Source organism: Legionella saoudiensis (genome assembly GCF_001465875.1).
Lineage (GTDB): Bacteria > Pseudomonadota > Gammaproteobacteria > Legionellales > Legionellaceae > Legionella > Legionella saoudiensis.
On sequence record NZ_LN901324.1, the window covers coordinates 1,499,228 to 1,556,898 of the forward strand.

Sequence of the window (57,671 nt, forward strand, 5' to 3'; positions counted from 1 at the left end):
TACAAATATAGTAAGGAAAAAGGTCACCAGCAAAATAACAATCTCTGCACGTGGGGCATGCTGAATTATTTTAACAAAATGTTTCACCTCACTCATATTCCATGCCACTACGAATAAGACTGCCGCGAGAGCTGTGAGTGGGATGTTCACTGCTAAAGGCGCTAAAAAGAGAATAATTAGCACTAAAGTTAAGGCATGAATGATTCCAGCTAAGGGACTGTTTGCGCCATTACGAATATTTGTTGCCGTACGCGCAATTGCTCCTGTTGCAGCAAAACCACCAAATAAAGGGGCAAAAATATTGGCAATACCCTGCCCGACTAACTCACGATTTGAATTATGTTTGGTTCCTGCCATGCTGTCAGCAACTACAGCCGATAATAATGATTCGATAGCGCCTAACAGTGCAATAGTCAGAGCAGGGCCAATCAATTCAATAATACGATCTACCGTAATTTCGGGAATTTCAAAGCTGGGTAAACCCTGAGGAATCCCACCAAACATCGAACCAATAGTTGCTACTCCTTCAAATTGAAATATGGACTGTAAGCTCGTTACAATTAAAAGAGCGATTAACGGCCCCGGCACCCGTTTTAAACCTGGAATTTTATTGGAGAAAAGAACTAGAGCTAAAGCCAACAGTCCTAGCGCCGCAGTAACAAAATGAAGCTGAGGAAATGAATGCAACAGATGCCATAACTTTTCATGAAAATGCCCGCTTCCGCCGGAAGAAAAACCAAAAAAATAATGCCACTGCCCTACCCAAATCACTACGGCAATCCCTGCAGTAAAGCCAACGATTACCGAATTAGGAATAAACTTAATGACTCCTCCTAAACGCGCCAAACCAAAAAATAGCAAAATGAAGCCAGCCATCAACGTCGAAATTTGTAAGCCAGAAATCCCATATTTTGCAGTAATTCCTGAAAGGACAACAATAAAAGCTCCTGTTGGCCCTGCGATTTGTAAACGGCTGCCGCCCATAACAGAAACAATTAATCCAGCAATAATCGCGGTATATAAGCCTTGTTCTGGTTTTGCGCCCGATGCAATAGCAAAGGCCATAGCTAAAGGCAGAGCAACAACGCCTACAATTAAGCCTGAAATGATATTTTGCAGCCAATATTTCCGGTGAAATAAGCCTTCCTGGTACGATTCGATAAGAGTTCTCATAACAAATAAGATAATTCTAAGTTAATATTGCTGGCATTATACGCATACCAGCAATAAAAATGGCATATTCTTCCCTATAAAAGAGTCTATTTTAATGCCAGCTAAAAAAGAAAATATGCTTTAAGTATATATAAATAATCTTTTTGGATAAGCTTTGAACACAAAAACATTTTCTACAGATAATTTGAGCCTCTAGAATTCACATCTTGCCTCGCATCTAATATCATATGTGCTTTCTTATCAGGGGCAAGCTACTTATGACTCTAACTCCTTTAAACGCCATCTCCCCCATAGACGGGCGCTACCTCAACAAAACCCGGGCTTTGAGTCCTTATTTTAGCGAGTTTGCCTTAATCTATTACCGATTAATGGTTGAAATTCGTTGGTTTGAATCTTTAGCAGCCAATGATGCGATTGCTGAAGTTCCCAAGTTGAATCCAGAAACTAAGGATTACCTCAATCAAATCATTGCGAATTTTGATGAAGCCGAAGCACAAAAAGTCAAAGACTTTGAACGTCAAACAAACCATGATGTGAAAGCTGTTGAGTATTATCTCAAAGAGAAATTCCTGAATAATGAGCATTTGAAAAACGTAACGGCGTTTATTCATTTTGCCAGTACCTCAGAGGACATCAATAATCTGGCTTATGCCTTAATGGTGAAACAAGCGATTGCTCAAGTGATCCAACCTACTCTGGCTGAAATCATGGGAGGGATTACGCTACTGGGTAAACAACATGGCGATATTCCCATGCTGGCAAGAACTCATGGTCAACCCGCTACACCAACAACCATGGGTAAAGAGTTAGTGAATTTTGTCGCACGTCTAAAAAGACCACAGCAACAATTAGCTGAAGTGTTAATTCCTGGTAAATTCAATGGCGCAGTGGGTAACTATAATGCTCATGTTGTTGCCTATCCCGAAGTAGATTGGCGCAAGCATTGCTCTAATTTTGTGACCTCATTAGGCCTGTCGTTCAACGCTTATACAACCCAGATTGAACCTCATGATGGTTTGGCCGAAGTATCACAAATTATGGTACGCATTAATAATATTCTCTTGGATTACACCCAAGACGTGTGGAGTTATATTTCTCTGGGCTACTTTAAACAAAAAACTGTAGCAGAAGAAGTAGGCTCATCAACTATGCCTCACAAAGTAAATCCAATTGACTTTGAAAATGCTGAAGGTAACTTAGGATTGGCAAATGCTTTATTCATGCATTTTGCAAACAAGTTAACCCAATCCCGATTACAACGTGACTTGTCAGACTCGACTGTCCTTCGAAATATTGGCATGGCATTTTCATACAGCTTAATCGCCTATCTTTCTGTTGTGAAAGGCAACGATAAGCTGCAAATTAATAAGCGTGCGTTGCAAGATGATTTAAAAACAAACTGGGAAGTATTGGCCGAAGCCATACAAACCATGATGCGACGTTACAATGTTCCAGATGCCTATGAGCAACTCAAAACATTAACTCGTGGTCAAGGAATCGATGGCGACAGCCTACAGCAATTTATCCAAACCCTATCCATACCTGAGGCGGCTAAAGAGCAACTGGCAAAGCTTACCCCAGAAAATTACATCGGTTTGGCAGCACAACTTGTTAAGGCGTTTTCATGACAGGAACTTTATCGCAACAAGGGCAAACTTTTGAATTCGATGTTCTTGTTATCGGTACAGGATTAGCGGGATTACAATATTGCCTGCAATTAATCAACATGCAACCACGTGTAAAAATTGCGTTGATTAGTAAAGCAGAATCTACTGAATCCAACAGCCGCTATGCTCAGGGAGGAATTGCCGCTGCTTTTTCAGCTGAAGACTCTTTGGAATCGCATATATCAGATACCTTAATTGCTGGCGATGGCTTGTGTTACCCGCCAGCAGTAGAGTTTATTATTCGCCAGGGGCCGGAAACGATTAACCAACTGAATCAGTATTCAGTTCAGTTTAAAAAAGATGCGAATGGTGCGTTTAACCTGGCACAAGAAGGTGGTCATTCACACCGACGTATTTTTAATTGCGGTGATCAAACGGGTTTATCAATCACGCAGACGATGAATCAGCTAGCCCGGCAACATGAGCAAATTCACTTTTTTGAACACCATGTCGCCGTGAACTTAATTACCCACTACCATCCTCATCGTACAGATATTCAAGCTGAGGTACTTGGGGCTTATATTTTAGATTGTAACAATAATCTCATTCATACCTTTTTAGCCAATAGTGTTATATTAGCTACTGGTGGTGCCGGTAAAACCTATCGTTATACGACAAACCCTATGGTAGCGACCGGAGATGGCGTTGCTATGGCATATCGGGCCGGCGCTCGAGTTGGTAACATGGAATTTTATCAATTTCACCCTACTCTTTTACACCACCACTCGCTGAATAATTTTCTAATTTCTGAAGCCGTGCGTGGTGAAGGCGCTCTCCTTAAAAATGCGGAAACCGGTGCGCGCTTTATGCAAGACTATGCACCACAGCAGATGGAGCTGGCAACCCGCGATGTGGTTGCTCGCGCTATTTTTAGTGAGATTGAACGCAGCCAAACCGGTTATGTTTATCTGGATATTACTCATCAGTCCAAAAGTTTCCTAGAAAAACGCTTTCCCCAAATTTATACCACGCTTCTATCTATTGGCATCGATATGAGTCAGGATATGATTCCGGTAGTGCCTGCAGCCCATTACCAATGCGGTGGCGTGCTAACCGACATTGATGGACGTACGGACTTAAAGCGGTTATATGCTATTGGCGAGGTAGCCTTTACGGGGTTACATGGCGCCAATCGTTTGGCAAGCAATTCCTTACTGGAAGCCTTAGTGATGGGTTCCAATGCCGCACGTTGTACTTTGAAAGATATCTCCTCACCTTGGAAGTATACTGCTCATATTCCTAATTGGAGTTCACCAGGTGAGGTTAATACCCGACGCGCAAGCCAAATCAACGCTCAATGGCGTGGCTTACGTGGTGAGATGACCTCCTACGCCGGTATAGTCCGCACCGAAGCCGGCCTGCAAGATCTACTACAATTAATAATGAATCGTAAAAAAGTAGTTGAAGAATATTACTGGAAGCATTGCATTACCCGAGATTTTATTGAGCTAAGAAACATCATTCTCAATGCGGAATTAATTGTACGCGCAGCCTTATCACGCCGAGAGTCACGTGGCGGCCATTACCGAGAAGATTATCCAGATAAAAAAACTCAGGCACAAGAAAGCATTGCTAAAATAGGATTGATGGATATTGCGGAATAAGCTGCTGCTGGAATAGAACATTCGTCATTCTCGCAGCGGGAAACTTCGGCAACCTTAATGGCAGCACACCACCAAAAATAATAGACTTAAGTCGATTAGAGGCAAAATAAGATGTTTAAGAATTCAACTGTTTATACTCCTGAAACCACCCTAATGCGTATCCGCAATGACATGAGTATTTGCCAAAGCGATTACCCTCTAGATTGGTACCAAGAAGAATTTATTCCCTATGCTGAAGAATATCAAGCCCTCCCCGACCGTAAGCTAACTACGGTGTTGGAGTGGATGACTCCTTATATGAAAAAAGCCCAAGACCATTTTGGCGATAAATTATTATTACTTGCGCATTATTATATGGGTGGTGATATTGTCCGCTTAATAGAGCAATTTGGTGGTGTTATCGGTGACTCCTATCAACTCGCTTTAATGGCTGCTGAACGCCCGGAAAAATCAGTGATTATTGAGTCAGCCGTGCATTTCATGGCGGAATCAATCAGTATTCTCGCGAACAGCCACCAACAGGTTTATATTACTAATCCAAAATCCGGCTGCACCATGGAAATGCTTGCTAAAGATTTTATGGTTGAACCGGCATTCCTGGATTTAAATGAGCGCTATGGCGCTGAAAATATTTTGCCTGTTTGTTATATGAATACTTCCGGACGAGTTAAGGCAATGACTGGTGCGCAAGGTGGTGCAGTATGTACCAGTTCCAACGTGAAAAAAATATTCCAATGGGCACAAAAGCAAAATAAGAAAATACTCTTTATTCCAGATCAACACATGGGTGAAAACGTTGCTTATTGGCTTGGCATTAAAAATCTAGCCTATTGGCCTGGCGGAACTGCAGGAGCACAATATTCCCTGGCAGCACAAGACAGCAAAACCTTAAAACAATTTGATGATTCAGAGCTAATTCTATTTGCCAGCCAATGTGCGGTACACACTCACTACCAACCGGAAATGTGTGACTATTGGCACAGTAAATCCTACACGACTATTGTACATCCCGAGTGCCGCAATTCGGTAGTTCGCGTGGCGCAACACTCAGGCTCCACCGCATTTATTTGGGATTACGTAGTGAATGACCGTGCCAATACCAAACGCTATGCTATTGGTACTGAAAACCATATGGTTGAAAACTTAAAACAACATTGCAAAGGCTTAGGAATTGAAGTAGTCAATTTAGCCGAAGCACCCAAAGCGGATGAGGAAAAAGGTATTGGCTGCGGCTGTGCTACTATGTCACGCAACGACCCGCCTCATTTAGTCGCCCTAGTCGATTTATTAAGACAAGGAAAAACCATGTCTTACAATGAAGTAAACGCAGGAGATGTTGTCAATGAGTTCACAGGCACTCGTAACCGTTTGCCCGTAAATGATCAACAGTGGGTTATCGAAAATGCCAAGAAATCATTACAAATGATGATTGATATTACGGAAGATAGAATTTAATTAATATAACCTGGTTGCAAAGCAACCGGGTGCAGCTAGTTTTATTATTCTAATTTCTGCTTTGCCTTCATTATGCCTTGAAATATGGGATCACAAATATAAGCAGGAAATCCTTCCGGAATTAGCTTTGAGACCTCATTAATAACAAAATCTGTCTTTTTCAATATTTCCTCAAGTGTGGTTGGTGTTTCCTGTAGTGGTTCGCACCACTGTTTTTCATGGTATAAGAAAGCCGATTTTTCCTGTGCACCAGCAATAGAAATACGAAAATCTTCCTCTTCACTGCTCATACCCAAGGGATTAATTCGGTAATTACGTAAAATAGAGGCAATTTTTTGTTCTGTAAGGGGTTTAAATTTAATTGCTTTACCATTCCTCAGCCCACTCATTGGTTGCCTTTTCAATGCTTTTAGGCAATATTTTCACTTCCAAATCAAGAGCTGATAATATGCGAAATGCTGTACTTAATTTTACGTTTTCTGGTATGTTTTCAATGGCGGAAATAGTTTTTTGTTTTAATCCTACCAGCTCGCCAATCTCAGCTTGACTTAATTTTAATTTTTTCCGTTGATTTTTTATCAATAAAGATAATTCTGCAGGTGAATGAATAATAGGCATAATGATTCCAGATTAATTTATTACCTTACACGGGATAATATTCAGCATATACCCTAAATGGGATAATTTCAATTTCATACCCTTCAAGGGATAAGATTAAGAATTTTTCAGGCGAAAGCTACTTACAACCAAGATATTAGTAAATTAAATAGGCCAGAGCATATCATAGGGGATCTTATGGAGAAAAGCAGCAACTGCTTGATGTGTCTCAGCCCGCCAACTAACAATGGGCTTAATAATTCCTTTTGCCAGAGCCCCGTTTTGTTGTAAAAAGTGAAACACATCAATAAACGCCAAAGCGGCTTGATCGTTTACCTGCACACTAATTTCCACTAAATTTTTCCCATGCACTTTTAATGCCTCAGCAGCAACGATAGCAAAGGAACTTTTGAAATTAACTTCTTCAATGGATGCCTTAACAGAAAAAGAGCGAACCCACTCCCCTTCCGCGTCCAGCCGCTTAATAAAACGGGTGACTAACTCTTGATATTTCAAACTTGTATGTGCAGGCCCTAAAGTCAATTGCAAGGCACGCAAATTCCTAACTTTGCCCACTTCTAATACATCCATAATTACTTTATTAGTCCATTTAGAACCATGTTCTTTACTATCAAATAACGGGATCATCAAGGAATTATCAGACACAGTAAGCAACTTTTCCTGCAGCAAATACTTAAATTTTTTATCCTTATCCAGTTTTAAAAAATTCTTCAACTCCGCTTCAATTCGATGCTTTTCAATAAGTTGTACGTTATGTTGTTCAGTAATATATTCTTTTTGCAGTTGTTGCACGGCAAGCAAGTGCTGAGGATAATCTAAATAAAGCCCCAAGCCACTGGTTATCACTACCTTATTTGAATAGCCATAAGCAAAATCGGTTTCAGTACAAAAATAAGAATAATCTGGATTAAGCAAATGAGGCAAAGTGCGGTTAAATCCATAACCCCCATCAGCTTCTGCCACAACCGCTAATTGCTGTAAGTTTTCTGGATAAAGTGCTCTTATTTGTTGAAAAATGCTCGGCTCTATTACCTGATCATTAATGGAAACCGAAAAGGCTTTAATGAATAAAGTTTGAAATTGAATATTTTGTGCTAATAGCCATTGATAAGCGCTTGATTCGTGCCCAAGCTGATGCTGCACGTAATAGATTGTTTTAAGCTTCCCATCGCAAAGTCCTGCAATTTTATAGACACCTTCACCTAGATTGGATATTTGCAACAACTCCATGGCGCATAAGGTGCGTAGCCGCGCTAATAACAAGGCACCTATTCTATTTTGAAACCGATCGGAATTAAAAGATATATCGAGTCGATTAAAGGTTTGCAATATATGCGAATAATCATAGCCATATCCCCAAAAACCCATTCCTCGAGACAAATCGGTGATTTTACCTAAGTGCAATAAGTCGGTTAAATTAAGTTCTTCATTTGCCGAAAACAAAGGATATTCGTCAATTAAAACAAACTCATCTACTTTTGGGAAAAGCAATATGGGATGCACTACATCGGAGCCAGAGCAAGGATATAAAAGCGGGCCCTGCGCATCAAGCTCGGCTGCTGTTAAGAGCTGTTCCATCCCTGAATTAGCAAGTTGCTCATCTTTGCCTGCGGTTAACTGATTAACGTATGAAATCAACAACTGCGCTTCATCAGGGTTAGACGGCATAAACGAAACTCCCAAATAACTTTTTAGAACAGTTTATATTGCTCTAAAAAAATTTTAGTTGGGACCATTATATGGCAAATATGGACAAAAATAAATCCAATTGTTTAATTTAATGAATTGCTTTTAATACTCGGCAATAAAAAATTGACATTCATCAATGCCTTGCGTGCAGACATATCCACCCAAAGTTCTAATCCAATTATAATCTACCGGAGCGGGGATCTTGGTAAGAGCCTGCAGCCAAATAGAATAGTCCCCCAAAGAATTCCTATAAGTGCAAACCACACCCTGCCCGTATTGGGCTACTAAAATATTCGCCCGCACAAAACGAGTCCCTTCCTCTCCCTGGGGGGGATGTTGTGAATAAGGATTAACAACCCAGGGAGCTGGCGGCTCTCCCCATTGCAATGAACTTGTTTCCGGATCAGGACATATCATCGCCCAACCAATCGAACTACTTAAGGTAAGTGCCAGTCCAGCAAATAAATATTTGATTTTCATCCCATGCCTTAATTATCTAATATTTTTTAGAATTATATACCAAAACCCATTGTGGGAATCTATTTCTTTGTTATAATGGCCACCACAGTGCCTGGGTGGCGGAATTGGTAGACGCGCCGGATTCAAAATCCGGTGGTGGTGACACCGTGTGGGTTCGAGTCCCACCCTAGGTACCATTAATCTTTGTTTCCTCTTAATTCAATTCGATATTCTTCTTAATTAGCCTGATTCTTAATTTACCAGTCACGTATTTCAATAACACTTATAGCTTCATAGAATAAGCATAGGCTTTGCCATAACAACACACAGAGATTATGCAAAAAAAGAGAGCATACCTAAGTTCTTACAACCTAACTACATTTATCATGTAATTACAGTTGTAAAGAATATAAATATGGCTATCATGATAAAAGATAATAATAACAAAGAGAGAGGGAGTTTCCGGTGAATCATTTATTAAAAGCAATTTTCTTAGCCTGTGGTTTTGTTTATTCCATTAATAGTTTTGCAAATGCCGATGCTGAGCTACCACTCCTTGGGAAGACGATAACTCAGGCGAAGCAGCAAGAGATGTCTCCTAAGCAGGCATTACAACGTTTAAAAGATGGAAATCAACGTTTTTTAAATAAAAAACTCATTGCCAGAGACTATTTAAAACAAGCGTATCAATCTTCTTATGGCCAGTATCCCTTTGCTGTAGTGCTAAATTGCATGGATTCGCGTAGTGTTCCTGAGTTCTTTTTTGATCAGGGTTTGGCTGATTTATTTACCTTACGTGTAGCTGGAAATGTGCTTAATGACGATATCTTAGGAAGTATGGAATTTGCTACCAAAGCAGCTGGTGCACGCTTAATTGTTGTATTGGCTCATACTTCTTGCGGGGCGGTAGCTGGCGCATGTAATGGAGTTAAATTAGGACACTTAACAGATATTTTAGATAAAATACAGCCTGCAGTTCAAATGAGCATGAAAGCCGAAGGAAACAAGAATTGTTCAGATCCTAAATTAGTTGATGCAATTGCAAAAGAAAATGCGTTAAACGTGGTGAAACAAATCCAGGAAAAAAGCCCAATCCTTAAGGCCTTAGTGGAAAGTAACAAAGTAGGTATTGTTGCAGGGATTCATGACATTAAAACAGGACAAGTAACCTTTTTTGAAGAAGGACGCTCTGTTCCTAAATCGTAACTACCATTTGATACCGCGCTTAAAGCGCGCGGTATCAAATGTGAAATAGATTATGCTGTACTTCGTAAGCTTCGATTTTTTGTTTTTTATTAATCAAAAAATGAAACTTTACCTGAAGCAATATCGTATAACCCCCCAATAATTTTTATGGTTTTTTTATCAATTAACTCTCTTAGAATGCTACTTTTCTCTAAGATCATTTTTATGCTGTTATCGACATTGATTCGGGTTACTTCTGTGACGAACTCTGGATTACTTCCATTGCGATTTTCTTTAAATGAAGTCTCTTGCTCAATTGCCGGTGTGATTTTACCCAGGAGTTGTGTTAAATAGCCTAATTGAGCCTCATCACAAGCGCCTTTTATAGCGCCACAATTAGTATGGCCCAGTACAACAATTAATTTAGACCCAGCAATTTTGCAGGCAAACTCCAAACTCCCGATAATATCGTCATTTACAATATTTCCTGCTATCCGAATACTAAAAATATCACCAAGACCTTGGTCAAAGATGAACTCAGCAGGAGTTCTGGAATCAATACAACTTAAAATTGAGGCAAAAGGAAATTGTTCTTTAGCGGTTTCATTCACTTGCTGTAGCAGGTTGCGATTGTATCGCAAATTATGCATAAACCGCTCATTCCCCTTTTTTAGTAAATCAATAGCTTGGTCTGGAGTTATTTTACTCAGATCTTCTTTGCTAATTGTTTTCATAAAAAGACTCCATGTTTATTATTAATTTCAACAACAATACAAGATGCCCATAATAATTGCATGCCTAACAAAAGTCTAATATAAAAACTCAAGAACTCAAGAAGATAAGTAGCTTTATCCCTTCTAGGTTAGCATCTAATAAACTCTGCTTAAATTAGACTTACTATGGTTATGTGATAGTATTTAATTTACGGGCTTTATAATCGAACTGCTCACAATAAAATGGAATTTAGTCTCAAAAGGATTTCAGAGGATGAAAAAAGTTTTTCTTATCGTACTAATGTCATGGTTTATTTTTCCTGTCTGGGCTGCTCCCAATGTGGTTACTTTCGGCGTTTACCCACTTAGTATTTATGATGTTGACCCAGCAAATGGTACCTTCAGTATTAGTTACTATGCCTGGTGGCGAACTACTGATAAAAATTATAATCCGACCAAAAACATTGAAATTGTAAATGCCCGTGATTATACCCATAAATTGGGAGCATCCGGTAAAGTGGGTAATGAGTATTACACTTCTGTGCATTATTACGCCAAAATACATCAGCCTTGGGATAGTAAAAATTTTCCATTTGGGCGCAAGTTTTTGACCGTTAAAATGGAAGATTTTGCCGATGATACAAAGGTTGTTTTTCAACCAGATAATAAAGAATCAAGACTCCATTCAGAATTTACCATGCCTGGCTGGAATATTATTGGTATGAGTTTAGTAAGTTCAGTTATTCATTATGCGACTAATTTCGGTAATGAAGCGGTAGATAGTAGTTCTTATTCCAGACTTAGTTTTATTATTGAAGTAAAGCGCCAAGGTTGGAAACTGTATATAAGCTATTTTATTGGATTTTTTATGGCCGGTATATTAGCGCATTTGCTCTATACAATGAGTTCACTTCCCTTTGCAGCGCGAGCAACTGTTTTTATCGGCTCTGTTGTTGCCTTCATCGGAAATAAATACATTATTGATCCGCGTTTACCGCCCACACCGAGCTACGGTCTTGCCGATGCCATTCAAATGATAACTTTTTTGACCATTATCATTTCTATTTTTGTTTCAATTGGTCTTGAACTTAAGTATCCAGATGAAAAAAAGCGAGCTAAAATTTCCTTAACTATCGGCACCATTAGCTTAATAATTTATGTACTGTACATCATTATTTACACATGGCGGGCTGTTGCCTCCTAATCACAAAACATTTTTACCCAGCAATTTCTATCCTATGACGCTGATAGAAATTGCTCGGCTGCCGCTCTACCCTTATCAAATAAAAAATTTGTAAATGCCAATTCAGAGTTGAATTTAGTTGAGTAATCCAATTCAAGAACCTCATTATCATAAATTGAATGAATACCTAACTCAGCCCACCTTAATGCTTCGCCAGACAAAATCTGCGGTTGCTCTTTTAACATCTGAATAAAATCAAGCTCAGTCGCTAAACGGACACTTAAGGCGATTTCATTAATTCGGCTCATTACATGAGAAGCAATAACCGGTAGCGGTTCACGCTTTTGTGGGTTTATTTGAATTAAAATTACATCCTTTGACCTGCATTCTTGCACCAAAGGTTTTAAACTGGGATTTCCTGTCAATCCACCATCCCAATATGCTTCATCCTCTATTATAGTGGCGGGAAATAAAGTAGGTATGCTGGACGATGCAATTAAAACATCCGCAGTAATTTCCTCATTAGTAAATACTCTTGATTCACCTGAAGCGATGTGAGTGGTAAAAACAAATAGCTTTAATTTGGTTTTGGTAAGACTCTCAAAATCGATGCAATTAATTAATAATTCTTTTAGTGGATACAATAGATTCATATTGAGATAGGGTGAAATAAGACGAGCCATCAGCTCATGGGTTACAAAAGGTATAGAAAATGAAAGACTCCAATGCCCCATTAGCCTATCCAGGGTACCTCTTTGAAAAGGCGTAAATGGTGAAAGAACAGCGAGTTCTTCCCAAAACTTCCTCAGAACTCGTTTAGCCTCTAACTGTCCACCTGAAGCAAAACCACTTACTAATAGAGCTGCATTCAAGGCACCTGCTGAAGCGGCGCTGATACCTTCTATGCTAAAATCGGGCTCATCCAAAAACCTGTCTAAAACGCCCCAAATAAAAGCCCCAAAGATCCCCCCACCCTCAAGAGCCAAACATATATTATTTAAATTAACTTTTGTAGGAGAGTGGTCCATATTCAATAAATCCTTTTAGGTAGATTAAGACAATATTGTCTCCATACGATTGCCAGCTTAGGGTGCATATTAGATTTTACCCCTTCTTTTGCTCTTTTACCTTCCGGACTCGCAGCAAGCTTCATTCGGGTTTGTTTTCAGATCACTAAGGGTTTACCATGGCCCTTGCAAATTAGTTGCCAAAAGAAGACAATATTCGTTCAATAATTTTTCAAAGTGCCAATTATTATGAAAATCACACGCTTTATAAGGCCCTTCATACAAGTAGCCATGTTCACTTTATTGATAGTTAAGGGGGCTATTTCTGGAGATGTACATGTTATTGGCTCAATGAAGCACTCCATACAACCCGCCGTTAATTCTTTTAACCATAAAGGGCTTTCTCACCCTAAAGATATTCAATTACTTAAAGTTGAACTGTCGGATGAGGCTAAAAAATTGCTGGCGCAGCGTGTTAAAGAAATGGCGGCCAACCATTCTTTGACTACAAATCCTTTATTGGATACTGAAACGCCTAAAGCAGTTCAATTGGGTATGAATAATGTGCCAGTACTGGATCAAGGGGTGCATGGAACATGCATCACCTTTGCCATGACAGGGGCTCTTGATGCGGTCATTGGCCGTGGCGATTACATTAGCCAACTTTGTCTTTTGCAATTAGGCAATTACCTAGAACAACATGGGTGGTTTGTATTGAGTGGTTGGGATGGCAATTATCCAATTTCAGTAATAAATCAAATGGAACAATATGGAATCATTAATAAAGACAACCAAACAAAACAAGGCTGTGGCGGTTTAACTGAATACCCCACGTATTCGAGCGAAACGCCCCAATCGTTTATTGATCCCGAGCAATACGCCAACATGAGTGAATTAATCTTCGGGAAAGTAGTGAATTGGTCTAATATCTATTGGAGGCTCAGTTCTACCTGGACTTTAAATGAAGTGAAAGAAGCGCTTCGAGCAGGTGACCGATCGGTTTTTACAATTATGCTACCGCGTCTTGACTTAGGTCTTGTAGGTGCTGTAGGAAATTATAAAACCAACAACGACACCTGGTTACTTACACCCGATATCTCTGGTGGCTTGATGAATATCCAAGCAGCACATGGAATGATTATTACCGGCTATGATGATAATGCGGTTGCAGTGGATAATTATGGTAAAAAACACACTGGATTATTAACATTACGCAACTCCTGGGGAAATAATTATGGGGACAATGGTGAGTTTTATATGTCCTATGATTACTTTAAATTACTGACCTATGATGTAAGACGTTTTTCCCCTAATTAAAATATCCAAGCACTGGTTAGCAGTAAACTAACCAGTGCTTTGTACCTTCCTATCTTTTACTCATTGCCGATTGGCTACCTGCACTTGCTAAACTGTTAATGAATTTAGGATGATATTTGGAATGCAAATCAGCCATGTCCGAATCTTTTAATTCTGTTTTTTTAAATTCTTCATCATACCAACTGCTAACATCCTGTTTCAGTTTATTACTAAATTCTGTTAATAGTTTTTTCTTGTATTCATAAGTGTTATTTTCTGCAGAAAAGAAACGAGGATCTGTAATTGATTTTACAAATACATGCTCAGGAGCATTGGCATGTAATAAATCATTAAGGCCAGAAAAAAAGAGCTTTACGTTTAAATGGGATGGATAAAATAGTTCTCCCACATACTCAGTATAGGTTTTGTTGTATTTTAAGGCCACATTTAATTGGAAAAAGAAGGCCTTAACTGAAGCAATACCTGCCTCATGCGAGCGATGAGCTAAATTTGCTAATCGAGTAAAAATATAATCTTTTGAAGTTTCGTATATACCTAATTGTGTATCTGTAAACATAGTGATCCTTTAATTGATAATATTTATTTTGTGCGGCCTGTATAAAGAGAACCATATAATTCCTCATTAGGAGACTCTTCAACTGCCTTTTGGGCCTGAAGTTCTGATTTCATTTTAACGTCCGTTTTAAAAGTCTCTAGCAACTGAGGATTCACATCTAATGGTCCACCATCTAACTCATCATTCAACATCACATCTTGCTCCAGATGATGTGTACTAGAAATTTCACCTTGCATACGCTGTAAAGCACCCATTTCACATTGCATTTGTGCTGCTTGAATACCTAGGTTAATGCCTTGTATCTGTTGGAAAAATGCAGGAAATTCACGTGCCATAATCTCTTTCGCTTTAGGACTCTCGCAGTTTTTCAATAGTGAGGCTAAGACTTGAGGCATCATATTAATGCCCAGGGCTGCGTCCCCAGCATCTTTAGGTGAGATACCCCCATTGGTTAATCGCTTTATCTTTGACTCAAGGTCCTCAATAGAGTTTATAAAACCTGCAGCTTGCGTTGCAGCTATTTTGGCTTTTGGGCTATTGCCTTTACATGTTGCTAATATATCATTTATCACATCTTTCATATGCTCTAGCTGTAACTGTTTTATCTTAGGATCTCCGGGATTAAGCGCAACCTTAATTTCATTTTCATAATGCTTAATTCGATCCCCACAATGTTGTTTATATTGGTCATGAAATTTTTTATCAAAATCAGCCTTAAACTCCTTTTCTAAAACTCTTTGCGGAGTACCTTGAAAATTCTCTTTAAATCCTTGCGCTAATACTTGGCTTGTCACCCAATCCTTAAACTTAGCATTAAATTCAGCTTGAATTGTTTTTCCTTCCTCCGGGGTTATCGTTTTAAACGATTTTCCTTGTGCGTTCAGTTCGTATTCTTTGGCACGCGTAAAGCTTTCTAAGTACATCTCTTCAAACCTTCGTTCTAATCCCAAACCACCCGCAGCAATAGCTTCCTGCACTTTGTTTTCGAGTGCAGCCTCGAACTCTTTTTTATGTACTTTTGCGACATGCTCTTGAAGTTGTTTTCCATAATTTGCACTAAATGTTTCCCAATGCTTCTTCACATAAGCATCGTAATAACCATGTTTTCCTTGCAAATAATCAGTCTTCGTCTGCTTTTGTAATTCGGCAAATTCAGCTCTTAATGGCGCTCTTACAATTTCACTACGCGCATAACTTAAGGCATTCATTACGCCAGTCATTTGATCCAGTAAAAATTGTTTTTTCACTGGATCTTTTGTGGTTTGTGATAAAACCAGCATTGATGCTTGTATTGCTTTAGCCTTTTGCTCAAGGATTTCATGTGGGTTTTCGACACCATTAGTTTGCAGTGTGAGGTGTAAATTTAGTAAATCCTGGATATTGGTCTTAATGCTTTGTACATGTTCATTATAGATAGCTATGTTTTTTGTATGGGATATGCCCAGTTTCTTTTTACGACCTATTTCAAAAACTTGACCGATTGAATCCGAAAGCGCACTTAACGATGCAATTTCACCACTTCTTAATAATTCCGGAACTATTACTGGTTTAGGCATGATGTACCTCTATAATCGATATCCCACACGAATTGGAACGAGTTACCTGTAGAGTTATTATAGCCTACAATTGTTTACTTTTTGACCAGAAGCAGTGGTTTGATATAGCTTATAGAAAATTGGCTCTTGCTTGCTGCAGCAATTCTTTAAAATGTTGCAGATGCTTCTGCGTGGTGATCTCGGTATGCAAAACAAATTTAGAAACCGTTAAGGCAAAAATTAAACGACGCATTTCCCAGAGTGTGTCTTGAAATCCATCTACCTTCTTCTTAATCTCTGGGTCAAGCCTCTTTTCTAGTAATAAATTTTCCGAGCTTATTGTGATGGGAGCGCAAGTTTGTATTACTTCAGCCCGTAGTTTTTCAACAAAAATAAAGGTATTTATTTCTTCTGGCTTTAATTTAATAATCTCTTGCACACTATCTCTGAAAAAATTGTAAACCAGGCGTTGGTGAAATAAATAAAGTTTTTGCGAATAATGGTAGCCCTGAAATAAAAAATAATCCCCCACCAAAATAATTGCGACGCCGATTAAAGTACAGATCCCTCGGTTAATAACCATATCAAAGGGGCCTTCCGGTGAATTTAGATCCGTGGTTTGCGCTAATAATAAAAAAATCATAATGGTCGTAAATAATACGCTAATATCATAACGACGTGGGTTTAAGGTGGAAACCGATAAACCAATAAGAGCTAATACAAAAACTACGGGAATAAATCTATAATTCAACTGCATTAAATAAAGTAAAGGTAATAAAATTGTCAGGCCAATAAAAGTACCCCCTATACGATGTATTGCACGCCGGGTAATTAGTCCTGGTTCAATCCCCGCACTCACTACTAACACGGTAAGTAAAACCCAAAATTTATGTGGAATAGTGGAGAATAAATAAATGAACATGGCAATCATAAACATGCCCGCTAAATGAGTAAAACGAGCGTAATCAAGCCTTCGTCTCATTTGTGCTGTAGATAGCATAACTTATCCCAATGAATAAAAACTTGATTTAAACAACGACAAATATAATGTTGCAATTGTGTTTCTGCCTTTATAGTTATCCGTGGCAAACCGCAAGGAGCATAAGTGCTCATATTGTGACGGAGTAATTCAAAATTAGCCTGTATTTCATGCCAAAATGCTACATTTTTATCCTCATAATAAAGACTGTCCAAACAATGCTGAATATTCCGTAAATTAACCGCGATACGGTAAGCTTGTCTTCGGTATTTTATTGGAATTAACTTGCGGTAATTACGAGCCATACCAAGATGTTGTACTTCTTGCGCGGAGCTCTTTTTTTCCTTCCGTATGGCATAATCCATTCCCTCTTGCAGGCAATGAATAAACTTTTGCATGGCCTTATTCCATATCCACAAATAATTAGTTGGATATATTTTGAGGCAAATAAATGCGGTTAACATCGCCAATAAGGTAGAAGATACGAAGGTATATGCTACTTGAATACTTCCTAAAGGTTGGGTACTTAAAACGACTGTTCCATTCACCAAGAGCAGCATAGTTAAGTTTTTTAGTGCATAAAAATACTTGAGTATTGAGAAATAAGTAAGCGCTAAAACCAGTACGGAAAAAAAGAAAAAAGTACCTTTAAATGGAAAGACCAAATAGAAAGAGACACTAATCAATATGAGCGCAATGGTCATAAAAACCAATAACCGTTCTTTTTCTGGATAGGAGTCTATTGCTGGCGCTTCATAAAAAGCAAGCACCAAAAAAGGAATGATGTAACTTTGGAAATTCGAGGGTTGAAAAATCCAATAAACGTAAGTCGCCACGGTAGCTAAAAAAAGTGCTTTGGGAAGAATGACCCTTTGAGCGCCATAAGGATCATACTCCTCAATCCATGCTTTAAACCCTGATGTAAACATAGGCGCTGCTGCCGAGACGAAGTGGGTATCTAGGATCGGGATCGATGATACGAATAATTACCGGTAAACGCTGAGGTAATAAAATCCATTGGTTTTCATTAGTAACATTTTGCAATTGCGTACGGGCATCAACTAGCTGCCGGTTAGCAGACCAATAGTCTGATTCAATAATTCCATGAAATATTTTTCTTCCTAAATACATGCGAGGAAATACCACTACCCGTGACCCCACACGTACAGCCCCTAAATCAGTTTCATTAAAGTTTGCTTGAATATAAATATTTTCAGTATCAACTAATGAAAATAAGGGTTGATTGACATTTACTGGAGTTCCTACTGAAAAGAATAAATTTTGTACTACCCCATTTCCTTGGGCATATACATCGGTTAAGCGTAAATTTACTTTCGCATTTCCCAGGCGCGCGCTAATGGATTGCAGCTCGCTTTCTTGAGCTTGAATTTGATACTTATCAATTTCTAATTGCTTTAAAGAAGCCTCCCAACGATTTTTAGCTGCCAGGGTTTCTTGTTCAGAATTTTGTAAAGTCATCAGCGAAACTGAGCCTAAGCGAAACCCTTTTCGATATTTTTCATCATCTTGTTTCAGTTTAATGTAATTGCGTTCGTCATTTCTGCTAAGCCGCAGGTCACGCTCATAGGTTGCTTTATATGCCAATAATTTGGCCTCACCGCTAGCTAAATCGGCAATAAATTGATCATGGGCATAGGCATAGGGTCTTTTAAATACCGTGAAAAGCTTTTGCCCCTTTTGGACTACATCACCATTTTTTACATAAAGTCCAGTGATAAAGCCGCTGGTAAGAGCTGCTACAGGACGAACATTGTTCATCACAAAGGCATTATCGGTAAAAGGAAATAAAAACGAAAAAAGATAAATAAATGTAGTGAAAATACCAATAAAGATAATTGTGTTCGCTAAAGTAAACCAACGCTTCGCTCGCGTAAAGCGTCTCTTAAATTGGAAACGAAGCCTGGTAAAATTAATCATATCCCTCTCAAATAATCTACTTTTTGCTTGGTGCAGCCTGGTTACTCAACCAGGTTGAATTCTATTTTTCATCGCTGGGTTTTACCGCATAGCCTCCGGCTAAGTCTTGATATAAAACTACCAATGACATAGCAAGCTCTAACTTCGCTTGATTTGTTTTCAGTGCCAAGTTATCTAAATTAATTTTACTTTCTAATAACTCTTTATACGAAATTAACCCTGTTCTTAACAAGCCCTGTTGCAATTTATATTTACGTAAGTATTCACTTTCCGCACGCATGTAGGCATTAAATTGTTCATTCATACGTTTATTTGCGGAATAATCGGTGTCTACCTCGCTTAAAATTCGTTTAGCTGTCTTATAGAGTTCAGCTAATTTGGCCTGTTGTACCCCCTTACTACTCGCCACTTTTCCTAAGGAACTGGGGGCTATATCCCAATCGGCATAAGCATCCGTCACACTAACCGATACACCACCTGGCAGGCGTGCCCTTCCCACTAATTCATCTAATTGTAAGGTAGGGAAGAAATCACTCCAGGCAACCCATTCACTGGCACGCGCCCCCTTTAATGCATAGATGGCCATGCGCATATCAGGACGGTTGTTAAGCACTGTAGCTGGAAGACTACCTGGCTTAAAGCGAGAAAAGTCCAATTTGGCAAAATTGTTTTTATTTTTTATTCGCCCGGGGTTTTCATTGACCAAAAAACGCAATGCATTTTCGCTATACACCATATTATGTAATGCAGGTTCAATCTGAGCTGCAATTAAACGTTCATCTGATTGCAGTTGCGCTAATGAAATATCATCATTTAGACCAATGCGAATATCATGCTCACTTAAAGCAATTAGCGCTTTAAGATCTTTATTTAATTGTCGTAAAAGCCTGATTTGCTCCTGTTGGGACATAAGCGTAAAATAAGCAGACGCTATTTGTCCAATAACCGCCAAGCGCGCACCGTCAACAGCAGCACGATGAAATTGTACCTTATAGCTTGCTTCTTTCCCTTGCGTATACAGCTTCATCATATTTAAAACATAATAGGGCCAGATACCGTAAAAGGCGCCCGGAGCACCTAAAGCTGGGTTTGTTGAATATCCTGCTAATATTTGCACTGTGGGAATCCAACTCAGTTTAATTTGCAATAGCTCTCCTCGCGCTTGCTGCAAATTTCCTAAGGCAATGTGGATGTCCATATTGTAACGCAAGCCTGCCTCAATTAAATGATTCAATTCTTCGTCATGAAATTGTTGCCACCACGCCAGACACGGTAAATTCTCAAGAGTCTTATAAGCTTTTGTGCTAGAGGGAAATTGCTTTGGCGCAACGATCTGCTGCTTTACTCCCTTACCACAGCCCCATAATCCTATTAGCATGGAGGTTAAAAGTAGTGTTTTTTTTATCATTAATTAAGTTGCTGATGTATATGAAAATATCGATGCATTCATCATTGTATGTTTAGTTATATAGTGTGTCTAGGGCTTTCTATACTCCTCCCGGTACGCCCAGGCTTAATACAGGTTACCCATAAAAATGGACGGAAATTTTTCATCACCTATACTGTAGTTAAATAATAACGTTTTTCATTTTAGGATCTGAAAATGGACCATTCATGGAAAGAACAATTAAGTCAGCAATTAGAACAACAGGTTGATGCCCAGAAATTCGTTAATGCTCTTTCGATGAGTTATTGCGAACAGCATACCGTTGAAGAGGCGGCAAGCGACTTGTTCCTGCTTGATCAATTATCTATTGAGCGTTCTACAATCATCAATTTCTATGAATCAACTCTTTCTGAATATCCCTTACATGTTAAAATTTATCGCTTTGGTTCGCCAATCCCCTTATCCGATATTCTACCCATGCTCGAAAATATGGGATTGCGCACTTATACCGAGCGTCCTTATAAAATAGTTCTTAATGAGCAGCAATATTGGATTAGTGACTTTAATGTCACCTCAACTCATAGCAGTGCCTTGGATATTGAGCAATTAAAAGATATTTTTAGTGATGCCCTACTGCAAATTACACGGGGGGCTTGCGAAGACGATGGATTTAATAAGCTCGTCCTGGGTGCAGGATTATCCTGGCGTGAACTGAATATAATTCGTGCGTATGCAAAATACATGCATCAAGTAGGATTTCGCTTTAGTCAGCAATACCTCGAAAAAATTATTGATACGCATGCATCGATTGCCAAAATGCTCATTCAACTGTTTTCCTTGAAGTTTAGTCCCGAGCAAAATGCTGCGACTAAAAAAGCCATGGAGCAATTAGAGCATGATATTCAAACCCACATTGATGCCATTAGCAGCTTGGACGAAGATTATATTATTCGTTATTTCTGGTCCTTAATTAAAGCCACGCTGCGTACTAATTATTATCAAAATATCGATGGACATCATCAAGAATATTTATCCTTTAAATTAGATTCCGCAAAAGTTCCTGACTTACCACCTGGCCAACCTATGTTTGAAATTTATGTATATTCTCCGCGTTTTGAAGGCATCCATTTACGCAGTGCCAAAGTATCGCGTGGAGGGATTCGTTGGTCGGAACGACCTGAGGATTTCCGCACTGAAATCCTTGGTTTAATGAAAGCTCAAAAAGTAAAAAACTCGGTAATTGTACCTTCTGGAGCCAAAGGCGGGTTTATTTTAAAACGATTGGACAACATGTCTGATCGTGAGCAAATAAAGCAAGAGGTGGTTAGTTGTTATAAATTATTCATCAAGGGGCTTCTTGATCTGACTGATAATCTGGTTGAAGATAAAATCGTTCCACCGGCCAATACTGTTTGCTACGATGAGGCCGATCCTTATTTGGTGGTCGCTGCCGATAAGGGAACGGCCACCTTTTCCGATATTGCCAATGGCATTTCTAAAGAATTCAACTTCTGGTTAGGTGATGCATTTGCCTCTGGCGGCTCTGCGGGCTATGACCATAAAAAAATGGGTATCACAGCTCGTGGAGCCTGGGAATCGATTAAACGGCATTTTCGTGAATTAGATATTAATTTTGCAGAACAAGAGTTCACCGTGGTGGGTATTGGCGATATGAGTGGTGACGTTTTTGGTAATGGGCTTACCTATTCCAGAAACAGTCGCCTCCTCGCCGCATTTGATCATCGTCATATATTCCTTGATCCAAACCCTGATGCCCATAAATCATTTGATGAGCGAGTACGTCTTTTTAATTTACCAACCTCCTCCTGGGAGGATTATAACCCTGAGCTCATTTCTACTGGAGGTGGGGTATATCGACGAACCCTTAAGTCGATTCCTCTTTCTCCAGAAATAAAACAAGCATTAGATATCAGCCAAAACTCCTTGCCACCCAACGAACTCATTAAAGCGATTTTGCGAGCTCCGGTTGATTTATTATTCAATGGCGGCATTGGTACTTATGTTAAAGCATCTACTGAATCAAATATGGAGGTAGGTGATAAGACCAACGAATTTTGCCGCATTAATGGCAGTGAACTGCGATGTAGAGTCGTAGGCGAAGGAGGTAATCTGGGCTTTACGCAACTTGGTCGCGTGGAGTATGCGTTAAATGGTGGTCATATTAATACGGATTCGATTGATAATTCAGCAGGGGTAAATTGCTCCGACCATGAAGTGAATATAAAAATCTTGCTGAATAAAGAAATGAACCAAGGCAAACTTACTGAAGAAAAACGCAATAAAGAACTTTTTCAAATGACGGATGAAGTCGCCCAACTGGTACTTCAAGATAATTATAATCAAGCTCTAGTTCTTGGTTTTTCTGCCGCTAATACTGTATCGTATAGCGGCTTGTATCAATCCTACATCAAAGAACTGGAAAAATTGGTAAATCTAGATAGAAACGTTGAGTTCTTACCCGATGATAAAAAACTTATAGAACGCAAAGCCTCAGGACAAGGACTCACTCGTCCAGAACTGTCTATTCTCATGGCTTATACCAAAATTTATATCACCAGTGAGTTATTAAAATCAGATTTACCCGATGATCCTTATTTTATCGGCACTATGGAAACAAGCTTTCCATCCTTACTAACTAAGCTTTATGCAAAACAAATGGAAAAACATCGCTTACGTCGGGAAATTATCGCAACCCAACTCAGTAATCAGATCGTAAACACGGTTGGTATCACCTTCATGTATCGCTTACAAATAGAAACCGGTCTGTCAATTGCGAATATTGCGCGTGCCTATACTCTAGCAGCTAAAGCCTATGGCCTAGAAGAATTGCATGAGTTAATTGACTCATTGAACTACAAAGTCTCTGTACAAACCCAATATGAACTGCTACATCATGTGCGGCAACTCATGAATTTATCGGCTCGTTGGTTCTTACACCATGGGCGACTTCATGGCGATTTGGCCAGCAATATTGAGCATTATAAACAATCGATTAAGAAGCTTGAAACCAAGATTCCCTCCTTAATGGCGGGGATTACTAAAGACTATTTGGATAAACTGGTTGCCCAGTTTGTCGGCATTGGTATTGCTGAGGAAACTGCCAAGAAAATTGCCGCCACGCGCGCAATGTATACTGCGCTAAACGTAGTCGAAGTAGCCACCCAAAATCAGTTTGATTTAGAGCGAACTGCTGAAGTGTATTTTACCGTAGGCAGTAAGTTTAATTTAGTTTGGTTTCGCGATCAGATTGCCCTGGACTCACGTGAAGGGCATTGGAATAGTTTGGCACGGGTTTCCTTACGTGAAGATTTGGATAACTTACAACGCCGTATCACCATTGCCATTTTAAAAGAAGATCATCAGAAACCTAATGCTGAAGAATTAATTGATTCCTGGTTAGCTAATAACCGATTTATACAAAATCGCTGGGAGCAGCTATTAGAAATGCTATTAAGCAGTCAAGAAGTTGACTATACTCAATTTTTTATCGCCTTACGCGAATTATCAACTTTAATTAGCAGGGAATCTTAGTGGCTTTAGACAAGAAAGTTGGCACAGACTTTTCTAATGAAGTGATCCGGCTTATCAAAGCAATTCCTGAGGGGAAAGTTGCCACTTATGGATTAATTGCAACTCTGGCAGGAAGCCCTCGTGCCGCACGTCAGGTGGGATGGCTTTTGCATTCAAGTACGCAAAAACACGAACTTCCCTGGCATCGGGTCATTAAAGCAGGAGGAGTACTCCCCTTCCCACAGCATAGCGAAGCATATGAATATCAAAAAGCACTGCTCGAAATGGAAGGAATTGTGATGCTTGGTGGTCGTGTGGATTTGAAGCAATATCTTTGGTCAATCGTATAGCCTTGATTGCATGAAGTGTAGGCTGGTGCTGAGCATCGCGAAGCCCAGCATGGGTGTGGCATTGAGCCCCGGCGCTGGGCTTCGTTACACTCAGCACCAGCCTACAAAATCCCTTAAGTAAGTGCCATTAATTACAAGCAACAGACTATTTTTTGAAGTTACTTAAAACAGCCTCAGCATCCATTACTCCACCCACATTAGTCCGATAGAATTTAATTTTCATAAAGGTTGTAGGGATTTCCACCGTTACCCATTGTCCACCCGAAATCGTTGTGGTACTGGTAGTCGTGGTGTTATGACGACGATAATGGTGGTGATCAGAAGTTGAATCCGTTGTAGTCGTTTCCGTTATCGGCGTTTGATAAGTTTTTTTATTTACCGTTGACGCAGAATCAAGAATCTTAAAATAACGATACCCATTCATTTTGGTTAATTCAGCAGAGCGTCTTAACGCATATTGATAAGCTTGATCGCGGCTTGAGTATTCATTCCCTAAAAACTTTACCGTATAGGTATCCTCACTTAAGCGGAAATCTTCAAACCCTCCCGATAGTGACATTGGATGATAACCTGTAGCACAACTAGCAAGTAGCAATAAAACAGGAATTATGGCGATAAATTTTTTCATTTTTTTCTCACAGTAACGTCTTTAAAACAATGTTATTAGTACATCTACTGACATATATTATTATGACAATGCTGATTAGGATAGTAATTGAAGCTATGATGTTGATGCACATGCACCTGTGGTCTTGGTAAATAAGGTTGAATTCGAAGGGGATGATGATGGTGATGTCGGCGTTTGTAGTGATAGTGATAATTACCCCATGCGTACAACAAATTAGAAGAACTAAAAAGACAAATAAACGCACTTACAACTAATATTCTTAATTTCATTAGGAACCCCTAAACAAAATTGATAAAATTTAACTGGTTAATCCCAGTTTCGTTTTTTATTTAGACTTCATGAATCCATAAAAAACCAAATGATCATATTTGGTTCATTAAGAGGCGGATACTAAGCGATCCTTAGTTTTTTGAGAAAAATAAGCAGGTAAATTTTATGACCGATTCGCCTTTACCAAAGCGATTAAAAGAAGCTCGTGTTGCCGCCGGGATATCACAAAAACAATTAGGCATTGCGGCGGGAATGGATGAATTTTCAGCCAGTCCTCGCATTAATCAATATGAAACTGGAAAGCATACCCCTGATTTTTCCACATTGAAAAGAATCTCCAAGGTATTAGCCGTTCCTACTGCGTATTTTTATGCTGAGGAAGATGAGTTGGCAAAAAAAATTAAGTTATTTTGCAATTGACACCCAAAAAAGGTTACATCTCCTTGGGTTTTAAATATAAAAGGAGAATGAAGTCGAATTGTTTGCTCTGAGCGTTCTATCTCTAACTCACCCATGAAAGTGAAGAACATAAAGAAATAGGAGACGAGGACAATGAGGCGAATCTTCTTTCAAGTTCCGGAGCAGTTATTCCTTCTCAAGGGCAGGATAAAATTTCTCTACCCTCTTATCTCCCCAAACCTCTTTTATTATTGGTAATACAATGCAGCTCTTTTGGCGAAACTGAGTCATTCTTTAAACATACTGAAAAATTACTTGGCCGATAACTTTTTCTTTTTTAGCTCATCAATATTTAGTTGCATTTTATAATGTGGAACTGGATGCCATGCGGCAATGAATTCATCAATAATTTCAAATCCTGCTTTCTTATATACATGTACAGCACGTTGATTAGAAATTTCCGGATCAATTAGCACAATTTTATCATCAATAAATTGACTCAAAATGAATTCATGGATCATCTGTACTGATAATCCTTTACCTATGTAATCCACATTACAAATGAATAAATCCAAAGTCTTCGCTCCCTCAGGATACTCTTTTGATTTTTCGATATCAGAGGTAATCAAATAAGCAAATGGGACTTCCTTATCATAGGCTATCCAATGGGTAGCCCATGGCTTACCATTATTTAAAAACTGTTCAATATCATTTATGGTGTTGTTCAGACCATCACCATGGAGCCATTCATTAATATGAGGTTGCTGAATCCACTGTAGAACAAGTGCATGTTGAGATTTATCAAGAAGGTTGAAGGAGAAGCGAAACGATTTGTTGTCAAAATTAGTCATTTGAGAATGAGCCACCCTAAGGGAATAGATCTTCGCATTGTATCATTTAGTCCTCTTATTCAAAATTTAATAGCCATAAATTTCTTATCTATCCCCAAATCTGTCTTTCATGTTTTTATAACCAAGTAATGCAAGCAATCTTAGTGAGGAATAAATAGGCTAAAATACAATAAATGTATATAGGAAAATTCATTATGGTTAATCATAAGCACATAGTTGTATTGATTATTATTCTAATATCTATCGCACTATTTCTTTTTAATTAAAGGAGCCTCTGCCATCTTGAGAAAATTTTGCCTGTCTGGTAGCTATTGGAAAGAACTATTTTGCCTATCAAAAGTATCCTGTCAGGCTCTATCTAAATCTTTTAGTTTTTGCTGAATGCTGGGGCTTCTTTTAACCAAGAACAATTTCTCTGTCTTTCCACACGGGAATTAGCCGGGGCTAAGCTGCCGATCCGTCCCATATTCCATCAAGTCAAGCTAAGGTTTTCCATAATAAGATTAAGAGCAACGCATTGAATATATTCTGGAATCTTATAAATTTATCGTGGTAACATACTTTTTCTTCTATTTATACTAAAGGAATATTAGGTGCTAGAAAAAGTTTTTAAAAAGGATAATCTTTTTCGTCGTTGTGTAGCCGCTACTCTCTTATACTGCCAATTAGTGCCAATCGCTGGCGCTGCCGTAGCCCCCACAACTCCCATCTCACCTAATTCTTCGCTTTATTATCAAACTAATAAATCAGCAATAAATAAGACGCCTGTCCAGACGGAGGCCTTAAATAATTTATCATTAACGAATAACCAATTAGGCTTAAAAGGACCACTTGATTGGGGTTTAACCTATAGTGATTTGACCGGCACTTTTTTTAATGCCCAATATGTACTGCCACTTGGTGAGCGATTAGCATTAGGTGCTTTAGGTGAATATGGAGCGAATCAGTATCGCATCAACGGTACTTTAGGCTATAGCTTTAATCCCTTAAGCCAATTCAAGGCGAGTGTGGAGCGTTTAGGCCAACGCCTACCTTTTGAATTTGATTCTGGGTCAATTAATGCGCGTGTCAATCAAATGGCCTATGGGGGCAGATTCCAACAACTATTAAATGCCAATTGGCTGCAGGAATTTAATGTTGGTGGGTATTGGGCACAGGCCGAAAATAAAAATTTAAATCCGGTATTGTTTACATCAAACGGAGTTAACTGTGCTGGTTTTAGTGCCGGTTTAACTTGTATTAACTTTCGCCATTTAGCTGGAGCGAGAAGCAAGGGATTAGATGCAGGTATCGATTTATTATTAACGCCTGCGACCTTCATCCAAACTAATTTGTATTATGATCAGGTACATTATCGCAGAGAATTTAAAACCGTTAATATCAACCCCGTAAAGGATCGTTCAGGTTTAGGGGTAGGATTTAAAATAGATCAACTTTTGGGCGAGCGATTCAAGGTCTTAGGTGAGGCAAGCCTACGAGAAATTTATGATACATATCAGGCAGGTTTTAGTTTTATTCCTTCATGGGGAGTCGCTTCAGAAGTTTCTGTAGTAGGCCAGCATCTGGTGTCACATAATGCTACTCCCAATAATAGCAGTATTAGTATTAACTTAAGCCTGTTTGGTGATAAACCAAAACATTACAATAAAAGGGCTCGTGGAGAAGTCGTGGGCAACAATATTGCCCAATGGGTTCGCTCCCCCGCTGTAAAAATGGATCAAGTCCTGGCGGTTGCCGAGCAAATCACTAAATTAGTAGCCCCTACTATTTCAGGGGTAGCGCCGGATAGTGGCCCTATTGTTGGCGGTAATAGCGTAACGATAACAGGCACAAATTTCGTTCAAGGGCTATTAGTATTTTTTGGCGGTCAGCTAGCTACCAATATCCAAGTACTTTCCTCAACAAGCATTCGCGTTGTAGTTCCTCCAATATCAAACTCCTCAGGAGGGGCAGTTGATGTTGTCGTACAAAATCCAGACGGGCAAAAATCCTTACTAACCAATGGGTACACCTACCTGGGAAGCAATTTACCGGTAATTTATTCTATAAGTCCTACACAAGGTAGTATTGCTGGCGGAACGACCATCACGATTACTGGAGCCAATCTTGCTACTACACAAAGTGTCAACTTTGGAGGTATTCCGGGCACTATTGTGCAAGTTACTGATACGCAGGTGAGTGTAATTAGCCCTCCCAATATAGAAGGCGAAGTTCCCATCACCCTAACTACATCATCAGGAAGTGTAAGCAAACCAAATGCCTATACTTATACAGCAGCCCCAACCATTACTCAACAACCTGTAAACCAAAGCGCTTCTGTAGGTAGTACCGCATCCTTTTCTGCTGAGGCCACGGGTACCCCTACACCAACCGTACAATGGCAGAGAAGCATCGATGGCGTAAACTGGGTTGATATTTCAGGAGCGAATTTAACTACTTATACGACACCTACCTTGTCGATTAGCGATAATGGTAGCCAATATAGAGCGGTATTTACTAATGAGATAGGCCAGGCAGTTACTAATGCAGCCCTATTAACTGTAAGCCAGCCACCACCTCCAACACCTATTCTTACCGATGTGATAAGTAATGTAGCCCCAACAGGACCCATAAATAATGGCGGGACGACTAATGATACACAACCAACCTTTAGTGGAACTGCAGAGGCTGGTGATCTTATCAGTGTTTATGACGGAAGCACTCTTATTGGAACAACAACGGCGGCTGCAGATGGTTCTTGGACGTTTACCCCCCCAATTCCGTTAGCTGAGGGGGCACACTCATTCACTTTCACCGCTACAAATGCTGGCGGCAGTACTTCTACACCCACTGCACCATTTAACTTTACTGTAGATACAACAGCACCTGCAGCACCTGTTCTTTTAGCTCTGACTAGTAATGTGCCACCCAATCAGGGACCAATCGCTAATAATGGATTTACTAACGATACGCAGCCTATAGCCAATGGGACAGCAGAGGCTGGCACAGTTATCTCAATTTTCGATAATGGCAGTCTTATTGGAACAACTCCTGTAGATGTAGCGGGAAATTGGACATTTATGTCACCGGCATTAGCTGAAGGTACACACTTCTTCACCTTCACGGCTACCGATGCTGCTGGCAATATATCACCGCAAACGGTTCCCTTTATTTTTACCGTAGATACTACGCCTCCTGCAGTACCTGTTCTTTCTGATGTAACGAGCCATGTTTCCCCTGTAGGGTCGATCGCAAATGGCGGCACAACTCGCGATACGCAACCTACCTTCAGTGGCTCAGCAGAACCTGGCGCTGTTATCACAGCGAGCAATAGCAACATAGTTATGGGTGAAACGACCGTAGGAGCAGATGGCTCCTGGACATTTACTCCTCTAACCCCATTATCAGATAACACCTATTCGTTCACCTTCACTGCAACAGATTCCGCAGGCAATACGTCCGGGCAAACAGCTCCCTTTATTTTTACCGTAGATACTGTGCCACCTCCAGTACCTGTTATTTCTAGCGTAATGGATAATGTTCCTCCCAACACCGGTGTAATAACAAATGGAGGAATTACTAATGATCCACAACCTGTATTTAGTGGAACCGCGCAGGCTAATGCAATTATCACCGCTATGGATGGTGGCATTGTCATTGGGACTACAACTGTAGATGCAGGCGGTAATTGGATATTTACGCCGCCGACATTAACTGAGGGCTCACATGTCTTTACCTTCACAGCTACGGATGATATAGGCAATGTTTCACCCGCATCTGCTCCTTTTACCTTTACCGTGGATACTCTTGCACCTAACGCACCAACTGTTAGTGTAACAACTACCTCAGGGCCAATAAGTGATGGAGACTCCACCAATGATGCGCAACCTATCTTCAGTGGAACAGCAGAGCCTGGAGCTATCATTACTATCACAGATGGTGTCGATATAATTGGAACAACAATAGTAGGTGCTGATGGTAATTGGGCGTTCACCCCCGGAGACCCCTTAACCCTAGGCTCGCATACACTCCTGTTCACAGCCACAGATGCTGCCGGCAATATCTCGCCAGCTTCTACATTTAGCTTGACAATAACTTAGAGTAATTGGTTTTCATCGCTCGTATTACGATACGGGCGATGTAGTTACAGTGCCAATAAAACAAATGTGCTTACAATAAAAAGTAGTGTACTGGTTGTATAAGGATAGTTGTATGATTTATAACTTCGTTTACGCATATATAAATCAATTAGGTATACAGGAAGTACTGAGACAACAGTTAATACAATCACTAAAGCTGTATATTCTGCAATTTGTGGGAGCGGTATTATGGCCACAATAAACGTTAATACTGTAGCGAGCAGTTCACGATAATAGGTTATCCCCCAGATAACCCAATCACCAAAACTAAAGACGAACCAAGATGCCGCCAATAAAGGTAAAAATAACTTAACCCCTTTAACTGCAAAAACTTTCTTAATAAATCCGAGGAACTCCTGTGAAAAAAACACGGCAATAGCCCCCAACAGGATAACCAAAGTCATTGTGAATAACATTTACTCATTCCTCAAACATAAAAACTAAAACAAATTGGTACCTTTATAAACGATCCTCTAAAGCTTCCCAACGCGCATAATATTCCATCAACACCGCTTCATCTTCAGCAAGACTCTGGTTTATTTTTGCAATTGTCGAGGCATCTTGCTGATAAAATTTGGGGTCAGCCATCTGTAATTGCAACTCTGAGATCTTTTTTTCCAATTGCTCTATTTTTTGTGGCAACTGGGATAACTCTCGCTGCTCATTAAAGCTTAGCTTATTTGTGGACGGACTGCGCTTAACAGCGGGATTTTTATCTGCTGTTTCTCGCTCACGCTGTTGTTGCTGTTGTTGCTTCTTATGCATTTTATAATCATCATAGCCACCAACAAACTCACTAAAGTGTCCGGCTTCTTCATAGACTAAGACGCTAGTTACTACCTGGTTAATAAACGCTCTATCATGGCTAATTAATATTAATGTACCTGGATAATCAACTAACATCTCCTCCAAAAGTTCTAGTGTTTCGATATCTAAATCATTTGTCGGTTCATCCATTACTAAAAAATTAACTGGTTTAGCAAATAACTTAGCTAATAATAAACGATTACGCTCACCACCTGATAGTACGGAAACAGGTTGATTAAAGCGTTCCGCAGAAAAGAGAAAATCCCGCAAGTAACTGGCAACATGTTTTTGCTTGCCATTAATGGTCACATAATCAGCACCCTCACCCACATTGTACATTACCGTTTTATCTTCTTGTAATTGGCGACGTAGTTGATCAAAATAAGCCACATTTAAAGAAGTACCTTGCTTAATTTCTCCAGAATCAGGCTGCAATTCTCCTAGTAATAAACGCACTAAAGTTGTTTTACCGCAACCATTAGGTCCAATAATGCCAAGCTTATCTCCGCGAGTTAGCAATAAAGAAAAATTATCTAATAACTTCTTTTGGCCGAGAGAATAATTCACTTTAGTTGCTTCAATCACCACTGAGCCTGAGCGATTTACATCTAAAGCAATTGCCTTGACTTTTCCTAATTGATTCCGGCGTGCTTTATATTCTTCACGCAATGCTTTTAAGGCGCGCACTCGCCCTTCATTACGCGTACGTCGGGCTTTAATGCCTGTGCGAATCCAAACCTCCTCTTCAGCGAGTTTTTTATCAAATAATTCATTTTGCTTTTGTTCACTTTGACGAATTGTCTCGCGACGGTCCAGATACGTTTCATAATCACAATCATGTTGATGTAATTTTCCGCGATCAATTTCCACAATTCGATTGGATACCTGACTTAAAAACTCCCTATCATGGGTAACCAGCAATACAGCGCCTTTAAAGCTTTTGAGATAAGCCTCAAGCCACTCAATTGCTTCAATATCTAAATGGTTCGTTGGTTCATCCAATAATAATAAATCAGGGGAAGCAATCAGTGCAGCTCCCAGAAGAACTCGACGTTTCATTCCTCCTGATAAATTATTCATACGTTCCTGGGTAGTAATACCTAAACGACTAGCCATTGTTTCAATTTGTGGCAATTTATCCCAGGCGTGTAGATTATCCATACGCTGTTGACAGGCGGCTAACTTCTCCATATTCCCTTGTTGGGATAATTCATTAAATTGCGATAAGACCTCTCCCACTTCACCTAAACTTTTCACTAAAAAATGATAAACTGAATCATCTCCTGTGATAGGGACTTCTTGAGTTAAGCCTGCGACACGTAGACCGGATAGTTTATTGATTTGCCCACTATCAGGAACAATATCTCCTTGCAGTAATTTAAGAAGCGTGGATTTTCCGGCTCCATTCCGACCAACCAGGGCGATCCTGTCTTGTGGCTGTATTTGCCAATCGGCTTTATCCAACAATTGATTACCAGCAATATTAAGACTAACGTCATGAAGGGAAAGAATACTCATACTTTAAACTCTAAAAATTGATACATTTTGGTTGTGATTTTTGCCCTCTCCCGTGCCCATCAGTACCCTGATTCGAATATCTTTCGCGGGCAGGGGAATTAAAAACCATGGCACCAAGTGGGTCCCCGTCTGCGAAAAATATTCGAATAGTTATTTGTACATAAATGCGGGAAAGGACGGATAAGAGAGCTATTCGCCCAACAACCAACCTATTCAGGCAATACTAACACCCCATCCATTTCAACTTGTGCTCCACGCGGCAAAGCGGCAACACCTATTGCTGCTCGTGCAGGATAAGGCTCAACAAAATAACGCCCCATGGCCTCATTAATTAAGGGGAAATGACTTAAATCGGTTAAATACACATTGAGCTTCACTATATTGGCCAAGCTACCACCCGCAGCCTCACATACTGCTGATAAGTTTTCTAAAACCTGAGTTATTTGCTCACTAATGTCTTCGCTACACATTTGCATGGTCTTAGGGTCTAGGGGTATTTGCCCTGAAAGATATACGGTGTTACCGCATTGAATAGCTTGTGAATAAGTTCCAATAGCCTCTGGAGCTAATTTAGTATGTACAGGCTGCATTAATTATCCCCTTGTTTTTTTCGATATAGGCGCATCACCACTTTATTTGCCCGTAATCGACGCATTACACGAGCCAGGTGCGTCCGGTCAACAACACTGATTGAAAAAGTTACTGCATTATGGCGTCCATCACGAGGGTCTACGTTAATATTGCCAATATTTGAACCTGCCTCAGAAATAGCAGTCGCTAAAGCAGCTAACACACCCCGTTCATTAGCAACATCTACGGTAATATCAACCCAATATTCCCCTTCAACCTTTTCATCCCAACGTAAAGGAACAAACTGCTCAGGGTTCATTCGTGAAGTTTTTAAGGTAGCGCAATCACTGCTGTGAACAATGATCCCTCTGCCCTGCTGGAAAACACCAATAATGCTATCACCAGGTATTGGTTGGCAACATTCACCAAAATGTACCACCATTCCTTCAGTACCTTTAATAGCAAAGGGGCGCACTTTGCCCGCTTTATCTAATTCATGAAAGTCCTGGCTAACCACTAAACGTTTCGCAATTACCATCGCCATTTGATTACCAATACCAATGGCATAGAGCAAATCATCTATTGCTTTATAGTGTAAATCACTTAATAAGGCTTGCAGTGTCTCAGGTGGTACTTTGGCATAATCACTGGATAATTCCGCTAAAGATTGTTCTAATAATCGTTTTCCTAAAACAATAGACTCTTCATTTTGCTGGCTTTTCAAAAAGTGACGTATATTGGAACGCGCTTTACCTGTTACTACAAAGTTTAACCATGCCGGATTAGGATGGGCGCTGGAGGAAGTAATAATTTCTACGGTTTGCCCGTTCGATAAAGGGATACTTAATGGTACTAAACGCCGATTTACTTTCGCTGCCACACAACTATTCCCTACTCCCGAATGCACGGCATAAGCAAAATCAACCGGTGTAGCCCCCTTAGGTAACTCCATGATATGGCCTTTAGGAGTAAAGACATAAACCTCATCAGGGAATAAATCAATTTTAACGTTTTCAATGAACTCTAGGGAATTTCCGGTGCTGCGCTGCATTTCTAAAAGGCTTTGTACCCATTCTCGGGCACGTAGCTGTGCTTCATTTACTTCTAATCCTGAGGATTTATAAATCCAATGTGCTGCAACCCCATTATCCGCAACCTTATCCATATCCCGCGTTCGAATTTGTACTTCCAGCGGAACCCCAAAGGGACCAAACAAAGTGGTATGCAGTGATTGATAGCCATTCGCTTTAGGAATACCAATATAATCTTTAAAACGCTGAGGAACCGGTTTATAAGTACAATGCAAAGCCCCTAGAATGCGATAACAGGAATCAATATCCTCAGTGATAACCCGAAATGCAAATACATCAGTGATCTCCGTAAACGAAGCCTTTTTTTGTCGCATTTTACGATAGATACTGTATAAGTGCTTTTGTCTGCCAAATACTTGCTCATAAGGGATATTTAATTGAGCAAGAGCTTGCTGTAAGTCCCGCTCAATAGTCTGAGTTAATTCACGACGATTACCGCGGGATTTTTCTACGGCTGATTTAATTGCTCGGTAACGCATGGGATATAAGGCTTGAAAGCCTAGGTCTTCAAGACCTACATAAATGGAGTGCATCCCCAGGCGATTGGCAATGGGGGCATAAATTTCTAAGGTTTCAATGGCAATTCGTCGTCGTTTTGCCGCAGGCATAGAGCCTAAGGTACGCATATTATGTAAGCGATCCGCTAGCTTGACGATAATTACGCGAATGTCTTTGACCATCGCCAAAACCATTTTCCGGAAATTTTCTGCTTGGGCTTCTGCTTTGGATTCAAATTTGATTTTGGTAAGTTTGGTTACTCCATCGACTAGGGCCGTAATGTCTTCACCAAATTGACGGGTTAAATCTTCTTTGCTTACGGTGGTATCTTCAACAACATCATGGAGCAAAGTCGCCATAATAGTTTGATAATCAAGCCGCATTCGCGCCAAAATTAACGCTGCAGCAACAGGATGAGTGATGTAAGGCTCTCCTGAACGGCGCATTTGACCATGGTGTGCTTTTTCAGCAACCAAATATGCTTGGTAACATTTTTCTATTTGAGCTTGCTCGAGATAGCATTTCAGCTCTTCATCAAGCTCTTTAAAATAGCTCACGCAGCACTCCCTGATGTCCAACATGGTCATACCTCATTTTGGCTAAGATAATGGAAACAGCTTTCACATCCAAGCAAAAAAATTGAACCCTTACTAAAATAATAGCCCAAACCATAAAAAATGGTGCACCTGCACAATAGACCATTTAAATGCTTAAAAACACGTAATCCGTAGTGTAAATTCACACTGTAGGTAAGTTTCGTCATTGCGAGCGCAGCGCAGCAACCCAGGGATTCCGTGATCTGAACTCTGGATTGCTGCACTCGCAATGACTGTAGTAATTTAAAAATAATAAATTGTGGCGATTACCCATATTAGCAAAGTACTAATAATAAAACGCTGTAGCAACAAATTTTCCCGTATTACACTGCGCTAATACGGGCTACAAAATTTTTATTCTTTATCTAAAATATCTGCGGTAACAAGACCTTCAGCAATTTCACGCAAAGCAACAACTGTTGGTTTATCATTTTCCCACTCTACCATGGGTTGATCACCACGCACAGCAATTTGTCGTGCACGTTTTGTAGCCACCATAACCAATTCAAATCGGTTTGCTACATGCTCTAAACAATCTTCAACTGTAACTCGTGCCATAATTGCATCCTCCGGTAACCAAAACTTCTTATTTTACTGCGATGACATCAGGAATGAAAGTAATTTTGCTTGTTTATTTATTTGCCGCTCGATACGCAGACGATTAGCGAGCACAATAGTACATAAATCGGCCGCTGCATGTTCAAAGGTATCATTAATAATTAAATAATCAAACTCAGAATAATGGCTAAGCTCATCTTGGGCTTTTTTCATGCGCCCACGAATGATTTCCTCATTATCTTGGCCTCTATTGGTTAAACGCTCCTTTAAAGCCTCAATGGAGGGCGGAATAATAAAAATACTTACCGCGTCAGGAAAATTTTTTTTAATTTGCGCCGCACCTTGCCAATCGATATCTAAAACCACATCAATGCCACGTTCTAGGCGTTCACAAATTTGTGCTTTGGAAGTGCCATATAAATGGTTAAAAACCTGCGCATGCTCAATAAATGCACCTTCATTAATCATAGTAGTAAATTGATCTTCTTCGACAAAAAAATAATCTACTCCATGAGCTTCTCCTGGCCGCATTGCACGAGTAGTATGAGAAGTAGAGACTTCAATCTGCTCAAGAGTCGCTACCAACTTTCTCACTAAACTCGTTTTGCCTCCTCCTGAAGGCGCAGCAACAATAAATAAATTACCCGAATAATTACCCACGATATCACTCACTCAATATTTTGAATTTGCTCTCGCATTTGTTCAATTAGTACTTTCATTTCCACAGCGCTCTGAGTTAACTCCACAGAATCTGACTTAGAACTTAAGGTATTTGCTTCTCGATTCAGCTCTTGCATTAAGAAATCAAGGCGTCTTCCAGCTATTTTATCGCAATTTATAGTCCGACTCACTTCCTTAATATGAGTTTGTAACCGATCTAATTCTTCACTTACATCCAAGCGAGTAAGAATTAACGCAATTTCCTGTTCTACCCGATTTTCAGGCACTTCAATCTGTACAGCCTGCAAACGTGAAAATAATTTATCTTTAACTTGCTCCGCTTGATTCGCCACCAGATCGCAGGAGCGCAGTACTTCTTTATTTAAATCGTGCAAACGACTAAGCACATGCGATTGCAATGCCTGGCCTTCAGTAGCCCGCACTTGCTTAAGTTGTTCAATAGCTTCTGCGAATAAAGAAATTGCTTGCTGACCCAATTCTTCCACATCAGGAGCACTTACCTGCACTACTCCGGGCCATGCAAGAATCCGGCTTACTCCAAAATCATTTGCTAAATGATGTGTAGCTGATAATTGATGGCTTAAATCCACCAAAGCATTCACCATTGCCGTATTTACTAGCATAGACTGACTATCAGAACCAACATCTTGATATTTAAGCTGGCATTCTAATTTACCACGACTTATTTTATCACGCAGCGCATTACGTAAGTGTGGTTCAATAAAACGAAATGGCTCTGGCAAACGAAATGAAACATCTAAATACCGATGATTTACGGAGCGAATCTCCCAACACAGAGTCCCGGCATTGAGCTGTTTTTGTGCCCGAGCAAAGGCCGTCATACTTTGAATCATAAAAATACCATTGAAGATACGTCGCGCGACTATACCGCAATTTCAGAAAATTGGACAGAACTGATCAACGATAAAAACTGTAGCCTTGAACAGCGCGGCACCAAAGCTGCAAGCGGCAGTATAATGATAGTAGAATTGATTGTTTTCCATTTTTATGCACAATAGCAGTCCAATAAACTTGGATAATAAAACCATGAATGAATTATCTTTTAACCTAAATGAATTGAAATTAGAACAGGCTGTGCCTCCAGCTAATAAAGCACAACTTATTGAATTAGAAAATCATTTTGACCATCCCCTTCCATTTACACTGAAAGAAATCTTTAGAAACTATAATGGTGCTTCGCTCACACCATATCAGATGAATCATTTTTATGTAGTCGGTAAAGATAAAAGGAATACCTTAAATATCTGGTTTGCCATTAATAGATATAAAGACCTCTTAGGCCCCGAAACCCTACCCTTCGCAGAGCATGATACTCATTCAATTTATTTTCTAAAATGGGAAAATGGGCAAACCAACGTATATTTATGGAATGAGCTTAATCAAGAGAGCACCTTTATATCGAATTCCTTTGATAAATTTTTAGAGCACCTATTGGTTAAAACTAAATAAGGAGAAGGATAGAGAACTCCACAAAAAGGTCATTAAAAATTCAATTTGTCTCATTAGCAATTGAATAAAATAATATCGCATTATATACTTCGCACACATTGATTATTTATTACCACACATGAATACCCATGATGCAATTATTAATGCCTATGTATCCTTAGGTTATTCTCTTGATGATGGAGGATGTTGCCATGGAGCTGCTCTCCGGTGGTTAGAGGCTTCATTTTTGGATGAAGAACCTTTATTTCATAAACGTCTTCTCAAAATTGTAGCTTATGGCCAACATTTAAAAGCGGCTCTTGAGGCCGTTAAAGCAAAACGTGGAAAAAACTTAACTAAAGAAGATAAGTTTTTGCTAGAAATCCAAGCTTTTATGGATCATTTACATATCTTTCAAGCCCCATTTGAGCAACAAAGCTTGTTTAATACAATCCATCCTGTTCTTCAAGATGACATTGATAAAGCCTCCATGCTGGGCTCATCTGAGGCAATAAAACGCTTAGGTGGACTTACTAGTGTTTATTCCCAGTCCTTAATATACAACGAGCTCGAAATCGCCCAGTATTTAGATCATTTAGGAGTTGCATTAGAAAATCATTGTCTTCTTCCTGGAAAAAAAGTAGGTATTCTTTTATCCAGTTATCTCCATTCAATTGCACTAACCTACACTACAGGCAAAGGATGGAGATTTATGGATATTAATGAATATCCACCCGAATCTTTGCCAAAAAATGAAACTCAAAAAATTGCCAAAAAAATTGTGGACAGTCTCAAACAACATCAGAGCCCTTATATTGCCTTTACCTCTAAAGTAATTACAGTAAAAAATGATCTCTTCATAAATTCATTAACAGAAGGACTTTCCAAACTAAGCGCAACCCATCCGGTAACGAATAACATAGCTCAACGTGAAGAACAAGTGAACTTGTGCTTTCTAGCCTCAATGCGAGGTGAGGCAAAAATTGTTGATGAAGCAGCAAAGAATGGAGCAAACGTAGAGTTTACAGATAAAAATGGGATGACTCCGGTTATGATTGCTACTTTACAAGGGCATGATGCTGTTATCAACGTACTTGCAAAACATAATGCTAATCTCGATGTAGTGGATGAAGAGAGCGGCAGGACTCCTCTGCATTATGCTATAGCGGATAAATATACTAAAGTTATTACTTGCCTTGCCCAACACCAGGCGGATCTTAATGCTCGGGATCGTAAAATGTGTACCCCGCTTATACTCGCCGTTAGTCGCGGAAATGTAGAGGCCGTAGCTGAGTTAATAAAATTTGGGGCTGATGCGAGCCAATCTATTGCCTACCCTCTCAAAAAATTTAACCCGACGAGTGCATTATCTAATCAACGCTTTAATACCTTAGTAAAACAAAAACTTGTGGTAAATGACGAGATTCTCATCACACCTCAGGAAATAGCCTACGTTGAGGGAAATGAACCCATTGTAACGTTATTAAAACATGCGAGTAGAATTAATTCATTATATCAATCCGTTGTAGCCTTGGAAAAATATTGTGAAACATCTCAAACACCGCAGGCAGTGAATGCAGCTTACGGGTTAAAAGAATTTACTAATGAATACATAAGCTTGCTTACCTCACCACAGTATTTTTCCCGATTAGGTGAATTAGATAATCGATATACTAAGGGAATGCAGTTTCTTGCGACACAAAGCCAAGAACCACAATATGTAGCGTTATTAAATAATATACACCTTGAATTTAAAAGCTTAGCATCAGCCCTCCGCCCCTTGAATGATTCCCCTTTAAAAAGGAAATCATTATTTGCATCCAATGTTCCAAAGGTAGGAAAACGAATGAAAATAGCTGAGGATTCTGTAGATGAATCTATGAGGCCCGATAAGGGGATTTAACTAGATCACTATATGATGAGTGCAACTCGACGCGTTAAGGAGTATAATTGTTCTTTTTTGCGAGGATTATCCCATGCGTCCCAGTAATCGTGAAGCCAATCAACTTCGTCCTATAAAATTAACCCGCAACTTTACAAAACATGCAGAAGGTTCGGTGCTTGTTGAGTTTGGAGATACTAAGGTTCTATGTACTGCCTCAGTGATTGATGGTGTACCTCGTTTCATTAAGGGTAAAAACCAAGGCTGGGTAACTGCAGAATACGGCATGCTTCCTCGTGCTACTCATAGTCGTACAGAGCGTGAGGCTGCAAAAGGGAAACAAGGTGGTCGTACTATGGAAATCCAGCGCCTTATTGGTCGCTCCTTAAGAGCTTGTGTGGATTTAAAATTCTTGGGCGAAAATACCATTACTTTGGATTGTGATGTTATCCAAGCAGACGGCGGAACACGCACTGCAGCCATTACAGGGGCTTGTGTTGCCATGAGAGATGCGGTTACTTGGATGGTTGAACGCGAAAAAATTCGTAGAATGCCTACGTTTAATTATATTGCTGCAGTTTCTGTGGGTATTTATAGAGGCCAACCAGTTCTCGATTTAGATTATGCTGAAGATGTGCTTGCTGAAACGGACATGAATGTGGTGATGACTGAGGCAGGACATTTTATTGAAGTGCAAGGAACAGCGGAAGATAAAAATTTCAATCGTGATGAGTTGAACAGTATGCTTGCTTTGGCTGAAATTGGTATTCCTCAACTGATTGAGTTACAGAAAAAGGCTTAACTGCTTATAGTTGGCAGGCAAGGGCCGAGATTTTGATTATCATCTCCGCCTGGAGGCAATCTATCTATAAATTTGGCAAAGTGCCATAATAATGATGATACTTCCGGGCGGTTTCAACCCTCTTAAGATAAACTAAACAAACTCTTATCTACTGCAATATCACCAGCAACATCCCTTGATATAACATCACTTCTCACCAATTCCAACAAATGCTGATCTAAAGTCTGCATTCCTAGCGCCTTCCCCGTTTGCAAAAAAGAAAACATCTGCGCCACTTTATCTTCGCGAATTAAATTACGTATCGCGCCAGTGCAAATCATAATTTCTAAAGCTGCGATACGTCCACTTCCCTGCTTTCGTCTTACCAAACGCTGTGCAATAACCGCTCTTAATGATTCTGCTAAGACAGAGCGTGCCATTGTTTTTTCCTCTACAGGAAAAACATCAATAATACGATTGACTGCATGAATCGCAGAGTTTGTATGTAAGGTTGCTAATACCAAATGCCCTGTTTCTGCAGCACTCATAGCCAAACGTATCGTCTCTACATCGCGTAGCTCTCCCACCAGAAGTACATCAGGATCTTCGCGTAAAGCAGAGCGTAGTGCTGCCTGAAAACTATGGGTATTAGTATGCACTTCACGTTGATTTACTATGCATTTGTTACTTGGATGTACAAACTCAATTGGATCTTCAATTGTTAGGATATGGCCATGGCGTGAGGCGTTAATGCAATCAATAATCGCTGCTAAAGTCGTACTTTTTCCTGAACCCGTTGGTCCCGTTATTAAAATCAAACCATTAGAGTAAGTAATGAGTTCCCTGAAAATTGGCGGCAAATTTAAATCACTAAAACTAGGAATAACTGCGGGAATGAGCCGAAAAACCGCGCCGATACCACGTAGATGATGGAACACATTAACGCGGAAACGACCAAGTGCTGTAATTGCAAAAGAAAAATCAAGCTCCAAACGCCTTGTTAGCTCTTCTTTTTGTTGCACGTTCAGGCACTCATGAATTATGGCCAATAATTCGCCATGCTCTAAAACGGGTAAATTAACTGTACGTAATTCGCCATCAACACGGATTCGGGGTTCTAGACCCGAAGACAAATGTAAATCTGAAGCCTGATTGTTAACCGCGAACGTCAATAATTCGATAATATCCATAATTTAATGTGTCCAATTTACTGCGAGTGCTGGTACGGTCAGCAGATTAACATAGAAGGATCTACTCGGCAAACGCCCTGTCTTTTGCTATTGTTATCGTTTTAAAGACAGTGCGTGCACATGAAACTTCAATCTAACTTAAATCAAATACAACAACTCATTAAGCAGGCAGCGTTAGAAAGTGGCCGGAATGAAAATGAGGTATTGCTGCTTGCCGTCAGTAAACAACAAAGTGCAAAATCAATTGCCCAATTATTCGAGCTTGGCGTAAAAAACTTTGGCGAAAACTATTTTCAGGAAGCCCATGAAAAGATTAATGCCTTAAAAGAATTGCCCATATGTTGGCATTTTATTGGGCCTATCCAAAGTAATAAAGCCAAAAACATTGCGCGTGATTTTAATTGGGTTCATAGCATAAATAGGCTAAAAATAGCCCAAATACTAAATGAACATCGTCCGTCCAATTTACCTCCATTAAATGTGTGCTTGCAGGTTAACTTAGTCCCGGAAGAAACTAAATCAGGTATTAGTCCAGAAGACGTAATTGAATTAGCTTTAGCAGTGAGCCAATTGCCGCATCTCAAACTTAGGGGCTTAATGACCATTCCTCCTCCGGAACATAATCCACAAAAACAATATGAGCTCTTTATGCAAATGACTTTGCTCTTAAAATCCTTGAACATACAATTAGGCTTAAATATGGATACTTTATCCATGGGAATGAGTGATGATTTGGTTCCGGCAATTAAAGCAGGAGCCACTATTGTGCGTATTGGTCGAGCTATTTTTGGTGAGCGTGGCAAATAGCTCAAACAATAACGAATTCGTCATCCCGAACGTAGTGAGGGATCTTTTGAATACGGCAAGGAGCTAGCATGTGCCGCATACAGAGAGACTTCGTCGTAAACTTCTCAGACATACCTTTTATTAACTTGTACTCTCTTGTACGTTCTTTCAATGGGCTTGCTTTCTGGATTTCTCTATTTAGGTATATACTAGCTGGCGTATATCAACAAAAGTAAGGATTAGGGGTAAATATGTCAGGTTTAACCGCTGTAGGATTATTTGTTGTTTCTTTAGCTTTCTCAGTACTTATTTTTAGTATCTGGTTACGGATGGCGCTTCGTTACTTTCGCATCAGTGCAATTAACCCTCTAAGCCAATTGATCCATACCATCACGGATCCTCTAGTAATCCCAGTACAACGCTTACTGAAATTAAGTCCTAAACCTGGGCAAAAATATGATAGCGCAGCCATTGTCGTGCTTGTGCTGGTTGAAATAGTGAAGATTTTTATCCTCAGCATGATCGCATTTCATGGTCTGATGCCCCTAGGCTATTTTATCCTCTATGTTCTTGCTGATTTAATCATGCAACCGTGTGATCTTCTTTTCTTCGCCATTTTGATCCGGGTAATTATGAGTTTTGTTAATCCTGCATGGAATGGCCCCATTGAGTCTTTTTTACGTACCTTAACCGATCCCTTGCTGAAAATCGGACGTAAAATTATTCCTGATATTTCCGGTTTTGATTTTTCCCCCTTTGTTATGCTTATGATTTTGAAAGTTATTACGTTATTCATTAATGCGAACCTTCCCTGGAGAATACTATAAAACGAACTATACTTATTTGTAGACAAGGGCTACAAGGATGAAATTATGAAATGGTCGCATTATACAGGTTTAGCTTTAGTTATTTTACCTTTTAGTCTATTTGCTGATGACCAATTATATTGTCCACAGAATCATGCTTACATTAATGTGGGCATGACTCCTGACGAGGTAATAGCAGCCTGTGGTCAACCCATCAGTCAACAAGATTCGAATCAACCTGTTTTAAGAAAAGTACCTGTTCAACAACTTATTTATAATAATAAAGGTGCCGATACTGCATTCTATGGTGTATGGAACATTCCCACAGGTAATGGTGGGGCTCAGCTGGAAGTAGATATCGCTGATCAAAAAGTACGAAGTATTAAATTAAACAGTTCTGATAGTAATTCCGTTTCTATTTGTGGTGGTAATAGCATCCAGATTGGGGATCCGGTAGAAAAAGTTTATTATTCCTGCGGTAGCCCTTCATTAACGAATAATACCTATATTAATGAAGTAGTGCCTACTGCTGAAAAACCTAAAGTATGGATTTATCAACCTGGTCAATATCAACCTACAGTAACCTTGACTTTTGTTAATGGCAAATTACAATCCATCAATTAAATAACATAAGGTACCACTTGAATGACGGAAACAGTTGATGATATTACCATTGCCTTTAGCGAAAACGGTACAGAAGTAACTAAAGAGCTGGATAAGCAGGTATTAAGCAAGGGAGCCTGGACCACTATTATATTTAAATATCAGGATTGGGATAATAGCAAAAACGATTTTGGACCCGTAAAATATTCCATTCGCCGTTATCAAAAGCGTAATAATCAATATTGGCAGAAGTCTAAATTTAATATTTCTAGCGCGGATCAGGCGCAAAAGATTGTGAATATTCTTAGTGATTGGTTAAAGTAATTAGATTGAGATCTTGGTAGGCTGGGCTGAAAAGCCCAGCAAACAGGATGCGAGCTAGCTCTGATGCTGGGCTTTGACAGCCCAGCCTACATAGTCTGTTCAGGACATGGTTTTAACTTACCCACTCCAATCCCGCATGTCGACGCTCAAAATAATTAGCCACCATACTATCAGTAACCATATCCAAGCTTTCTGGATTCCAATGCGGTTTCTTGTCTTTATCGATCAATAAAGCGCGCACGCCTTCATAAAAATCTTTGCCATGCATGAAATGGCTCACTAAGGTGTAATCCATTTGCAAACATTCCGCCAAAGTTAATCCCTTAGCGCGATGCAATTGCTCTAAAGTGACTTTAAGGCTTAATGGTGATTTTTGTGATAAGGCATTCTCAATACTCACAGGCCATACCCCCTCCTGATCTTGTAATGAGGATTTAATCATTTCCACACTGGGATGAGCGAAACAGACATTGATTGCAGGCTTTATCTGACTGGGCTCAGAATCGGATATTAAAACAGCATATTCATGCAAGCATTGGTCAACACCTTTAAATGCATCTGCTGATAAATCAGCTTGTTGTAATGTCTTAATTAATGCAGGAATATGTTCGGAAGCTATAATATTCTTTACTAAACCTGCTTTTAACGCATCCTGAGGGCCTAATCGATTACCGGTTAATCCCAAGTATGTACCTAAATGACCAGGGCAGCGCGTTAATAAATAACTGGCGCCAATATCTGGAAAAAAGCCAATGCTGGTTTCAGGCATTGCAAAAACAAAGCGATCGCAGGCTACAGGATGACTTCCATGCAATGAAATACCAACCCCACCGCCCATCACCATGCCATCAATTAAAGAAATATAGGGTTTACCAAAATGGTGAATAAAGTGATTTAAACGATACTCGTGCCAGAAAAACTGCATTTGCTCTGAATCATTTAAGCGGCCAGAAAAATACAGTGCACGGATGTCTCCACCAGCACAAAAAGCATTCCCCGGTGCTGCTTGTACTATCACAGCACGAATGTGCTCATCCTCTTTCCATAAGCTTAATTGCCGTTGCATGGCTAAAATCATGGTTAAAGTAAGCGCATTCAAAGCACTTGGGCGATTTAATGTAATTAATCCTAACTGACCTTCCTGTGTAAAAAGCACGTCTTCAGTCATGATTATCTTCCTTTAAATTGGGCAGGCCGTTTACTAAGGAATGCAGAAACCCCTTCTTGCTTATCTTCAGAGGCACATGCTTTGGCAAAATGAATCGCTTCTAAATGTAAGGCCTCTGTCAGTGATAAATCATAACCATGATCAATCACTTCCATTACCCCGGCAATGGCAAGTGGAGCCATGCTTAAAACACCCTGTAATAATTTTTTACCTTGCTCAATTAAGGCTTCCGGTTCAACCACCTCGCTTACCAATCCCCAATGTAATGCAGTTTCTGCTTTAATAAAGCGACCAGTCAGACATAAATCTAAAGCACGTCCTTTACCAATTAAACGCGCTAAACGTTGAGTGCCGCCATACCCTGGGATAACGCCTAATTTTACTTCCGGCTGACCAAATTGTGCCATGGTTGATGCAATTCTTAAGGTTGCAGAAATCGCTAATTCACACCCCCCACCAAAAGCAAAACCGTTAACCGCAGCTAAAGAGGGCTTGCCCATAGTTTCTAATAAACGAAATACTTCTTGTCCATGGCAAGCAAATTCATAACCTGTTTGGGCAGTGCATTCTGCCAAACGATTGATATCTGCTCCGGCGCAAAATGCTTTACCATTACCAGTAATCATCAGCGCTTTAACTTTAGGGTTTGCTTTAGCTGCGTGAAAGATCTGTGCTAATTCATCCAGTACCTCAGTACTTAAGGCATTCAGTTTGTCGGGTCTGTTTAATGTTAACAGTAAAATTCCGTGACTATCTAACTCTTGTTCAACTACATTCATTGTATCACTCCTGTTTTAATCTATTGATTAACGCAAAACAAAGCCGTCATCCAAACTTACCTTCGCAATAATTTCGCGCATAATTTCATTCGTTCCTTCAAGAATTTGATGAACTCTTAAGTCTCTAAAAATCCGCTCGATCTGATAATCACGTAGATAACCATAACCCCCATGCAATTGCATCGCTTTATCACTAATATTAAAAGCAACATCAGTAGCCATACGTTTTGCCATAGCACAATACATTGGTGCTTTTGGGTCCTCCTTATCCATCGCTGCGGCAGCACGATAAACCATTAAACGAGCTGCTTCATAATCAGTGAGCATATCTGCAAAATAAAAACGCAAAGCTTGCATTTCATTTAATTTTTTACCAAATTGTTTACGCTCATCCATATATTGCTGGGATAAACGCAAACAAGCAAGTGCCCCTCCTAAAGAGCAAGATGCAATATTAATACGACCACCATTTAACGCACTTAACGCAATTTTAAATCCCATCCCCTCATCGCCTACGCGATTACTTACGGGAACACGGCAATTTTCAAAAAAGACCATTGAGGTAGGTTGGCTATGCCAGCCCATTTTTTTTTCTAACTTACCAAAGCTTAAACCTGGGGTACCTTTTTCGACTAGTAAACAAGTAATTCCATGATGGCTTTCGTCACCCGTACGTACCATACATAAATACACGTCGCTTACCGAACCGCCTGAAATAAAAGATTTTGAACCGTTGAGTACATAATGCTCACCATCCTTGATCGCTTTTGTTTTTAAAGAGGCAGCATCCGAACCTGATTCAGGTTCAGTTAAACAATAACTGGAGAGGACTTCCATAGCGGTTAACTTAGGCCCCCACTTGGCCCTTAGCTCTTTGTCAGCGTAGCGATCGACTAGCGTGGTAACCATGTTATGAATAGAAAGATAAGCGCTAGTGCTAATGCAACCGGTTGCCAATTGCTCAAATAATAAAGCGGAGTCGAGACGAGTTAATTGAGAGCCGCCAATATCTTCACGAGCCATCATTCCCGCCATTCCTAATGCGGCGGCTTCACGTAAAATTTCAATGGGAAATTCGCTGTGCTCATCCCAATGCTCTGCCATAGGGGCCAACTTGTCACGAGCAAAATCTGCAGCCATCTCTTGAATTTCGAGATGTTCCTCTGTGAAATTAAAATCCATAAACCATCCTTAGAAATTTTGTTAAATTAAGTTCTTATCTAAAAACAGTTAACTACCAAATAGTCAGTAAATATTCCTGGCAATCGCTTAACTGTTTTAGATTTATATACCTGAGGTATAGAAACGCTATATTATTTCCAATTTTTTATAACCAGAAAAGAGTTATACTCCAAAAATATCTATAGTAACAGAATTGTTAATTTAACGAACTCTTGAAATGCATTACTAAAATATCTACGTCAGGACCTACACATGAACAAACTACCTCGTGTTTTTTATGAGCGTGACACCGTCACCGTTGCCAAAGAGCTTTTAGGTAAATATCTAGTTCATGAAGAGCGCATAGGAAAAATTGTTGAAGTTGAAGCTTATATAGGCCAACACGATCTGGCTGCGCATTCCTCTAAAGGCCTCACACCGAGAACAAAAGTACTTTATGGTACTGCAGGGCATGCCTACATCTACCTTATTTATGGGATGTATTATTGCACTAATGTAGTTACGGAAACTGAGGGTATTGGTTCAGGAGTGCTTTTACGCGCGTTAGAGCCCATACAAAATATTTACGAACGAACCCAGGGTCCAGGCTTGCTCTCTAAAGCCATGGGTATTGATAAAAAACTTAATGCACATGATCTAACAAGTGAAAATTTTTATATCGCCTGCCCCGAACACCAAGAGCCCTTCACTATTGTGGAAAAACCGCGAATCGGGGTGCACTACGCCAAGGAATGGGCAGAAAAATTATTGCGTTTTTACATCAAAGATAATGCTTTTATTTCCAAGCCATGATGATATGATTGCAGGCTTAAAGGGCCATTGAAAAACAAGAATAGTATATGGAAACATTAGCGCCAACCAAGACCGTCAATAAAGATGCACTGGCAGTGCTCAAAGAATACTTTGGTTTTGATTCCTTCAGAACACCGCAAGAAGATATTATTAATGATGTAATTGCGGGACATGATGTACTCGTCTTAATGCCTACTGGTGGCGGAAAATCGCTGTGTTATCAAATTCCATCTTTGGTCCGACCTGGTGTCGGTATTGTGGTATCCCCTCTTATTTCGTTAATGGAAGATCAAGTTACCGCCCTTAAATTACAAGGTATTCGCGCCGCCTATTATAATTCATCGCTAAGCAGTGAAGAAGCGAAGCAAGTTTTAGCACAATTACATAATGATGAACTCGATTTATTGTATATCGCCCCCGAACGGATTATTAGCCCTGCGTTTATTGAACGTTTGCAAGAATGCCATATTTCCTTATTTGCCATTGATGAAGCCCATTGTATTTCCCAATGGGGGCATGATTTTCGCCCTGAATACGCCTCTTTAGGCTTGTTAAAAAGTCATTTTCCAGAAACCCCCGTAATTGCTTTAACCGCAACAGCGGATAAGCAAACACGCCATGACATTGTAGTTAAATTAAATTACACGCCGAAAAAATACATCGCCTCGTTTAACCGCCCAAATATTCATTACAAGGTAGTTCCCAAAACTAACGTCATTAAACAGTTAAGCCAGTTTTTAGAATCGGTGGAACAGCAATCAGGAATTATTTATTGCGGTACCCGAAATAGTGTGGAAAGTGTCGCTGAAAAGTTGCAAGACTTAGGTTTTAAAGCACGTGCCTATCACGCTGGGCTGTCACATAAAGAACGTAAAGACGTACAAAATTTATTCCGCTATGACCGCATTGATATAGTCGTTGCTACCATTGCTTTTGGTATGGGCATTGACAAACCGAATGTACGCTTTGTTATTCACCATGATTTACCTAAAAACATTGAAGGTTATTATCAAGAGACAGGACGAGCAGGACGTGATGGTTTACCAGCCAAAGCATTACTTCTCTATGATGCGGCAGACAGCGCCCGCTTACGCTCTTGGATCATGAACACTCCCGGTGAAGAACAACGTCGCGTAGAAAATAATAAACTAAGTCACATGCTTGCCTTTGCTGAAGCCTCTCATTGTCGCCGACAAATTCTCTTACGTTATTTTGATGAACCTTGGGATAAGGAATGCAAATACTGTGACGTTTGTGATAGTCCTCCCATAACCGCCGACGCAACAGAAGATGCACAAAAGTTTTTATCCTGTATCTACCGGCTGCGTCAAAATTATGGGCTAACTTATACCATTGAGGTTTTACGTGGTAGCAGCTCAGAAAAAATCAAACAATTAGGCCATGAGCAATTAAGTACCTTTGGTATTGGCAAGGATAAATCCGCCCATTATTGGAAACAACTTGCATGGCAACTTATTCATAAAGATTATTGTTTCCAGGACATTGGGCATTTCAACGTACTGCGCTTAACGCAAAAAGCTATTCCCTTGCTTAAAGGCGAAGAGAAAATTTCCTTAACGATTCCTAATAATGATCTGCAAAACACTAAAAAGAAAAAGAAAGAGCGCCTGCCATTTCCATCCAGCAATAGTCCTTTATTTGAAGTGTTACGTGCATTAAGACGAAAACTTGCTGATGAAGAAAATAAACCACCATTTATGATTTTCAGCGATGCGACCTTACAAGCCATGGCAGAAGCAAAACCCCAAAATACCGAACAACTACTTGCCGTTCCTGGAGTGGGGCAACATAAATTGGCTCATTATGGGAGTGATTTTCTTCAAGCCCTTAACGAATTTAACGAGCATAGGTAATTGCACGGCCTAACGCCTTGCGATATTCTAAATCGTGCTAATGGCACGTCTTCCTAAGGAAATACGACAAAGAATTTATGAATGTAACATGATATCAAATAAGGTTGTCTGGCCCCATTCAGTAAATCCTTTTCTTCGTTCGGGATGACGTTAATGAAAAAGTGGGTAGTACCATGTTCTATTCCACAATCTAAGGAGAGGTGTTTATGACAGGCTTAAAAGATTTAGTTAAAACGATTAATGAAAATAAAGAAATTGGCAGTTTTTCAAAATCACACAAAACCCTAGGCAACGGCCACACCTATAAAATTCCCTTTGCCTCCAAGCCGTCACAACAAGTTATCGCAGCCCTTGGTGGTCCTGAAACTTATGATAAACACGTCTTACTTACTGCTAAAAAAGATATAAAAACAACAGGTAACTCGCAAATAAAAGTATCGAGTTTTACTCCAAGTGCACCGGAAAGTACCTTAACCCTCAGTGGAGAACGTATAGACCGTCTATTTAGCAGTGCTAAAATTTATGTAGATACCAGTATTTTTCCCCTGGGGCATTATCAAAAAACATTAGTGGAAAAATTAACACAGCAGAAAAAGCTACCTGCAGAAAATAACAAAATTGATTGGGAAAACCTTGCTGTTGCCGTCTGCCATGCGCAAGAAATTGATTTACTTGTAACTACCAGTGTAAGTAGCCATGGAAGAGCCCATACGACCGCTCGCCCCAGTGCCAGCATTAATTCCAATGCCCCAGCCATTCTTCTCCTTTCTAGCCCCAAACTTAATCTGAATAGCGACCACAGTAAAGCACTAAAAGAGAAAGACGAGCAATTAAAATTTATTACTAGCATGTATCGTAACCTCTTTAATGCAGCCGTTTCTGAACAACGTGAATACATAGTGATGCCTGCCGCGGGGTTAGGCCATCATGGAGGTAGCCCTGAGATGCACTTTAGTGCACTAATGGCTGTCGCTCAAGAATATCCGAGCCTAAATATTATTTATAATGCGGATGACCATAAAGATGCTTTTGAGCGCGCATTAAAAAATGCAAAAAATCCGACTAACGTAGCCCGTACAACTAAGGATATCATTGCTGTTGCCGATTATTTGATGAATACAGAAGGAAAATCTTGCGCTATTTATAATCCTTCAAGCAGTAATGTAATCTATGGGCTAAGCGATGTCGGTGAACACTGGCAATCTGCTTCTCATACTTTAGGAACGAATCCTGGGAAAACATTACAAGCCTATATAGGCACGGTATCAACTGCCCCCTTAAACAGCTATGGTATTAATCCAGAAGCTTTTGCCAATATTGTGGAGCGCAACTTAGCCCAACTTGCGCAAGCAACACAACAAAAGGAGGCTACTTCGGTGGATACTATACCAAGCAGCAGTGCAGAAAAAACCGAGGACTCGGATAAAGTACCAACACCAGTGCCAACCAATACAGATACCCCTCCTATTGTAATAGCAAACCCTGTGGAACAAAACGAGCACGATGGCATTGAGGTATCTACGGAGGATGCAGTACTTCCCCCACCAGTACCGGTAAATACTCCAAATCCAACAAATCAGGGTACTCCAGTAACTAATACTGAGCCATCTACTGAACCAAAAACCCTCCCCTCCTCACCCGTTGACATTGACGTTCCCGTTATTGAACCAATTCCGCCCAAAAGACAATCCTCTTCAGGTTCTATTGGGATGTTTCCTCCAACTGAGGAGCCTACAGTAAGCGACAATGTGTTAGACAAAAAATCATCATTAAGCCCTGAGCAATTGAACGAGGTTAATGAAGCAATCAGTTGTTTATTTAAGGAAATTCATAGCTGCTGGCCTTATCCTAACAAGGGTTTAAAACAGATAAAAATGGATGCGCTTAATGCCCTGATAACCAACTCATATACGATGAGTGTGGCTAAAGCGGTGGAAAAAGTTAAAATTGATTTTCCAACCGCACTATCTGGACATACGGTATTTGGGCTATCTAAAGCAGGATATGTCAGTACACGTACCCGAGATTTATTAGATAGATTAGAAACTGCAGATGCTCAGTTAACAGTAGTTCTCTAATGAAAACTCCTGGTTGTTTGCAGCAGCTAATGGCACTTACTTAAGGGATTTTGTAGGTTGGCGCTGAGTGCAACAAAGCCCAGCGCCGAGGCTCAATGCCACATCCATGCTGGGCTTCGCGATGCTCAGCACCAGTCTACACTTCATGCTTGAGCTTAAGGAAGTGCCATTAGTTGCTTGCATCCAGGCTTACTCTAGATCCTGAGCTACTTGTTTTATAAACTCTTTGAAAGGTTGTTCTAATTCAGCACGTTTCAATGCATAAGTCACATTCGCTTTGATATAGCCAATTTTTGAACCACAATCAAAATGCGTGCCATTAAAACGATAGATGTGAACGTTTTCTCGCGAAAGTAAGCCATGAATGGCATCCGTAAGCTGCAATTCATTATTTTTCGTTATTGTATTTTTTTCTAATACGCTAAAAATTTCGGGTGGAAGAATATAACGGCCCAATATCGCTAAATTTGAATCAATTTCATTTGCCATCGGCTTTTCAATGAGCGCCTCCACCTTAGTTTCATCAGGGTCATTGCTTCGTAAAGCAACAATTCCATAATGGTGACGCATGCTGGGGTCCACCTCTTTCGTAGCTAAAACGCAAGAGATATCCTCATTCGACTCATACAAGGAAATCATATTTTTTAAACAGGAACTATTAGGCTCCTCCATCAAATCATCAGGAAGAATCACAGCAAAAGGTTCGTTACCAATTAATTTTTTGGCACATAAAATCGCATGTCCAAGACCTAACAAATCGACTTGTCGTAAATACACATTAGTTACGTTCGGAGGTAAAATATGATGAATTAATGAAAGTAATTGTGACTTTCCATCCTGGCTTAATTTATTTTCTAAATCCGTATTTTTATCAAAATAATCTTCAATATCTACTTTATTTTGGCTGGTCACAAAAATAAGCTCATTAATTCCTGCGTCGATGGCTTCTTGAACGGCATATTGAATTAATGGGGTATCAATAACAGGCAACATTTCTTTTGGAATTGTTTTAGTGATAGGGAGAAAACGTGTACCAAACCCCGCTACTGGAAATACAGCTTTTGTAATAGAACCCTTCTGTCTCATGGAACGATACTCCTTTATCACCACAACTTTAAATTGAGTATAGTTAACAGAAAGCAAAGTGCCAAAAAAAGCATAATATTATTTATTTTCAAGCACTAAATGAGTTTAAATTAAATACAAAAAGATAAAAAATAAAGCAAACTCATGGTATGTTTAATATTAATTTAATTGTGCTACATTGGGTTGGGACGAGCCCCATAGCCGTCAGGCTATGGATTAAAAAAACAGTTTCATTTATTGAATTAATTGCGAAAAAGCTAGGCAGCGTCCCCTAAAGTTTTTTATAGCTTCTCAGACTGAGTTTTGATCCAGTATTTCCAAATTTTAGGACGCCAACGGGATCTCCTGCATGAGGCATAAACTACCAGGTGCCTCATGCCGAATTATTATCGGTGGAGACAAGGTTCATTAATATAAAACTAACTCCCGTAATACCGCTGTCGCATAAGCCCCTGCTGGTAAAATAAATGACAGCTCGGCGCCTCCATCTTGGATAACGCAATTAAATTGTTCTGTATGCAGAATATTCGCTCGCCAAGCTTCTTCCAAGCCTAAACGTTCCAGTCCGGCCACCCAAGATTGCCATTCCGCATAAATGTTATTAATCAGTACTGAGGCCTCTCCTTGGATTTTACCTTTACTTTTTCCGGGCAAAGGACTAGCTGGGGAAATGTCTTTATTGCAAATACGTTGGATTAACTCTTCCTGTACCTCATCAATAACAAAAATACTCTTGGAACCACTCAGTTGCATCACATCACCTGCTAAAGGGATGTTCCAATTTTGCTCACGGACACGATGCGCCAAAATTAAATTAAAAATCCAGGAGCGTGCAGCCGAGCAATACATTCCTTTACGAAAGCGATCTTTAACTTTACGCCCCTGTACCAGCATCTCTTCGGCTTTATTTAGATTGCCTGCATTATGACCGAATCGTTGCTCACCAAAGTAATTCGGTACGCCTGTTTTTTTTATCTCCTCTACACGCTGCAGAAAAGCTGGCTCATTAGTCAAATCACGCAAACGAATAACAAATTGGTTGCCTGTTAAAAATCCCGGCTTAAGCTTTTTATGATGACGTGTAGATTCCAAAATACGCCACCCCGGTGCTGAAAGTTGCTCAATTCCTGGGATTTCCTCACCGGGAGCGTGCACACTTAGCCATTGGGTAGTTAATGCTTGGCGATCTTTTAATCCAGCATAGCTAATCATTTTAATAGGCTTATTTATTAAGGAAGCCAGCGACTTTACTACCTCTTCGGTATTCAAACCGCTTTTTTCTATTCTTAAAAGAATATGTTCACCCTGACCACTAAAGGGGGTATCAAAGAACTCATTAACCTGAAAATCTTCAGGTATGTACTTAAAATGTGCCGTAGATTGTGGCACCCCATAAACCCGCGGCCAATCCAAAGAATACATTATTACAACCACCTATTTAAAAAATATCGGAAAAACCACCTGAACTAACAGATTTTAAGTGCATAGTTTAAAAATAATCCGTAAAATCTATAGCATTTGCTGTTAACTTGCATAGATTAACATCGAAACCTGGGTAGAAACTACTGTGCCATTGGCAAAGTTATGATTAAATACAGGGAAAAACCAGGGGCTGTTACCCATAGTCTTCGGCAATATAAATAACGAGAGAGAATGAATGAATCGCCCAACTGAACTAAATTCATGGAAAAAGCTTAAAGGATGTGCCGCGAGTTTACCCCAATCGTCCTTACCCCAAAACGCTTGCGTCTCAAGCGAACACTTAAGCTTGGATTACAGCGGACAACCCATTAGTGAATCAATACTAAGCCTGCTTCTTGAACTTGCTCATGAAAGCAAATTAGCAGAGCATATGCGTGATCTAATGGAAGGCGCAAACATTAACAATACAGAGAATCGCCCCGCCTTACATACCGCCTTACGCGCTCAAGAGCAGGAAGCAATTTATGTTAATGGCCACAATGTCGTTTCTGATGTTACTGATGTGCGTCACAAAATGAAGGCGATTTCCACGCAAATTAGAGAAGGAAAATGGTTGGGTTATACAGGTAAACCCATTACAGATGTAGTTAATTTAGGAATTGGTGGCTCCATGCTTGGCCCCTTTTTTTGCATTGACGCTCTAAGTGATTACGTTACAAATCAATTAAGTTTTCATTTTGTTGCTGAAGTGGATCCGAACTCCTTTGCACGCGTCAGCGCCAAATTAAATCCAGAAACAACGCTATTCATTGTCTCTTCTAAATCATTCACCACACCCGAAACGTTATATAACATGGAAAAAGCTTTGGCATGGATGAACCAGGATCAGCACCGGGACAAACATTTTATTGCAGTTACCGCGAACGTAGAAAAGGCTTGTGAGTTAGGCTTTAAGCAAATTCTCCCCATTTGGGATTGGGTTGGTGGCCGTTACTCCGTATGTTCCTCAATTAACTTAATTACTTGTATTGCGATAGGCTATGAGCATTTTTCAGCGCTACTTGATGGCGCGAACAGCATGGATCAGCATTTTAGAGCTACTGAATTTTCCAAAAACCTTCCCGTACTTTTAGCCTTACTAGGCATTTGGAATATTAACTTTTTGAATAGCAATAACTTATTAATGCTGACTTATTCAGAAGATTTAAAATACTTGGTTCCCTATCTGCAACAACTGGATATGGAAAGCAATGGCAAATCAGTCAATAAACAAGGACAACGAGTTAATTATGATACGGGCCCTATTATTTGGGGTGGTCCAGGAAATCATGCACAACATAGTTATTATCAATTACTGTGCCAGGGAACACGCAAAATTGCTGCAGATTTAATCAGCGTTAAAACCTTTGATCAGGAACCCATTAACAAAATGTGTTTAGGACACCGAAAAGTCCTCACCCAAGGGGTTACTACCGAGGACAATCCGTTCAGCTATGTGCATGGGGAAATTCCGGTAAATCATATTTCCTTAGCAGACTCCTCTCCTAAAACACTGGGTGCACTCATTGCCTTGTATGAACATAAAATTTTTGTGCAAGGCGTAATTTGGAATATTAACTCATTTGATCAGCCTGGTGTAGAAAGTGCTAAGAAAATATTTAAACAATACGCTTAGGTAAAAAATGGACCATCAACAATCTATTTCGCTTATCGGCGCAGGCCATCTTGGCCGCGCTTTGCTGTGTGGGCTCATCAGAAGCGGCTATTCTGCTCAATCCATTACAGTCAGTAATCGTAGCCAAGATAAATTAAATCGCTTGGTGGATGAGCTGAACGTTATCCCTGCAGCCAGCAATAATGAGGCAGTCGATGCAGCCGAAGTACTCATCTTAGCGGTAAAACCTCAATTTATGCAGGAGGTGTGTCAAGAAATCGCCGCTAAAGTGCAAATGAAAAAACCACTTGTTATTTCACTAGCTGGGGTAACAGAAATCAAACAGATTGCCCAGTGGCTAGGAGTCCCTGATTTAAGCATCATTCGCGTTATGAGCAATACTCCAATGGAGTTTTGCCAAGGGGCCTCTGCCCTTTTTGCAAACTCATATGCCCATGGTACCCATAAAAAAATAGCTGAGGCACTCTTTAACGCAGTAGGCTCTACATTCTGGGTGGATAAAGAACAGCTTTTAGACCCCCTTACTGCTGCCATTGGCAGTGCTCCAGCTTATGTATTTTTATTTATGGAAGCACTCCAAAAAGCAGCTGTCAGTCAAAATATTCCCGCAGAATTAGCCGAAAAAATAACCGTTGAGGTAGTAAGTGGCGCCGCAGTCTTAGCCAAACAATCGAACTACTCTTTTGCTGAATTACGAGCAGGCGTAACAACCCCTCTTGGCATTACGGAACATTCATTAAAAGCATTAGATATGGAAGATTTTTTTACCCGCTTTAAGAAAATATATCAGGCAGCAAATGAGCGTATTGAGCAAATTAAATCGACTTGATGTATGTAAATTTCCTTACTCCCAAAGAACTTAG

General features: G+C 39.9%; 51 protein-coding genes, 1 tRNA gene and 1 pseudogene (1 of these 53 cut by a window edge). 24 read left to right on the forward strand and 29 right to left on the reverse strand.

Annotated features, from left to right (window positions below; genetic code table 11):
• A pseudogene (locus BN3124_RS15460) lies at positions 1 to 1,173 on the reverse strand (SulP family inorganic anion transporter) (its annotated part extends 48 nt beyond the left edge of the window); the annotation flags it as partial.
• 257 nt (positions 1,174 to 1,430) lie between these two features.
• On the opposite strand from BN3124_RS15460, the gene purB reads away from it, so the two are divergent.
• The 3 genes from purB (at position 1,431) to nadA (ending at position 5,899) form a co-directional block, all read left to right on the forward strand.
• Entirely contained in the window at positions 1,431 to 2,801 is a 1,371-nt protein-coding gene (gene purB, locus BN3124_RS15465) for an adenylosuccinate lyase (RefSeq protein ID WP_058535657.1), read from the forward strand.
• Positions 2,798 to 4,444, forward strand: a complete 1,647-nt coding sequence (nadB, locus tag BN3124_RS15470) for an L-aspartate oxidase (protein WP_058535658.1) — start codon at positions 2,798 to 2,800, stop codon at positions 4,442 to 4,444. The genes purB and nadB overlap by 4 nt, the downstream gene beginning before the upstream one ends.
• Before the next feature lie 111 nt (positions 4,445 to 4,555).
• Positions 4,556 to 5,899 (forward strand): quinolinate synthase NadA, encoded by a 1,344-nt coding sequence (nadA, locus tag BN3124_RS15475; RefSeq protein WP_058535659.1) that lies wholly within the window; start codon positions 4,556 to 4,558, stop codon positions 5,897 to 5,899.
• A 44-nt stretch (positions 5,900 to 5,943) separates the two neighbouring features.
• Here the strand turns inward: nadA and BN3124_RS17415 are convergent, their stop codons facing one another.
• The 4 genes from BN3124_RS17415 to BN3124_RS15495 all read right to left on the reverse strand — a co-directional run bounded on the left by BN3124_RS17415 (position 5,944) and on the right by BN3124_RS15495 (position 8,686).
• Positions 5,944 to 6,288, reverse strand: coding sequence for a type II toxin-antitoxin system HipA family toxin (locus BN3124_RS17415; RefSeq protein ID WP_058535660.1), 345 nt, complete (start codon positions 6,286 to 6,288; stop codon positions 5,944 to 5,946).
• Complete coding sequence (locus tag BN3124_RS15485; protein ID WP_058535661.1) at positions 6,266 to 6,517, reverse strand: helix-turn-helix domain-containing protein; 252 nt, start codon at positions 6,515 to 6,517, stop codon at positions 6,266 to 6,268. Before BN3124_RS15485 ends, BN3124_RS17415 begins: the two co-directional genes overlap by 23 nt.
• A gap of 144 nt (positions 6,518 to 6,661) precedes the next feature.
• A complete protein-coding gene (locus BN3124_RS15490; RefSeq protein WP_058535662.1) occupies positions 6,662 to 8,185 on the reverse strand; it encodes a hypothetical protein in 1,524 nt (507 codons plus the stop codon).
• A 123-nt stretch (positions 8,186 to 8,308) separates the two neighbouring features.
• Entirely contained in the window at positions 8,309 to 8,686 is a 378-nt protein-coding gene (locus BN3124_RS15495; protein WP_058535663.1) for a DUF3757 domain-containing protein, read from the reverse strand.
• A gap of 89 nt (positions 8,687 to 8,775) precedes the next feature.
• On the opposite strand from BN3124_RS15495, the gene BN3124_RS15500 reads away from it, so the two are divergent.
• Positions 8,776 to 8,862: transfer RNA gene (locus tag BN3124_RS15500), tRNA-Leu, on the forward strand.
• A 289-nt stretch (positions 8,863 to 9,151) separates the two neighbouring features.
• Positions 9,152 to 9,871 carry a carbonic anhydrase family protein gene (locus BN3124_RS15505; RefSeq protein WP_407927399.1) on the forward strand — a complete coding sequence of 240 codons (720 nt, stop codon included), beginning with the start codon at positions 9,152 to 9,154 and terminating at the stop codon, positions 9,869 to 9,871.
• Between the two features lie 89 nt (positions 9,872 to 9,960).
• Here the strand turns inward: BN3124_RS15505 and BN3124_RS15510 are convergent, their stop codons facing one another.
• The gene (locus BN3124_RS15510) at positions 9,961 to 10,584 is read right to left on the reverse strand and encodes a carbonic anhydrase family protein (protein WP_058535665.1); all 624 of its coding nucleotides are present in this window, start codon (positions 10,582 to 10,584) and stop codon (positions 9,961 to 9,963) included.
• 253 nt (positions 10,585 to 10,837) lie between these two features.
• Between BN3124_RS15510 and BN3124_RS15515 the strand changes: the two genes are divergently transcribed.
• Positions 10,838 to 11,767 carry a ligand-gated ion channel gene (locus BN3124_RS15515; RefSeq protein ID WP_058535666.1) on the forward strand — a complete coding sequence of 310 codons (930 nt, stop codon included), beginning with the start codon at positions 10,838 to 10,840 and terminating at the stop codon, positions 11,765 to 11,767.
• A gap of 32 nt (positions 11,768 to 11,799) precedes the next feature.
• On the opposite strand, the gene BN3124_RS15520 is transcribed toward BN3124_RS15515, so the two are convergent.
• Positions 11,800 to 12,774, reverse strand: coding sequence for a patatin-like phospholipase family protein (locus BN3124_RS15520; RefSeq protein ID WP_058535667.1), 975 nt, complete (start codon positions 12,772 to 12,774; stop codon positions 11,800 to 11,802).
• Positions 12,775 to 13,002: 228 nt separating this feature from the next.
• On the opposite strand from BN3124_RS15520, the gene BN3124_RS15525 reads away from it, so the two are divergent.
• Positions 13,003 to 14,070: a C1 family peptidase gene (locus BN3124_RS15525; protein WP_058535668.1), complete on the forward strand. Its 1,068-nt coding sequence runs from the start codon at positions 13,003 to 13,005 to the stop codon at positions 14,068 to 14,070.
• A 49-nt stretch (positions 14,071 to 14,119) separates the two neighbouring features.
• Here BN3124_RS15525 and BN3124_RS15530 read toward each other — a convergent pair whose 3' ends face one another.
• The 6 genes from BN3124_RS15530 to BN3124_RS15555 form a co-directional block, all read right to left on the reverse strand.
• A complete protein-coding gene (locus tag BN3124_RS15530) occupies positions 14,120 to 14,626 on the reverse strand; it encodes a hypothetical protein (RefSeq protein WP_058535669.1) in 507 nt (168 codons plus the stop codon).
• Positions 14,627 to 14,649: 23 nt separating this feature from the next.
• A complete protein-coding gene (locus BN3124_RS15535) occupies positions 14,650 to 16,182 on the reverse strand; it encodes a hypothetical protein (protein WP_058535670.1) in 1,533 nt (510 codons plus the stop codon).
• Positions 16,183 to 16,291: 109 nt separating this feature from the next.
• Positions 16,292 to 17,161, reverse strand: coding sequence for an FUSC family protein (locus tag BN3124_RS15540; RefSeq protein ID WP_058535671.1), 870 nt, complete (start codon positions 17,159 to 17,161; stop codon positions 16,292 to 16,294).
• Entirely contained in the window at positions 17,140 to 18,069 is a 930-nt protein-coding gene (locus BN3124_RS15545) for a hypothetical protein (RefSeq protein ID WP_058535672.1), read from the reverse strand. Before BN3124_RS15545 ends, BN3124_RS15540 begins: the two co-directional genes overlap by 22 nt.
• Entirely contained in the window at positions 18,050 to 19,078 is a 1,029-nt protein-coding gene (locus tag BN3124_RS15550; RefSeq protein ID WP_058535673.1) for an HlyD family secretion protein, read from the reverse strand. The genes BN3124_RS15545 and BN3124_RS15550 overlap by 20 nt, the downstream gene beginning before the upstream one ends.
• Before the next feature lie 61 nt (positions 19,079 to 19,139).
• Positions 19,140 to 20,486, reverse strand: a complete 1,347-nt coding sequence (locus tag BN3124_RS15555; RefSeq protein WP_058535674.1) for a TolC family protein — start codon at positions 20,484 to 20,486, stop codon at positions 19,140 to 19,142.
• 195 nt (positions 20,487 to 20,681) lie between these two features.
• On the opposite strand from BN3124_RS15555, the gene BN3124_RS15560 reads away from it, so the two are divergent.
• A complete protein-coding gene (locus tag BN3124_RS15560; protein ID WP_058535675.1) occupies positions 20,682 to 24,017 on the forward strand; it encodes an NAD-glutamate dehydrogenase in 3,336 nt (1,111 codons plus the stop codon).
• A complete protein-coding gene (locus BN3124_RS15565) occupies positions 24,017 to 24,346 on the forward strand; it encodes an MGMT family protein (RefSeq protein WP_058535676.1) in 330 nt (109 codons plus the stop codon). The genes BN3124_RS15560 and BN3124_RS15565 overlap by 1 nt, the downstream gene beginning before the upstream one ends.
• Positions 24,347 to 24,491: 145 nt before the next feature.
• Here the strand turns inward: BN3124_RS15565 and BN3124_RS15570 are convergent, their stop codons facing one another.
• Positions 24,492 to 24,974, reverse strand: coding sequence for a CC0125/CC1285 family lipoprotein (locus tag BN3124_RS15570; RefSeq protein WP_058535677.1), 483 nt, complete (start codon positions 24,972 to 24,974; stop codon positions 24,492 to 24,494).
• Between the two features lie 44 nt (positions 24,975 to 25,018).
• The gene (locus tag BN3124_RS17030) at positions 25,019 to 25,243 is read right to left on the reverse strand and encodes a hypothetical protein (protein WP_149865282.1); all 225 of its coding nucleotides are present in this window, start codon (positions 25,241 to 25,243) and stop codon (positions 25,019 to 25,021) included.
• A 166-nt stretch (positions 25,244 to 25,409) separates the two neighbouring features.
• Between BN3124_RS17030 and BN3124_RS15575 the strand changes: the two genes are divergently transcribed.
• Entirely contained in the window at positions 25,410 to 25,664 is a 255-nt protein-coding gene (locus tag BN3124_RS15575; RefSeq protein ID WP_058535678.1) for a helix-turn-helix domain-containing protein, read from the forward strand.
• Positions 25,665 to 25,954: 290 nt separating this feature from the next.
• Here the strand turns inward: BN3124_RS15575 and BN3124_RS15580 are convergent, their stop codons facing one another.
• Positions 25,955 to 26,494 carry a GNAT family N-acetyltransferase gene (locus BN3124_RS15580; RefSeq protein WP_058535679.1) on the reverse strand — a complete coding sequence of 180 codons (540 nt, stop codon included), beginning with the start codon at positions 26,492 to 26,494 and terminating at the stop codon, positions 25,955 to 25,957.
• Between the two features lie 593 nt (positions 26,495 to 27,087).
• On the opposite strand from BN3124_RS15580, the gene BN3124_RS15585 reads away from it, so the two are divergent.
• A complete protein-coding gene (locus BN3124_RS15585; protein ID WP_058535680.1) occupies positions 27,088 to 30,573 on the forward strand; it encodes an Ig-like domain-containing protein in 3,486 nt (1,161 codons plus the stop codon).
• Between the two features lie 44 nt (positions 30,574 to 30,617).
• On the opposite strand, the gene BN3124_RS15590 is transcribed toward BN3124_RS15585, so the two are convergent.
• The 7 genes from BN3124_RS15590 to BN3124_RS15620 all read right to left on the reverse strand — a co-directional run bounded on the left by BN3124_RS15590 (position 30,618) and on the right by BN3124_RS15620 (position 37,785).
• The gene (locus BN3124_RS15590) at positions 30,618 to 31,028 is read right to left on the reverse strand and encodes a hypothetical protein (RefSeq protein WP_058535681.1); all 411 of its coding nucleotides are present in this window, start codon (positions 31,026 to 31,028) and stop codon (positions 30,618 to 30,620) included.
• A 43-nt stretch (positions 31,029 to 31,071) separates the two neighbouring features.
• Positions 31,072 to 32,937 carry an ATP-binding cassette domain-containing protein gene (locus tag BN3124_RS15595; RefSeq protein WP_058535682.1) on the reverse strand — a complete coding sequence of 622 codons (1,866 nt, stop codon included), beginning with the start codon at positions 32,935 to 32,937 and terminating at the stop codon, positions 31,072 to 31,074.
• Positions 32,938 to 33,146: 209 nt separating this feature from the next.
• On the reverse strand, positions 33,147 to 33,527 hold the full coding sequence (locus BN3124_RS15600) for a RidA family protein (RefSeq protein ID WP_058535683.1): 381 nt from the start codon (positions 33,525 to 33,527) through the stop codon (positions 33,147 to 33,149).
• Positions 33,527 to 35,653: a bifunctional GTP diphosphokinase/guanosine-3',5'-bis pyrophosphate 3'-pyrophosphohydrolase gene (spoT, locus tag BN3124_RS15605; RefSeq protein WP_058535684.1), complete on the reverse strand. Its 2,127-nt coding sequence runs from the start codon at positions 35,651 to 35,653 to the stop codon at positions 33,527 to 33,529. Before spoT ends, BN3124_RS15600 begins: the two co-directional genes overlap by 1 nt.
• A 393-nt stretch (positions 35,654 to 36,046) precedes the next feature.
• Complete coding sequence (rpoZ, locus tag BN3124_RS15610; protein ID WP_058535685.1) at positions 36,047 to 36,250, reverse strand: DNA-directed RNA polymerase subunit omega; 204 nt, start codon at positions 36,248 to 36,250, stop codon at positions 36,047 to 36,049.
• A 33-nt stretch (positions 36,251 to 36,283) separates the two neighbouring features.
• Entirely contained in the window at positions 36,284 to 36,913 is a 630-nt protein-coding gene (gene gmk, locus BN3124_RS15615; protein WP_196398945.1) for a guanylate kinase, read from the reverse strand.
• Between the two features lie 5 nt (positions 36,914 to 36,918).
• The gene (locus BN3124_RS15620; protein WP_058535687.1) at positions 36,919 to 37,785 is read right to left on the reverse strand and encodes a YicC/YloC family endoribonuclease; all 867 of its coding nucleotides are present in this window, start codon (positions 37,783 to 37,785) and stop codon (positions 36,919 to 36,921) included.
• On the opposite strand from BN3124_RS15620, the gene BN3124_RS17110 reads away from it, so the two are divergent.
• The 4 genes from BN3124_RS17110 (at position 37,777) to rph (ending at position 41,064) form a co-directional block, all read left to right on the forward strand.
• Positions 37,777 to 37,950, forward strand: a complete 174-nt coding sequence (locus tag BN3124_RS17110) for a hypothetical protein (RefSeq protein ID WP_155522669.1) — start codon at positions 37,777 to 37,779, stop codon at positions 37,948 to 37,950. The genes BN3124_RS15620 and BN3124_RS17110 overlap by 9 nt on opposite strands.
• Positions 37,951 to 37,978: 28 nt before the next feature.
• Positions 37,979 to 38,401, forward strand: coding sequence for an SMI1/KNR4 family protein (locus BN3124_RS15625; RefSeq protein WP_058535688.1), 423 nt, complete (start codon positions 37,979 to 37,981; stop codon positions 38,399 to 38,401).
• A 118-nt stretch (positions 38,402 to 38,519) separates the two neighbouring features.
• Positions 38,520 to 40,283 (forward strand): ankyrin repeat domain-containing protein, encoded by a 1,764-nt coding sequence (locus tag BN3124_RS15630; protein WP_058535689.1) that lies wholly within the window; start codon positions 38,520 to 38,522, stop codon positions 40,281 to 40,283.
• Between the two features lie 73 nt (positions 40,284 to 40,356).
• Entirely contained in the window at positions 40,357 to 41,064 is a 708-nt protein-coding gene (rph, locus tag BN3124_RS15635) for a ribonuclease PH (RefSeq protein WP_058535690.1), read from the forward strand.
• Positions 41,065 to 41,186: 122 nt separating this feature from the next.
• On the opposite strand, the gene BN3124_RS15640 is transcribed toward rph, so the two are convergent.
• The gene (locus BN3124_RS15640; protein WP_058535691.1) at positions 41,187 to 42,233 is read right to left on the reverse strand and encodes a type IV pilus twitching motility protein PilT; all 1,047 of its coding nucleotides are present in this window, start codon (positions 42,231 to 42,233) and stop codon (positions 41,187 to 41,189) included.
• A gap of 120 nt (positions 42,234 to 42,353) precedes the next feature.
• Between BN3124_RS15640 and BN3124_RS15645 the strand changes: the two genes are divergently transcribed.
• From BN3124_RS15645 to BN3124_RS15660, 4 genes are all read left to right on the forward strand, one after another.
• Positions 42,354 to 43,040 carry a YggS family pyridoxal phosphate-dependent enzyme gene (locus BN3124_RS15645; RefSeq protein ID WP_058535692.1) on the forward strand — a complete coding sequence of 229 codons (687 nt, stop codon included), beginning with the start codon at positions 42,354 to 42,356 and terminating at the stop codon, positions 43,038 to 43,040.
• Between the two features lie 230 nt (positions 43,041 to 43,270).
• Positions 43,271 to 43,846: a YggT family protein gene (locus BN3124_RS15650; protein WP_058535693.1), complete on the forward strand. Its 576-nt coding sequence runs from the start codon at positions 43,271 to 43,273 to the stop codon at positions 43,844 to 43,846.
• A 45-nt stretch (positions 43,847 to 43,891) separates the two neighbouring features.
• Positions 43,892 to 44,449, forward strand: a complete 558-nt coding sequence (locus BN3124_RS15655; protein WP_058535694.1) for a DUF2845 domain-containing protein — start codon at positions 43,892 to 43,894, stop codon at positions 44,447 to 44,449.
• A 21-nt stretch (positions 44,450 to 44,470) separates the two neighbouring features.
• A complete protein-coding gene (locus BN3124_RS15660; RefSeq protein WP_058535695.1) occupies positions 44,471 to 44,752 on the forward strand; it encodes a hypothetical protein in 282 nt (93 codons plus the stop codon).
• Between the two features lie 112 nt (positions 44,753 to 44,864).
• Here BN3124_RS15660 and BN3124_RS15665 read toward each other — a convergent pair whose 3' ends face one another.
• From BN3124_RS15665 to BN3124_RS15675, 3 genes are read right to left on the reverse strand one after another with little or no spacing between them, the layout of a single operon-like run.
• Positions 44,865 to 45,920 carry an enoyl-CoA hydratase/isomerase family protein gene (locus BN3124_RS15665; protein ID WP_058535696.1) on the reverse strand — a complete coding sequence of 352 codons (1,056 nt, stop codon included), beginning with the start codon at positions 45,918 to 45,920 and terminating at the stop codon, positions 44,865 to 44,867.
• A 2-nt stretch (positions 45,921 to 45,922) separates the two neighbouring features.
• The gene (locus tag BN3124_RS15670; RefSeq protein WP_058535697.1) at positions 45,923 to 46,699 is read right to left on the reverse strand and encodes an enoyl-CoA hydratase/isomerase family protein; all 777 of its coding nucleotides are present in this window, start codon (positions 46,697 to 46,699) and stop codon (positions 45,923 to 45,925) included.
• A 27-nt stretch (positions 46,700 to 46,726) separates the two neighbouring features.
• On the reverse strand, positions 46,727 to 47,881 hold the full coding sequence (locus BN3124_RS15675; protein ID WP_058535698.1) for an acyl-CoA dehydrogenase family protein: 1,155 nt from the start codon (positions 47,879 to 47,881) through the stop codon (positions 46,727 to 46,729).
• Between the two features lie 252 nt (positions 47,882 to 48,133).
• Between BN3124_RS15675 and BN3124_RS15680 the strand changes: the two genes are divergently transcribed.
• From BN3124_RS15680 to BN3124_RS15690, 3 genes are all read left to right on the forward strand, one after another.
• Entirely contained in the window at positions 48,134 to 48,673 is a 540-nt protein-coding gene (locus tag BN3124_RS15680; protein WP_058535699.1) for a DNA-3-methyladenine glycosylase, read from the forward strand.
• Positions 48,674 to 48,720: 47 nt separating this feature from the next.
• Positions 48,721 to 50,547, forward strand: coding sequence for a DNA helicase RecQ (gene recQ, locus BN3124_RS15685; protein ID WP_058535700.1), 1,827 nt, complete (start codon positions 48,721 to 48,723; stop codon positions 50,545 to 50,547).
• Between the two features lie 206 nt (positions 50,548 to 50,753).
• Positions 50,754 to 52,625: a hypothetical protein gene (locus tag BN3124_RS15690; RefSeq protein WP_058535701.1), complete on the forward strand. Its 1,872-nt coding sequence runs from the start codon at positions 50,754 to 50,756 to the stop codon at positions 52,623 to 52,625.
• 189 nt (positions 52,626 to 52,814) lie between these two features.
• On the opposite strand, the gene BN3124_RS15695 is transcribed toward BN3124_RS15690, so the two are convergent.
• Both BN3124_RS15695 and truD read right to left on the reverse strand, forming a co-directional pair.
• Complete coding sequence (locus BN3124_RS15695; protein ID WP_058535702.1) at positions 52,815 to 53,711, reverse strand: UTP--glucose-1-phosphate uridylyltransferase; 897 nt, start codon at positions 53,709 to 53,711, stop codon at positions 52,815 to 52,817.
• Between the two features lie 408 nt (positions 53,712 to 54,119).
• A complete protein-coding gene (gene truD / locus BN3124_RS15700) occupies positions 54,120 to 55,133 on the reverse strand; it encodes a tRNA pseudouridine(13) synthase TruD (protein ID WP_058535703.1) in 1,014 nt (337 codons plus the stop codon).
• A 235-nt stretch (positions 55,134 to 55,368) separates the two neighbouring features.
• On the opposite strand from truD, the gene pgi reads away from it, so the two are divergent.
• Together pgi and proC are read left to right on the forward strand one after the other, a co-directional pair.
• Entirely contained in the window at positions 55,369 to 56,808 is a 1,440-nt protein-coding gene (gene pgi / locus BN3124_RS15705; protein ID WP_058535704.1) for a glucose-6-phosphate isomerase, read from the forward strand.
• Between the two features lie 7 nt (positions 56,809 to 56,815).
• Complete coding sequence (proC, locus tag BN3124_RS15710; RefSeq protein ID WP_058535705.1) at positions 56,816 to 57,637, forward strand: pyrroline-5-carboxylate reductase; 822 nt, start codon at positions 56,816 to 56,818, stop codon at positions 57,635 to 57,637.
• The last annotated feature ends 34 nt before the right edge of the window (positions 57,638 to 57,671 follow it).

What these genes read in the sequence shown, in the direction of transcription:
- BN3124_RS15665 (WP_058535696.1), bottom strand. Translation starts at nt 45,920, where the DNA reads ATGACTGAAGACGTGCTTTTTACACAGGAAGGTCAGTTAGGATTAATT.
- BN3124_RS17030 (WP_149865282.1), bottom strand. Translation starts at nt 25,243, where the DNA reads ATGAAATTAAGAATATTAGTTGTAAGTGCGTTTATTTGTCTTTTTAGT.
- BN3124_RS15495 (WP_058535663.1), bottom strand. Translation starts at nt 8,686, where the DNA reads ATGAAAATCAAATATTTATTTGCTGGACTGGCACTTACCTTAAGTAGT.
- BN3124_RS15510 (WP_058535665.1), bottom strand. Translation starts at nt 10,584, where the DNA reads ATGAAAACAATTAGCAAAGAAGATCTGAGTAAAATAACTCCAGACCAA.
- BN3124_RS15670 (WP_058535697.1), bottom strand. Translation starts at nt 46,699, where the DNA reads ATGAATGTAGTTGAACAAGAGTTAGATAGTCACGGAATTTTACTGTTA.
- BN3124_RS15690 (WP_058535701.1), top strand. Translation starts at nt 50,754, where the DNA reads ATGACAGGCTTAAAAGATTTAGTTAAAACGATTAATGAAAATAAAGAA.
- BN3124_RS15490 (WP_058535662.1), bottom strand. Translation starts at nt 8,185, where the DNA reads ATGCCGTCTAACCCTGATGAAGCGCAGTTGTTGATTTCATACGTTAAT.
- nadA (WP_058535659.1), top strand. Translation starts at nt 4,556, where the DNA reads ATGTTTAAGAATTCAACTGTTTATACTCCTGAAACCACCCTAATGCGT.
- BN3124_RS15555 (WP_058535674.1), bottom strand. Translation starts at nt 20,486, where the DNA reads ATGATAAAAAAAACACTACTTTTAACCTCCATGCTAATAGGATTATGG.
- BN3124_RS15645 (WP_058535692.1), top strand. Translation starts at nt 42,354, where the DNA reads ATGAAACTTCAATCTAACTTAAATCAAATACAACAACTCATTAAGCAG.
- BN3124_RS15550 (WP_058535673.1), bottom strand. Translation starts at nt 19,078, where the DNA reads ATGATTAATTTTACCAGGCTTCGTTTCCAATTTAAGAGACGCTTTACG.
- BN3124_RS15575 (WP_058535678.1), top strand. Translation starts at nt 25,410, where the DNA reads ATGACCGATTCGCCTTTACCAAAGCGATTAAAAGAAGCTCGTGTTGCC.
- proC (WP_058535705.1), top strand. Translation starts at nt 56,816, where the DNA reads ATGGACCATCAACAATCTATTTCGCTTATCGGCGCAGGCCATCTTGGC.
- BN3124_RS15680 (WP_058535699.1), top strand. Translation starts at nt 48,134, where the DNA reads ATGAACAAACTACCTCGTGTTTTTTATGAGCGTGACACCGTCACCGTT.
- BN3124_RS15520 (WP_058535667.1), bottom strand. Translation starts at nt 12,774, where the DNA reads ATGGACCACTCTCCTACAAAAGTTAATTTAAATAATATATGTTTGGCT.
- BN3124_RS15540 (WP_058535671.1), bottom strand. Translation starts at nt 17,161, where the DNA reads ATGCTATCTACAGCACAAATGAGACGAAGGCTTGATTACGCTCGTTTT.
- BN3124_RS15600 (WP_058535683.1), bottom strand. Translation starts at nt 33,527, where the DNA reads ATGCAGCCTGTACATACTAAATTAGCTCCAGAGGCTATTGGAACTTAT.
- BN3124_RS15640 (WP_058535691.1), bottom strand. Translation starts at nt 42,233, where the DNA reads ATGGATATTATCGAATTATTGACGTTCGCGGTTAACAATCAGGCTTCA.
- BN3124_RS15655 (WP_058535694.1), top strand. Translation starts at nt 43,892, where the DNA reads ATGAAATGGTCGCATTATACAGGTTTAGCTTTAGTTATTTTACCTTTT.
- BN3124_RS15485 (WP_058535661.1), bottom strand. Translation starts at nt 6,517, where the DNA reads ATGCCTATTATTCATTCACCTGCAGAATTATCTTTATTGATAAAAAAT.
- BN3124_RS15570 (WP_058535677.1), bottom strand. Translation starts at nt 24,974, where the DNA reads ATGAAAAAATTTATCGCCATAATTCCTGTTTTATTGCTACTTGCTAGT.
- purB (WP_058535657.1), top strand. Translation starts at nt 1,431, where the DNA reads ATGACTCTAACTCCTTTAAACGCCATCTCCCCCATAGACGGGCGCTAC.
- BN3124_RS15675 (WP_058535698.1), bottom strand. Translation starts at nt 47,881, where the DNA reads ATGGATTTTAATTTCACAGAGGAACATCTCGAAATTCAAGAGATGGCT.
- BN3124_RS15650 (WP_058535693.1), top strand. Translation starts at nt 43,271, where the DNA reads ATGTCAGGTTTAACCGCTGTAGGATTATTTGTTGTTTCTTTAGCTTTC.
- BN3124_RS15695 (WP_058535702.1), bottom strand. Translation starts at nt 53,711, where the DNA reads ATGAGACAGAAGGGTTCTATTACAAAAGCTGTATTTCCAGTAGCGGGG.
- BN3124_RS15580 (WP_058535679.1), bottom strand. Translation starts at nt 26,494, where the DNA reads ATGACTAATTTTGACAACAAATCGTTTCGCTTCTCCTTCAACCTTCTT.
- nadB (WP_058535658.1), top strand. Translation starts at nt 2,798, where the DNA reads ATGACAGGAACTTTATCGCAACAAGGGCAAACTTTTGAATTCGATGTT.
- BN3124_RS15560 (WP_058535675.1), top strand. Translation starts at nt 20,682, where the DNA reads ATGGACCATTCATGGAAAGAACAATTAAGTCAGCAATTAGAACAACAG.
- rpoZ (WP_058535685.1), bottom strand. Translation starts at nt 36,250, where the DNA reads ATGGCACGAGTTACAGTTGAAGATTGTTTAGAGCATGTAGCAAACCGA.
- BN3124_RS15595 (WP_058535682.1), bottom strand. Translation starts at nt 32,937, where the DNA reads ATGAGTATTCTTTCCCTTCATGACGTTAGTCTTAATATTGCTGGTAAT.
- truD (WP_058535703.1), bottom strand. Translation starts at nt 55,133, where the DNA reads ATGTATTCTTTGGATTGGCCGCGGGTTTATGGGGTGCCACAATCTACG.
- recQ (WP_058535700.1), top strand. Translation starts at nt 48,721, where the DNA reads ATGGAAACATTAGCGCCAACCAAGACCGTCAATAAAGATGCACTGGCA.
- BN3124_RS15625 (WP_058535688.1), top strand. Translation starts at nt 37,979, where the DNA reads ATGAATGAATTATCTTTTAACCTAAATGAATTGAAATTAGAACAGGCT.
- rph (WP_058535690.1), top strand. Translation starts at nt 40,357, where the DNA reads ATGCGTCCCAGTAATCGTGAAGCCAATCAACTTCGTCCTATAAAATTA.
- BN3124_RS15530 (WP_058535669.1), bottom strand. Translation starts at nt 14,626, where the DNA reads ATGTTTACAGATACACAATTAGGTATATACGAAACTTCAAAAGATTAT.
- BN3124_RS15515 (WP_058535666.1), top strand. Translation starts at nt 10,838, where the DNA reads ATGAAAAAAGTTTTTCTTATCGTACTAATGTCATGGTTTATTTTTCCT.
- BN3124_RS15535 (WP_058535670.1), bottom strand. Translation starts at nt 16,182, where the DNA reads ATGCCTAAACCAGTAATAGTTCCGGAATTATTAAGAAGTGGTGAAATT.
- pgi (WP_058535704.1), top strand. Translation starts at nt 55,369, where the DNA reads ATGAATCGCCCAACTGAACTAAATTCATGGAAAAAGCTTAAAGGATGT.
- BN3124_RS15590 (WP_058535681.1), bottom strand. Translation starts at nt 31,028, where the DNA reads ATGTTATTCACAATGACTTTGGTTATCCTGTTGGGGGCTATTGCCGTG.
- BN3124_RS15660 (WP_058535695.1), top strand. Translation starts at nt 44,471, where the DNA reads ATGACGGAAACAGTTGATGATATTACCATTGCCTTTAGCGAAAACGGT.
- BN3124_RS17415 (WP_058535660.1), bottom strand. Translation starts at nt 6,288, where the DNA reads ATGAGTGGGCTGAGGAATGGTAAAGCAATTAAATTTAAACCCCTTACA.
- BN3124_RS15630 (WP_058535689.1), top strand. Translation starts at nt 38,520, where the DNA reads ATGAATACCCATGATGCAATTATTAATGCCTATGTATCCTTAGGTTAT.
- BN3124_RS15525 (WP_058535668.1), top strand. Translation starts at nt 13,003, where the DNA reads ATGAAAATCACACGCTTTATAAGGCCCTTCATACAAGTAGCCATGTTC.
- BN3124_RS15620 (WP_058535687.1), bottom strand. Translation starts at nt 37,785, where the DNA reads ATGATTCAAAGTATGACGGCCTTTGCTCGGGCACAAAAACAGCTCAAT.
- BN3124_RS15545 (WP_058535672.1), bottom strand. Translation starts at nt 18,069, where the DNA reads ATGTTTACATCAGGGTTTAAAGCATGGATTGAGGAGTATGATCCTTAT.